At 73.7% G+C, this 52,338-nt stretch carries 73 protein-coding genes, 1 tRNA gene and 2 pseudogenes (1 of these 76 only partly in view); 62 read left to right on the forward strand and 14 right to left on the reverse strand.

Annotation, left to right across the window (positions count from 1 at the left end; translation table 11 throughout):
- From HCN56_RS01140 to HCN56_RS01160, 5 genes and pseudogenes are all read left to right on the forward strand, one after another.
- Positions 1–305 (forward strand): annotated as a pseudogene (locus HCN56_RS01140) (ATP-binding protein); the annotation flags it as partial.
- A 109-nt stretch (positions 306–414) separates the two neighbouring features.
- Positions 415–831 (forward strand): roadblock/LC7 domain-containing protein, encoded by a 417-nt coding sequence (locus HCN56_RS01145; RefSeq protein ID WP_167967606.1) that lies wholly within the window; start codon positions 415–417, stop codon positions 829–831.
- Between the two features lie 29 nt (positions 832–860).
- Positions 861–1,208: a DUF742 domain-containing protein gene (locus HCN56_RS01150; RefSeq protein ID WP_167967607.1), complete on the forward strand. Its 348-nt coding sequence runs from the start codon at positions 861–863 to the stop codon at positions 1,206–1,208.
- Positions 1,186–1,815 carry a GTP-binding protein gene (locus HCN56_RS01155; RefSeq protein ID WP_167967517.1) on the forward strand — a complete coding sequence of 210 codons (630 nt, stop codon included), beginning with the start codon at positions 1,186–1,188 and terminating at the stop codon, positions 1,813–1,815. The genes HCN56_RS01150 and HCN56_RS01155 overlap by 23 nt, the downstream gene beginning before the upstream one ends.
- Positions 1,769–2,341 carry a GAF domain-containing protein gene (locus HCN56_RS01160; RefSeq protein WP_167967518.1) on the forward strand — a complete coding sequence of 191 codons (573 nt, stop codon included), beginning with the start codon at positions 1,769–1,771 and terminating at the stop codon, positions 2,339–2,341. The genes HCN56_RS01155 and HCN56_RS01160 overlap by 47 nt, the downstream gene beginning before the upstream one ends.
- Positions 2,342–2,446: 105 nt before the next feature.
- Here the strand turns inward: HCN56_RS01160 and metG are convergent, their stop codons facing one another.
- The 4 genes from metG to HCN56_RS01180 form a co-directional block, all read right to left on the reverse strand.
- The gene (gene metG / locus HCN56_RS01165; protein WP_167967519.1) at positions 2,447–4,165 is read right to left on the reverse strand and encodes a methionine--tRNA ligase; all 1,719 of its coding nucleotides are present in this window, start codon (positions 4,163–4,165) and stop codon (positions 2,447–2,449) included.
- A 332-nt stretch (positions 4,166–4,497) separates the two neighbouring features.
- On the reverse strand, positions 4,498–6,657 hold the full coding sequence (locus tag HCN56_RS01170) for a putative bifunctional diguanylate cyclase/phosphodiesterase (protein WP_376770821.1): 2,160 nt from the start codon (positions 6,655–6,657) through the stop codon (positions 4,498–4,500).
- Positions 6,654–7,466 carry an SAM-dependent methyltransferase gene (locus HCN56_RS01175; RefSeq protein ID WP_167967520.1) on the reverse strand — a complete coding sequence of 271 codons (813 nt, stop codon included), beginning with the start codon at positions 7,464–7,466 and terminating at the stop codon, positions 6,654–6,656. The genes HCN56_RS01170 and HCN56_RS01175 overlap by 4 nt, the downstream gene beginning before the upstream one ends.
- 347 nt (positions 7,467–7,813) lie before the next feature.
- Complete coding sequence (locus HCN56_RS01180; RefSeq protein WP_167967521.1) at positions 7,814–9,181, reverse strand: transglycosylase family protein; 1,368 nt, start codon at positions 9,179–9,181, stop codon at positions 7,814–7,816.
- A gap of 385 nt (positions 9,182–9,566) precedes the next feature.
- Here HCN56_RS01180 and HCN56_RS01185 point away from each other — a divergent pair, with 385 nt between their 5' ends.
- Entirely contained in the window at positions 9,567–10,769 is a 1,203-nt protein-coding gene (locus HCN56_RS01185; RefSeq protein WP_312870989.1) for an MBL fold metallo-hydrolase, read from the forward strand.
- Positions 10,770–10,830: 61 nt separating this feature from the next.
- Here the strand turns inward: HCN56_RS01185 and HCN56_RS01190 are convergent, their stop codons facing one another.
- A complete protein-coding gene (locus HCN56_RS01190; RefSeq protein WP_167967522.1) occupies positions 10,831–11,760 on the reverse strand; it encodes a 3-hydroxyacyl-CoA dehydrogenase family protein in 930 nt (309 codons plus the stop codon).
- A gap of 230 nt (positions 11,761–11,990) precedes the next feature.
- On the opposite strand from HCN56_RS01190, the gene HCN56_RS01195 reads away from it, so the two are divergent.
- The 4 genes from HCN56_RS01195 (at position 11,991) to HCN56_RS01210 (ending at position 16,581) form a co-directional block, all read left to right on the forward strand.
- A complete protein-coding gene (locus HCN56_RS01195) occupies positions 11,991–12,839 on the forward strand; it encodes a (2Fe-2S)-binding protein (RefSeq protein ID WP_167967523.1) in 849 nt (282 codons plus the stop codon).
- Between the two features lie 417 nt (positions 12,840–13,256).
- Positions 13,257–13,880 carry a DUF5819 family protein gene (locus HCN56_RS01200; protein ID WP_167967524.1) on the forward strand — a complete coding sequence of 208 codons (624 nt, stop codon included), beginning with the start codon at positions 13,257–13,259 and terminating at the stop codon, positions 13,878–13,880.
- On the forward strand, positions 13,877–15,379 hold the full coding sequence (locus HCN56_RS01205) for an HTTM domain-containing protein (protein WP_167967525.1): 1,503 nt from the start codon (positions 13,877–13,879) through the stop codon (positions 15,377–15,379). Before HCN56_RS01200 ends, HCN56_RS01205 begins: the two co-directional genes overlap by 4 nt.
- 80 nt (positions 15,380–15,459) lie before the next feature.
- Positions 15,460–16,581 (forward strand): FAD-dependent oxidoreductase, encoded by a 1,122-nt coding sequence (locus tag HCN56_RS01210; protein ID WP_167967526.1) that lies wholly within the window; start codon positions 15,460–15,462, stop codon positions 16,579–16,581.
- A gap of 89 nt (positions 16,582–16,670) precedes the next feature.
- Here the strand turns inward: HCN56_RS01210 and ligD are convergent, their stop codons facing one another.
- Positions 16,671–17,687: a non-homologous end-joining DNA ligase gene (ligD, locus tag HCN56_RS01215; protein ID WP_167967527.1), complete on the reverse strand. Its 1,017-nt coding sequence runs from the start codon at positions 17,685–17,687 to the stop codon at positions 16,671–16,673.
- A 181-nt stretch (positions 17,688–17,868) separates the two neighbouring features.
- Here ligD and HCN56_RS01220 point away from each other — a divergent pair, with 181 nt between their 5' ends.
- The 3 genes from HCN56_RS01220 (at position 17,869) to HCN56_RS01230 (ending at position 19,655) form a co-directional block, all read left to right on the forward strand.
- Positions 17,869–18,930 (forward strand): ATP-dependent DNA ligase, encoded by a 1,062-nt coding sequence (locus HCN56_RS01220; protein ID WP_167967528.1) that lies wholly within the window; start codon positions 17,869–17,871, stop codon positions 18,928–18,930.
- 103 nt (positions 18,931–19,033) lie between these two features.
- The gene (locus HCN56_RS01225; RefSeq protein ID WP_167967529.1) at positions 19,034–19,438 is read left to right on the forward strand and encodes a PPOX class F420-dependent oxidoreductase; all 405 of its coding nucleotides are present in this window, start codon (positions 19,034–19,036) and stop codon (positions 19,436–19,438) included.
- A 143-nt stretch (positions 19,439–19,581) separates the two neighbouring features.
- A tRNA-Pro gene (locus HCN56_RS01230) sits at positions 19,582–19,655 on the forward strand.
- A 109-nt stretch (positions 19,656–19,764) separates the two neighbouring features.
- Here the strand turns inward: HCN56_RS01230 and HCN56_RS27145 are convergent.
- The 3 genes from HCN56_RS27145 to HCN56_RS01240 form a co-directional block, all read right to left on the reverse strand.
- Positions 19,765–21,303, reverse strand: a complete 1,539-nt coding sequence (locus HCN56_RS27145) for a LacI family DNA-binding transcriptional regulator (protein WP_245245798.1) — start codon at positions 21,301–21,303, stop codon at positions 19,765–19,767.
- Between the two features lie 68 nt (positions 21,304–21,371).
- Positions 21,372–21,560 (reverse strand): hypothetical protein, encoded by a 189-nt coding sequence (locus HCN56_RS26010; protein WP_245245799.1) that lies wholly within the window; start codon positions 21,558–21,560, stop codon positions 21,372–21,374.
- A 135-nt stretch (positions 21,561–21,695) separates the two neighbouring features.
- The gene (locus tag HCN56_RS01240; protein WP_167967531.1) at positions 21,696–22,166 is read right to left on the reverse strand and encodes a helix-turn-helix domain-containing protein; all 471 of its coding nucleotides are present in this window, start codon (positions 22,164–22,166) and stop codon (positions 21,696–21,698) included.
- Between the two features lie 222 nt (positions 22,167–22,388).
- On the opposite strand from HCN56_RS01240, the gene HCN56_RS01245 reads away from it, so the two are divergent.
- The 14 genes from HCN56_RS01245 to HCN56_RS26875 all read left to right on the forward strand — a co-directional run bounded on the left by HCN56_RS01245 (position 22,389) and on the right by HCN56_RS26875 (position 28,786).
- On the forward strand, positions 22,389–22,598 hold the full coding sequence (locus HCN56_RS01245; protein ID WP_167967532.1) for a helix-turn-helix domain-containing protein: 210 nt from the start codon (positions 22,389–22,391) through the stop codon (positions 22,596–22,598).
- Complete coding sequence (locus HCN56_RS01250) at positions 22,591–22,818, forward strand: helix-turn-helix domain-containing protein (protein ID WP_167967533.1); 228 nt, start codon at positions 22,591–22,593, stop codon at positions 22,816–22,818. Before HCN56_RS01245 ends, HCN56_RS01250 begins: the two co-directional genes overlap by 8 nt.
- A gap of 113 nt (positions 22,819–22,931) precedes the next feature.
- Positions 22,932–23,564, forward strand: a complete 633-nt coding sequence (locus HCN56_RS01255) for a hypothetical protein (RefSeq protein ID WP_167967534.1) — start codon at positions 22,932–22,934, stop codon at positions 23,562–23,564.
- On the forward strand, positions 23,561–23,728 hold the full coding sequence (locus HCN56_RS01260) for a hypothetical protein (protein WP_167967535.1): 168 nt from the start codon (positions 23,561–23,563) through the stop codon (positions 23,726–23,728). The genes HCN56_RS01255 and HCN56_RS01260 overlap by 4 nt, the downstream gene beginning before the upstream one ends.
- Positions 23,725–24,012, forward strand: coding sequence for a hypothetical protein (locus HCN56_RS01265; RefSeq protein ID WP_167967536.1), 288 nt, complete (start codon positions 23,725–23,727; stop codon positions 24,010–24,012). The genes HCN56_RS01260 and HCN56_RS01265 overlap by 4 nt, the downstream gene beginning before the upstream one ends.
- Entirely contained in the window at positions 24,009–24,905 is an 897-nt protein-coding gene (locus HCN56_RS01270) for a lambda-exonuclease family protein (protein WP_167967537.1), read from the forward strand. The genes HCN56_RS01265 and HCN56_RS01270 overlap by 4 nt, the downstream gene beginning before the upstream one ends.
- Positions 24,902–25,705 (forward strand): recombinase RecT, encoded by an 804-nt coding sequence (locus HCN56_RS01275; protein WP_167967538.1) that lies wholly within the window; start codon positions 24,902–24,904, stop codon positions 25,703–25,705. The genes HCN56_RS01270 and HCN56_RS01275 overlap by 4 nt, the downstream gene beginning before the upstream one ends.
- Positions 25,702–26,154: a hypothetical protein gene (locus HCN56_RS01280; protein WP_167967539.1), complete on the forward strand. Its 453-nt coding sequence runs from the start codon at positions 25,702–25,704 to the stop codon at positions 26,152–26,154. Before HCN56_RS01275 ends, HCN56_RS01280 begins: the two co-directional genes overlap by 4 nt.
- Positions 26,155–26,258: 104 nt before the next feature.
- Positions 26,259–26,594 carry a hypothetical protein gene (locus HCN56_RS01285; protein ID WP_167967540.1) on the forward strand — a complete coding sequence of 112 codons (336 nt, stop codon included), beginning with the start codon at positions 26,259–26,261 and terminating at the stop codon, positions 26,592–26,594.
- A gap of 32 nt (positions 26,595–26,626) precedes the next feature.
- Positions 26,627–26,956 (forward strand): hypothetical protein, encoded by a 330-nt coding sequence (locus tag HCN56_RS01290; RefSeq protein ID WP_167967541.1) that lies wholly within the window; start codon positions 26,627–26,629, stop codon positions 26,954–26,956.
- Positions 26,957–27,135: 179 nt separating this feature from the next.
- Positions 27,136–27,306, forward strand: a complete 171-nt coding sequence (locus tag HCN56_RS01295) for a hypothetical protein (protein ID WP_167967542.1) — start codon at positions 27,136–27,138, stop codon at positions 27,304–27,306.
- 48 nt (positions 27,307–27,354) lie between these two features.
- A complete protein-coding gene (locus HCN56_RS01300; protein WP_167967543.1) occupies positions 27,355–27,708 on the forward strand; it encodes a hypothetical protein in 354 nt (117 codons plus the stop codon).
- The gene (locus HCN56_RS01305; RefSeq protein WP_167967544.1) at positions 27,705–28,541 is read left to right on the forward strand and encodes a hypothetical protein; all 837 of its coding nucleotides are present in this window, start codon (positions 27,705–27,707) and stop codon (positions 28,539–28,541) included. The genes HCN56_RS01300 and HCN56_RS01305 overlap by 4 nt, the downstream gene beginning before the upstream one ends.
- Positions 28,538–28,786, forward strand: a complete 249-nt coding sequence (locus HCN56_RS26875) for a WhiB family transcriptional regulator (protein WP_209312220.1) — start codon at positions 28,538–28,540, stop codon at positions 28,784–28,786. The genes HCN56_RS01305 and HCN56_RS26875 overlap by 4 nt, the downstream gene beginning before the upstream one ends.
- A 49-nt stretch (positions 28,787–28,835) precedes the next feature.
- Here the strand turns inward: HCN56_RS26875 and HCN56_RS01315 are convergent, their stop codons facing one another.
- Positions 28,836–29,084: a hypothetical protein gene (locus tag HCN56_RS01315; protein WP_167967545.1), complete on the reverse strand. Its 249-nt coding sequence runs from the start codon at positions 29,082–29,084 to the stop codon at positions 28,836–28,838.
- A gap of 298 nt (positions 29,085–29,382) precedes the next feature.
- Positions 29,383–29,823: a hypothetical protein gene (locus HCN56_RS01320; RefSeq protein ID WP_167967546.1), complete on the reverse strand. Its 441-nt coding sequence runs from the start codon at positions 29,821–29,823 to the stop codon at positions 29,383–29,385.
- 3 nt (positions 29,824–29,826) lie between these two features.
- Between HCN56_RS01320 and HCN56_RS01325 the strand changes: the two genes are divergently transcribed.
- The 13 genes and pseudogenes from HCN56_RS01325 (at position 29,827) to HCN56_RS01370 (ending at position 36,744) form a co-directional block, all read left to right on the forward strand.
- Entirely contained in the window at positions 29,827–30,099 is a 273-nt protein-coding gene (locus HCN56_RS01325; protein WP_167967547.1) for a hypothetical protein, read from the forward strand.
- Positions 30,099–31,424 (forward strand): DnaB-like helicase N-terminal domain-containing protein, encoded by a 1,326-nt coding sequence (locus HCN56_RS01330; RefSeq protein WP_167967548.1) that lies wholly within the window; start codon positions 30,099–30,101, stop codon positions 31,422–31,424. The genes HCN56_RS01325 and HCN56_RS01330 overlap by 1 nt, the downstream gene beginning before the upstream one ends.
- Complete coding sequence (locus HCN56_RS01335) at positions 31,421–31,612, forward strand: hypothetical protein (RefSeq protein ID WP_167967549.1); 192 nt, start codon at positions 31,421–31,423, stop codon at positions 31,610–31,612. Before HCN56_RS01330 ends, HCN56_RS01335 begins: the two co-directional genes overlap by 4 nt.
- Positions 31,609–32,373 (forward strand): DNA-methyltransferase, encoded by a 765-nt coding sequence (locus HCN56_RS01340; protein WP_167967550.1) that lies wholly within the window; start codon positions 31,609–31,611, stop codon positions 32,371–32,373. Before HCN56_RS01335 ends, HCN56_RS01340 begins: the two co-directional genes overlap by 4 nt.
- Before the next feature lie 37 nt (positions 32,374–32,410).
- The gene (locus HCN56_RS01345; RefSeq protein WP_167967551.1) at positions 32,411–33,226 is read left to right on the forward strand and encodes an adenine nucleotide alpha hydrolase family protein; all 816 of its coding nucleotides are present in this window, start codon (positions 32,411–32,413) and stop codon (positions 33,224–33,226) included.
- Positions 33,223–33,828: pseudogene (locus tag HCN56_RS26015) on the forward strand (DNA cytosine methyltransferase); the annotation flags it as partial. The gene HCN56_RS01345 and the pseudogene HCN56_RS26015, both read left to right, overlap by 4 nt.
- Positions 33,829–33,919: 91 nt before the next feature.
- Complete coding sequence (locus HCN56_RS26020; RefSeq protein ID WP_312870996.1) at positions 33,920–34,408, forward strand: hypothetical protein; 489 nt, start codon at positions 33,920–33,922, stop codon at positions 34,406–34,408.
- Positions 34,409–34,431: 23 nt separating this feature from the next.
- Positions 34,432–34,605, forward strand: coding sequence for a hypothetical protein (locus HCN56_RS26025; RefSeq protein WP_245245809.1), 174 nt, complete (start codon positions 34,432–34,434; stop codon positions 34,603–34,605).
- Complete coding sequence (locus tag HCN56_RS26030) at positions 34,602–34,835, forward strand: DUF6011 domain-containing protein (RefSeq protein WP_312870990.1); 234 nt, start codon at positions 34,602–34,604, stop codon at positions 34,833–34,835. The genes HCN56_RS26025 and HCN56_RS26030 overlap by 4 nt, the downstream gene beginning before the upstream one ends.
- 53 nt (positions 34,836–34,888) lie before the next feature.
- Positions 34,889–35,251, forward strand: a complete 363-nt coding sequence (locus tag HCN56_RS01355; RefSeq protein WP_167967553.1) for a hypothetical protein — start codon at positions 34,889–34,891, stop codon at positions 35,249–35,251.
- Positions 35,252–35,416: 165 nt separating this feature from the next.
- Positions 35,417–35,647, forward strand: a complete 231-nt coding sequence (locus HCN56_RS01360; RefSeq protein WP_167967554.1) for a helix-turn-helix domain-containing protein — start codon at positions 35,417–35,419, stop codon at positions 35,645–35,647.
- Positions 35,644–36,030 (forward strand): hypothetical protein, encoded by a 387-nt coding sequence (locus HCN56_RS01365; protein WP_167967555.1) that lies wholly within the window; start codon positions 35,644–35,646, stop codon positions 36,028–36,030. Before HCN56_RS01360 ends, HCN56_RS01365 begins: the two co-directional genes overlap by 4 nt.
- A gap of 75 nt (positions 36,031–36,105) precedes the next feature.
- A complete protein-coding gene (locus tag HCN56_RS01370; protein ID WP_167967556.1) occupies positions 36,106–36,744 on the forward strand; it encodes a hypothetical protein in 639 nt (212 codons plus the stop codon).
- A 54-nt stretch (positions 36,745–36,798) separates the two neighbouring features.
- Here the strand turns inward: HCN56_RS01370 and HCN56_RS01375 are convergent, their stop codons facing one another.
- Together HCN56_RS01375 and HCN56_RS01380 are read right to left on the reverse strand one after the other, a co-directional pair.
- Complete coding sequence (locus HCN56_RS01375) at positions 36,799–38,004, reverse strand: helix-turn-helix domain-containing protein (RefSeq protein WP_167967557.1); 1,206 nt, start codon at positions 38,002–38,004, stop codon at positions 36,799–36,801.
- A 131-nt stretch (positions 38,005–38,135) separates the two neighbouring features.
- Positions 38,136–38,405, reverse strand: coding sequence for a hypothetical protein (locus tag HCN56_RS01380; RefSeq protein ID WP_167967558.1), 270 nt, complete (start codon positions 38,403–38,405; stop codon positions 38,136–38,138).
- A 255-nt stretch (positions 38,406–38,660) separates the two neighbouring features.
- Here HCN56_RS01380 and HCN56_RS01385 point away from each other — a divergent pair, with 255 nt between their 5' ends.
- The 14 genes from HCN56_RS01385 (at position 38,661) to HCN56_RS01450 (ending at position 46,527) form a co-directional block, all read left to right on the forward strand.
- On the forward strand, positions 38,661–38,945 hold the full coding sequence (locus HCN56_RS01385; RefSeq protein ID WP_167967559.1) for a hypothetical protein: 285 nt from the start codon (positions 38,661–38,663) through the stop codon (positions 38,943–38,945).
- On the forward strand, positions 38,942–39,397 hold the full coding sequence (locus HCN56_RS01390; protein WP_167967560.1) for a hypothetical protein: 456 nt from the start codon (positions 38,942–38,944) through the stop codon (positions 39,395–39,397). The genes HCN56_RS01385 and HCN56_RS01390 overlap by 4 nt, the downstream gene beginning before the upstream one ends.
- The gene (locus HCN56_RS01395; RefSeq protein ID WP_167967561.1) at positions 39,394–39,582 is read left to right on the forward strand and encodes a hypothetical protein; all 189 of its coding nucleotides are present in this window, start codon (positions 39,394–39,396) and stop codon (positions 39,580–39,582) included. Before HCN56_RS01390 ends, HCN56_RS01395 begins: the two co-directional genes overlap by 4 nt.
- Positions 39,579–39,776 carry a hypothetical protein gene (locus HCN56_RS01400; RefSeq protein ID WP_167967562.1) on the forward strand — a complete coding sequence of 66 codons (198 nt, stop codon included), beginning with the start codon at positions 39,579–39,581 and terminating at the stop codon, positions 39,774–39,776. The genes HCN56_RS01395 and HCN56_RS01400 overlap by 4 nt, the downstream gene beginning before the upstream one ends.
- Complete coding sequence (locus HCN56_RS01405) at positions 39,773–39,937, forward strand: hypothetical protein (RefSeq protein ID WP_167967563.1); 165 nt, start codon at positions 39,773–39,775, stop codon at positions 39,935–39,937. The genes HCN56_RS01400 and HCN56_RS01405 overlap by 4 nt, the downstream gene beginning before the upstream one ends.
- Before the next feature lie 84 nt (positions 39,938–40,021).
- Complete coding sequence (locus HCN56_RS01410; RefSeq protein WP_167967564.1) at positions 40,022–40,486, forward strand: hypothetical protein; 465 nt, start codon at positions 40,022–40,024, stop codon at positions 40,484–40,486.
- 11 nt (positions 40,487–40,497) lie between these two features.
- Complete coding sequence (locus tag HCN56_RS01415; protein ID WP_167967565.1) at positions 40,498–40,755, forward strand: hypothetical protein; 258 nt, start codon at positions 40,498–40,500, stop codon at positions 40,753–40,755.
- Positions 40,752–41,981 (forward strand): hypothetical protein, encoded by a 1,230-nt coding sequence (locus HCN56_RS01420; RefSeq protein WP_167967566.1) that lies wholly within the window; start codon positions 40,752–40,754, stop codon positions 41,979–41,981. Before HCN56_RS01415 ends, HCN56_RS01420 begins: the two co-directional genes overlap by 4 nt.
- Positions 41,981–42,166: a hypothetical protein gene (locus tag HCN56_RS01425; protein WP_167967567.1), complete on the forward strand. Its 186-nt coding sequence runs from the start codon at positions 41,981–41,983 to the stop codon at positions 42,164–42,166. The genes HCN56_RS01420 and HCN56_RS01425 overlap by 1 nt, the downstream gene beginning before the upstream one ends.
- Before the next feature lie 18 nt (positions 42,167–42,184).
- Positions 42,185–44,338 (forward strand): hypothetical protein, encoded by a 2,154-nt coding sequence (locus HCN56_RS01430; protein WP_167967568.1) that lies wholly within the window; start codon positions 42,185–42,187, stop codon positions 44,336–44,338.
- 196 nt (positions 44,339–44,534) lie between these two features.
- Entirely contained in the window at positions 44,535–45,023 is a 489-nt protein-coding gene (locus HCN56_RS01435) for a hypothetical protein (protein ID WP_167967569.1), read from the forward strand.
- A 9-nt stretch (positions 45,024–45,032) separates the two neighbouring features.
- The gene (locus tag HCN56_RS01440) at positions 45,033–45,587 is read left to right on the forward strand and encodes a DUF6919 family putative SAM-binding protein (protein ID WP_167967570.1); all 555 of its coding nucleotides are present in this window, start codon (positions 45,033–45,035) and stop codon (positions 45,585–45,587) included.
- Positions 45,584–46,336, forward strand: coding sequence for a hypothetical protein (locus HCN56_RS26880; RefSeq protein WP_167967571.1), 753 nt, complete (start codon positions 45,584–45,586; stop codon positions 46,334–46,336). Before HCN56_RS01440 ends, HCN56_RS26880 begins: the two co-directional genes overlap by 4 nt.
- Positions 46,333–46,527, forward strand: coding sequence for a hypothetical protein (locus HCN56_RS01450; protein ID WP_167967572.1), 195 nt, complete (start codon positions 46,333–46,335; stop codon positions 46,525–46,527). The genes HCN56_RS26880 and HCN56_RS01450 overlap by 4 nt, the downstream gene beginning before the upstream one ends.
- A 38-nt stretch (positions 46,528–46,565) precedes the next feature.
- On the opposite strand, the gene HCN56_RS01455 is transcribed toward HCN56_RS01450, so the two are convergent.
- Complete coding sequence (locus tag HCN56_RS01455; protein ID WP_167967573.1) at positions 46,566–46,787, reverse strand: hypothetical protein; 222 nt, start codon at positions 46,785–46,787, stop codon at positions 46,566–46,568.
- A gap of 181 nt (positions 46,788–46,968) precedes the next feature.
- Here HCN56_RS01455 and HCN56_RS01460 point away from each other — a divergent pair, with 181 nt between their 5' ends.
- The 8 genes from HCN56_RS01460 to HCN56_RS01495 form a co-directional block, all read left to right on the forward strand.
- On the forward strand, positions 46,969–47,361 hold the full coding sequence (locus HCN56_RS01460; protein WP_167967574.1) for a DUF3307 domain-containing protein: 393 nt from the start codon (positions 46,969–46,971) through the stop codon (positions 47,359–47,361).
- A 69-nt stretch (positions 47,362–47,430) separates the two neighbouring features.
- Positions 47,431–47,595, forward strand: coding sequence for a hypothetical protein (locus HCN56_RS01465; RefSeq protein ID WP_167967575.1), 165 nt, complete (start codon positions 47,431–47,433; stop codon positions 47,593–47,595).
- Positions 47,596–47,734: 139 nt separating this feature from the next.
- Positions 47,735–47,959 (forward strand): MerR family transcriptional regulator, encoded by a 225-nt coding sequence (locus HCN56_RS01470; protein WP_167967576.1) that lies wholly within the window; start codon positions 47,735–47,737, stop codon positions 47,957–47,959.
- Between the two features lie 57 nt (positions 47,960–48,016).
- Positions 48,017–48,427, forward strand: a complete 411-nt coding sequence (locus HCN56_RS01475; protein ID WP_167967577.1) for a hypothetical protein — start codon at positions 48,017–48,019, stop codon at positions 48,425–48,427.
- Between the two features lie 625 nt (positions 48,428–49,052).
- Positions 49,053–49,514, forward strand: coding sequence for a P27 family phage terminase small subunit (locus HCN56_RS01480; RefSeq protein WP_167967578.1), 462 nt, complete (start codon positions 49,053–49,055; stop codon positions 49,512–49,514).
- A gap of 11 nt (positions 49,515–49,525) precedes the next feature.
- On the forward strand, positions 49,526–51,250 hold the full coding sequence (locus HCN56_RS01485; RefSeq protein WP_312870991.1) for a terminase large subunit: 1,725 nt from the start codon (positions 49,526–49,528) through the stop codon (positions 51,248–51,250).
- A complete protein-coding gene (locus HCN56_RS01490) occupies positions 51,247–51,525 on the forward strand; it encodes a hypothetical protein (RefSeq protein WP_167967579.1) in 279 nt (92 codons plus the stop codon). Before HCN56_RS01485 ends, HCN56_RS01490 begins: the two co-directional genes overlap by 4 nt.
- Before the next feature lie 4 nt (positions 51,526–51,529).
- A protein-coding gene (locus HCN56_RS01495; protein WP_209312221.1) for a phage portal protein crosses the window boundary here: on the forward strand, positions 51,530–52,338 show its 5' portion. 538 nt of this gene lie beyond the right edge of the window; 809 of the gene's 1,347 nt are visible here — the first part of the coding sequence; its start codon is at positions 51,530–51,532; its stop codon lies beyond the right edge, outside the window.

Below are 52,338 nucleotides of genomic sequence, written 5' to 3' on the forward strand. Positions count from 1 at the left end.
CGCCGGAACCGGCCCTGCACCGGCCGGGGTCGGCGCCCGCGCCCCCGCCGCCCGTCACCGGCCGGCTCAGCGCACCCACGCCGCTCCCGGGTGCCGGTGGCACGGCCGTCGGGCTGGGCAGCCACCGCACCTCCGCGGTTCCCGACCGCCCCGACCTTCCGCGGCGCAGCGCCCAGCAGCACCTCGTCCCCGAACTGCGCACCGATCCCCCCGCCTTCACCAGCGGCGGCGAGATCGCGGTGCACGACCCGGGGCTGATGGCGGCCTTCCGCCGGGGCATCAGCCTCGCCGAACCCGACGCGTGAGCACCCGAACCCCCACCCCCGCACCGGGTACCGACCGCCGCGCTCGCGGCCCCTGCCACCCGGACCGACGACCAGCCCACACGAGGAGACGAAGGAGACAGTGGCGACGATGGTGACCGACGGCCCCAACGGCCGGCCAGCGGACCTCTCCTGGCTGCTGACCGGCCTGCTGCAGCGGGTCCCCCACGCCGACAGCGCGGTTCTGCTCTCCAGCGACGGTCTGGTGAAGGCCGCCGACGGACTGGACAGCGACGCCGCGGACCACCTGGCCGCGCTCGCCTCCGGCCTGTACTCGCTCGCTCGCAGCGCCGGGGTGCGCTTCGGCGACGGCGGTGAGGTCCGGCAGGTCGTGGTCGAACTCGACTCCACCCTCCTGTTCGTCGCCACCGCGGGCCACGGCGCGGTGCTCGCGGTCCTGGCGGGCCGCGAGGCCGACGCGGCGGTCCTCGGCTACGAGATGGCGATGCTCGTCAAGAGCGCCCGCCCGTCGCTGATGACCCCGGACCGCCGGTCGGCCGGGCAGTGAGGGCGGCGGCGCGCGCGCCGGAACCGGTGCTGCTCGACGACGAGGCCGGCCGGCTGATCCGCCCGTACACCGTCTGCGGCGGCCGGACCAGGCCGACCTCCGACTTCGACCTGCTCACCCTGGTGCGCGCCACCGGCCGCGGCACCCACGGCTACCTCGACCCCGACCACAGCCAGGTGCTGCTGCTGTGCCGGGACGCGACCCCGGTCGCCGAGATCGCCGCCCACGTGCGGCTGCCCGCGACGGTGACCAAGGTGCTCCTGTCCGACCTGGTCGATTGCGGTGCGGTCACCGTGTCCGCACCGCCCGACCCCGACGTCGACCCCGACCGACATCTGCTGGAGGCGGTCCTGCATGGACTCCGTACGCGGCTCTGACGCCCCACCGCGCCCCTTTCCCACACCGCTCAAGATCCTGGTGGCCGGCGGCTTCGGCGCCGGCAAGACGACCCTGGTCGGCGCCGTCAGTGAGATCGAGCCGCTCTCCACGGAGGAGCTGCTGACCCAGGTGAGCGCCGGCACCGACAGCCTGGAGGGGGTGGAGGACAAGCACACCACCACCGTGGCCATGGACTTCGGCCGCATCACCCTCAACGACCGCCATGTGCTCTACCTGTTCGGCACGCCGGGCCAGGAGCGGTTCTGGTTCATGTGGGACGAACTCTGCGCCGGGGCGCTGGGCGCCGTCGTCGTCGCCGACACCCGCAGACTCGCCGACTGCTTCCCGGCCGTCGACTTCTTCGAGCGGCGCGACCTCGGTTTCGTCGTGGCCATCAACGAGTTCGACCAGGGCCACCGCTACAGCGCCGAGGAGATCCGGACGGCGCTCGACCTCTCGCCCACCGTGCCGGTCATCAACTGCGACGCGCGGCTCTCCTCGTCCGGCACCTCGGTTCTCGTCACCCTCGTCAAGCACCTGATCGAAACAAGGAGTGACCATGACGAGACGGTACGACCCCACGAGCCGTCTGCTGCTCACCCCTGAGGACCCGCACGCGGCGGCGCGGGTCGGCCGCCTCGCGGAGCTCGGTCTCGGCCCCGGGACGCGGGGCCCGCTCGACGCCTTCGACGGGTTCGCCCGGCGCATGGCGACCGCGCTGGCGGCCCCGTACGCGATGGTCAACTTCATCGACGAGCGGCAGCAGTTCTTCGCCGGCCTCCACCGGCCCCGGGAGGGGGCGCCGGGCGCCGCTGCCGCGCCGGCCGCCCGGGACGCCGCCGTCCGGACCATGCCGCGCGGCCACGGGTACTGCCCGCACGTCGTCGTCCGACGCGCCGCCCTGGTGCTGGAGGACGTCCTGGACTACCCGCGGTTCGCGGGGAACCCGGTGGTCGAGGAGATGGGCATCCGCGCCTACCTGGGCGCCCCGCTGCTGGAGGCGGCGGGGCCGGCGCTGGGCACGGTGTGCGTGGCCGACACCCGGCCGCGCCCCTGGGGCAGGGACGGACTGGAGACGATCAAGGGATTCGCGGGGGAGCTGACCGCGGAGCTCACCGGCGGGCGGCGCTGACGCGGCGCCCGCTGTCCCCGGCGGAGAGCCGGACGGGCGGCCCGCGGTGTCCCCACCGCGGGCCGGCCGTCGTCGCGTCACGACCCGGAGGTCGCCGGCGGCCGCTTACTCGTCGCCGGCGCCGAACCGCTCCTTGAAGGCGTCGAGGTCGTCCTCGGTGATCTTCGCGAACAGCACCGGGGGCACCGTGAACGGGGTACCGGCCGGGACCGAGTCCAGCGCCCGCGCCTGCTCCGGCGAGACCCACGAGGCGCTGTCGCCGGGGAGGTCGAACGCCTGTCGCATGGCGCGGGCGGAGGCGGGCACGAACGGCTCCGATACCACGGAGTACAGGTGGATCAGGTTCATCGCGGTCCGCAGCGTCAGCGCCGCCGCGTCCTGGTCGGTCTTGATCTCCAGCCAGGGAGCCTTCTCCTCCAGGTAGGAGTTGCCCGCGCTCCACAGCGCCCGCAGCGCCTGCGCCGCCTTGCGGAACCGCAGCGCCTCCATGTGCTCCTCGTACTCGGCCAGCAGCCCGGCGATCTCCTCGCCCAGCTTGGCCTCCGCCTCGCCCGCGGCGGCGCCGGCCGGGACCTCGTCGCCGAACCGCTTGCGGGAGAAGGAGAGGACCCGGTTGACGAAGTTGCCGAGGATGTCCGCCAGGTCCTTGTTGACGGTCCCCGCGAACACCTCCCAGGTGAAGCTGGTGTCGTCCGACTCCGGCGCCTGGGCCATCAGGAAGTAGCGCCAGTAGTCGGCCGGCAGGATCTCCAGCGCGGCGTCGGTGAAGACGCCCCGGCGCTGCGAGGTGGAGAACTTGCCGCCGTAGTAGGTGAGCCAGTTGAACGCCTTGACCTGGTCGACCTTCTTCCACGGCTCCCGCGTGCCCAGCTGGGTCGCCGGGAACATCACCGTGTGGAACGGCACGTTGTCCTTGGCCATGAACTCGGTGTAGCGCACGTCCGCGGCGGCGTCGCCGTACCACCACGACTGCCAGTCGCGGTCCTGCGGCGCCTGGTCCGCCCACTCCTTGGTGGCGGCGATGTACTCGATCGGCGCGTCGAACCAGACGTAGAAGACCTTGCCCTCGGCGGCGAGCTCCGGCCAGGTGTCGGCCGGCACCGGGACGCCCCAGTCCAGGTCGCGCGTGATCGACCGGTCCTGCAGTCCCTCCGTCAGCCACTTCCGCGCGATGGAGGAGGAGAGGGTCGGCCAGCTCTCGCCGACCTCGTCGATCCAGCGCTCCACCTCGCCGGCGAGGGCCGACTGCAGCAGGAAGAGGTGCTTGGTCTCCCGCACCTCCAGGTCGCTGCTGCCGCTGATCGCGGACCGCGGCTCCACCAGGTCGGTCGGGTCCAGCACCCGGGTGCAGTTCTCGCACTGGTCCCCGCGGGCCTTGTCGTAGCCGCAGTGCGGGCAGGTGCCCTCGATGTAGCGGTCCGGCAGGAACCGGCCGTCGGCGGGCGAGTACACCTGCCGGACCGGGCGCTCCTCGATGAAGCCGTTGGCGTGGAGCGACCGCGCGATGCGCTGCGTGATCTCGACGTTCTGTTCGGAGGACGACCGGCCGAAGTGGTCGAACCGGAGCCCGAACCCCTCGTAGATGGCCTTCTGCGCGTCGTGCTGGCCGGCGCAGAACGTGTCGACGGGCAGCCCGGCGGCGTTGGCGGCCAGCTCGGCGGGGGTGCCGTGCTCGTCGGTGGCGCAGATGTAGAGCGTCTCGTGGCCGCGCTGCCGCAGGTAGCGGGCGTACACGTCCGCCGGGAGCATCGAGCCGACCATGTTCCCCAGGTGCTTGATCCCGTTGATGTACGGCAGGGCACTGGTGATGAGGTGTCGGGTCATCCTCGGATGCTCCAAATGTTCGAGTTGCGTACGGATCGGGCCCGCGCGCGGGGTACCGGGCGGTGACGTCCGCGCCGAGCGGGCCGGTGCGCGCAGGGTGCGGGGCGGCCGGGCTCCCGGGACGGTGCGGCGCCGCCCTCATCCTAACGATCCGAGGGCGGCGCCCACCGCCGTCATCCGCAGGGTGGGCGGGACGACGGGCGGGCGGCGCGACGCGGCGGCACCGACCGCCGCGACCGGGTCACGGTCGGTTCGTGGCGGCGCGACGCGGCGGCACCGACCGCCGCGACCGGGTCACGGTCGGTTCGCGGCCGGGGCACCCGCCCCTGCCCTCAGACGGCCTCCGGCAGCCGCTCCGGCGGTCCGGGACGTGCGTAGTACCAGCCCTGCGCCGAGTCGCAGCCGAGCTCGCGCAGCCGCTCCGCCTGGTTGCAGGTCTCCACGCCCTCCACCGTGACCGACAGCTCCAGGGCGTGCGCCAGCGACACGATCCCCTCGACGATCTTCATGTCGACCGGGTCGGCCGGGTGCTGCTGGAGCCCCTCGCTGAACGATCGGTCCAGCTTGAGGGTGCTCACCGGCAGCCGTCGCAGGCTGGCCAGGTTGGAGTAGCCGGTGCCGAAGTCGTCCAGGGCGATGCCCACGCCGAGGTCGGCGAGCTGCCGCAGCGGCTTCAGCTCGTGGTCGTCGGCCCGCACCATCGCCGACTCCGTGATCTCCAGGCAGAGCGACCCCGGCGGCAGCCCGAACTCGTCGAGCACCGCGACGGTCTCGTCCACCAGGTCCGGATGGTTGAGCTGCCGGGGCGAGAGGTTGACGTTCAACCGCAGCGGCCGCGACCCGCCGATGCCCTGCACCTGCCACTCGCAGGCCTGCCGCACCGACTCCCGCAGCACCCACCTGCCGAGCGGCACGATCAGCCCGGTGTGCTCCGCGAGCGGGATGAACCGGTCCGGCCCCAGCACCCCGTGGCGGGGGTGGCTCCACCGCACCAGCGCCTCGGCCCCCTCCAGCGAGCCGTCCTCCATCCGGATCAGCGGCTGGTACTCGATGAAGAACTCCGAGCCCTTCAGCGCCGCCGGCAGGTGGTGCGTCAGGTGGTGCCGGCTGATCGCCCGGGCGTCGGAGTCCGGGTCGGCCAGCGCGTACCGGTTCCCCCCGTCCGCCTTGGCCCGGTACATCGTGATGTCGGCGCTGCGCAGGATCTCGTTGGCGTTCAGCTCCGCGGTGGGGCCCTCCACCACGCCGATGCTCGCGCGGACCATCAGCTCGCGGCCGTCGACCTCCACCGGGGTCGCCAGTTCGTCCAGCAGCGCCTGCGCGAGGTCGGTCACCGCCTTCCTCGACGGCGGGTCCACGTAGAGCGCGACGAACTCGTCGCCGCCGATGCGCGCGATCAGCTGACCCGGCTCGGCGGCGCACATGCTGAGCCGCTCACCCACGGCGATGAGCAGCCGGTCCCCGACCGCGTGCCCGAGGCTGTCGTTGACCGCCTTGAATCCGTCGAGGTCGAGGTAGCACAGCCCCACCCTGCGCCTGCCGGGGGAGGGCGCGACCGCCTGCTCCAGCCGCTCGAAGAACATCGCCCGGTTCGGCAGCTCCGTGAGCGCGTCGTGCGTCGCCTGGTAGCGCAGCCGCAGGTTGAGGAGCCGCCGCTCCGTGATGTCCTCCACCATGGCCAGCATGTACTGCGGCCGCGAGTCCGCGTCCCGCAGCAGCGAGACCGTCAGGTTGGTCCACAGCGAGGTGCCGTCCAGGCGCTGGTACGGCTTCTCCACCTGGTAGTGGTCCCGCTCGCCGCGCCGCAGCTCCGCCTGCATGCGCCACACCTCCGGACCGTCGTCCGGGTGGGTCCAGTCCGCGATGTTGCTCGCCCGCACCTGGTGCTCCGCGATGCCCAGCATCCGGTTCATGGCCCGGTTGGTGTCCATGATGTGGCCGTCCATGTCGGCGATGCCGATGCCGACCGCCGCGTCCTCGAACACCGCGCGGAACCGCGTCTCGCTCTCGTGCAGCGCCCGCGCCACTGCCGCCTGCGCGGACAGCGTCGCCCGGGAGAGCGCCTCCTGCTCGCTGCGGGTTCGCTGCTGCAACGAGGCGGCGTAGCCGGACGCCATGGCGTGCTGGAGCCGGCCGCAGCGCACCCGGATCTCCTCGGCGTCCAGACCGCTGCCCGCGCCGCAGTACAGCGGCAGGTAGGCGTCGATGATCCCCAGGATGCGCGGCAGCGCCTCGGCGGTCGTGCAGTGGGCGTCCACCAGTGCCTCGCCCACGTGCCGGCCCGCCTCGGGGGAGAAGTGCCGGGCGTGCAGTGCGTCCGTCAGTTGTTCGGTCAGGCTCACCAGGTGGGCCTCGAACTCGTCGCGCGTCATGGAGGTCGCGGTCTCCGGATAGACGGCGCGGCACCAGATGCGGGCGAACCGCCGCGGCCCGTCACCGCGGCGGCCGGTGTCCCCGCCGGCTGCCGGAGGCTCCTCCTGCGGGGGGTTCACGCCTTGCGCCCTGCCCCAGCGAGCCCGGTGAACGCCGCCGGGTCCTCCTTGTCGACCGGGGTGTCCGGGCGCCAGTTCGGCAGCAGGACCACCCCGGGCTCCACCAGCTCGAACCCGTCGAAGAGAGCCTCGATCTCGGCGCGGCCCCGCATCACGAAGGTCGACCCGCTCTTGCGGTAGACGTCGGTCACGGCGTCGCCCTGCTCGGAGGTGCGCGGGCCGCCGTCGGTGGAGGCGTGGCTGAGGATCAGCATGCTGCCGGGCGCGAGCCGGTCCCGGTACTCGGCGATCAGCTGCGCCGGCTTGTCGGACTCCTCGATGAAGTGCAGCAGCGCCACCAGCATGAGCGCGACGGGCCGGTCGAAGTCCAGCAGCCGCCGGGCCTCCGGGCTGTCCAGGACCGCTCGCGGGGAGCGGAAGTCCGCGGCCACGACGCCCGTCCGCTCGTCGCCGTCGAGGACGGCCTGGCTGTGTGCGACCGCGACGGGGTCGTTGTCGACGTAGACCACCCGGGCCTCGTCGCTGGCGGCCTGCGCCACCTCGTGGACGTTGCCGAAGGTGGGTATCCCCGACCCGATGTCGAGGAACTGGGTGATGCCCTCGGAGACGGCGAACCGCACCGTGCGGCGCATGAACGCCCGGTTGGCCTGCATGATCTTCGGCAGACCCGGGAACGCGTCGACCGCCCGGCGGGCAGCCGCCCGGTCCACCTCGAAGTTGTGGGAGCCCCCGAGGTAGTAGTCGTACATGCGGGAGACACTCGGCACCGACAGGTCGACACCCTGGGGTGCCCACACGGGTCGCTCCATCAACAGCTCCTGATCATCAGTGAATTGGCGGCGCTTGCCAGAGCGTACTGACCATACGGGAGCGGTGGGAAGGAAGTGGCCGACCGGAGGCGCGTGACAGCCGTGTTCCGGGCATCGCGCGGACGCCGGGAGCGCGCCCCCGGGCTCCGCTTCGCCGGGGCGCGCCGACGGCAACCGTGCCGTTGTCAGCCGTGCCGTCGTCAGCTCGCGGTGGACACGGCTGGGGCGGGCGGCACGCCACCGCGAGCGGGAGCACCGCGTCAGCCGCTCCGCCCTGCCCGCGGCTCGGCCGGCCGGGCCGCGGGCAGGGGGCGCCTACGGCTCGCGCAGCGGGGGTGTCCTCCCCCTCAGAGCGGCACGCCGTTGCCGCGCAGGTAGCCGACAGGGTCGATGTCGCTGCCGAAGCCCTGGCCCGTCCTGATCTCGAAGTGCAGGTGCGGGCCGGAGGAGTTGCCCGTCGACCCCACACGCCCGACCTGCTGGCCGGTGGTCACCTTCTGGCCCGCGGAGACCGAGATCGCGGAGAGGTGCGCGTACTGGCTGAACCTGCCGTCGTTGTGCCGGACGATCACCTCGTAGCCGAAGGAACCGGCCCAACCGGCGGAGACCACTGTGCCGTTGGTCACCGACCGCACCGAGGTGCCCATGCCCACCGGGAAGTCCACCCCGGTGTGGTAGCCCTGGGACCACGAACTGCCGGTGGCACGGTAGGAGGTGCCCGTGCCCCCGGCGACGGGGGAGGTGTAGGCCGCGGTCGACGCGCGTTCCGCGTCCCGGGACGCCTTCTCCGCGGCGGCCTTCTCCGCCGCCGCCTTCTCTGCTGCGGCCTTTTCGGCTGCCGCCTTCTCCGCGGCAGCCTTGTCCGCGGCGGCCTTCTCTGCTGCGGCCTTCTTCTCGGCCTCGCGCTGCTCCGCCCGCTCGCGCTCCGCCTGTTCGGCCGCGGCCTTCTCCTGCGCGGCCGCCCGCTCCTCCGCGGCAGCGCTGTCGCCTGCGGCGGCCACCGAGCCCGCGCTGCGTTGCCGCTCCGTCGGAACCGGCTCGGCGACGTCCTTCGAAGGGGCCGGGGCCGAGGCATTCGCGAGGGACAGCCGCTGGCCCGGGTGGATCAGGTCCGGGTTCTTCCCGATGACCGAACGGTTCAATTCGTACAGCGACTGCCAGCCACCGGGAACGCGATGGGTGTCGGCGATCTCCGAGAGGTTGTCACCCGCCTCGACCTCGTGCAGCGCGGCCGCCGCCCCCTGGCCCCGGGCAGCCGATCCGCCACGCTCCTGCACGCCGGTCGCGGTCGACTGCGGTGCGGGCGCCGGCTCCGGCCGCGGGGCGGCCCCCGTAGCATCGGCAGCCAGCCCCGCCCGCTCGGAGCAGGTGGGCCATGCCTGCGGTCCCTGCCCGTCGAGGACCTTCTCCGCGACGGCGATCTGCTCCTCGCGGGTGGCCAGGTCGGCGCGGGCGGCGTAGGCCGTCCCTCCGAACTGCTCCCAGGTGCTCTGCCGGAACTGGAGACCACCGAAGTGGCCGTTCCCGCTGTTGATCGCCCAGTCCTCGCTCGACTCGCACTCGGCGACCTTGTCCCAGGTGGCCGAGGACGCCGCGCCGGCCGTGGCCGCGCTGAGCAGGGGGAGGGCGAGGCCGGCGCCACCGGCCGTCACCGTCAGAGAGGCCCGGGAAACGGGGCCGGGGCGGTAGCGGCGGTGGCGTCCGCGTGCAGTCATCGAGTCCTCCGGGGCATGGGACGTCCCTGTGGCGCCCTCAGCATATGGCCCGATGAAGCGAGTTGTCCGTAAGTCCGGAATAATGCCCGGAGCGCCGGGCGGTATCCGGCCAGGGCCCGCCGCCGACCGTGCCGCGCCCGGCCGGAAGTGCCCTGGCAGCACCGACCGACACCTCTCCCGCCGCTCCGCCGGGACCCGCTTCGCCCTCCCGGGTACGTCCGGAACCGGGCGGTGGGTCCGGGGCCGCAGCGGGTAGGCGACCACGGGCCCCGGCACCGGGCCGGAGCCCCCGACCGCCCCGTCCCAGGGCCGCCCGTCAGCGGTGGCCCGCCACCGGCCGCACCGTCATACTTGACCTGCTCGCCGTCCTGCCCCGGGAGACACCGTGACCACCGCCACCAGGACCACCCCCCTCGCCCGGCTGCGGTCCGCCGCCCTGGCACTGCGCCCGGCCTCCTTCGGGGCCGAGCCCGCGGGGGAGCGCCTGGAGCGGCTGCGGCGCTCACCCCACTTCCGCGAGGGCGGGTTCCACAACGAGCGGACGATCTCCACCACCCCGAGCGGTGACGGGACCCCCTCGCTGGTGCGCGCCATGCTGCGCCGCGAGGACCGCCGCCGGCGACGCCCCGCGGGGCGGCTGCCGCTGGACCGCTCGCTGCCCGCTGTGCCGCCCGCCGGCGGTCTGCGGCTCACCTGGCTCGGCCACGCCACCGTCCTCGTGGAGATCGACGGCCACCGGGTGCTCTTCGACCCCGTCTGGGGGCGCCGCTGCTCGCCGTTCTCCTTCGCCGGGCCGGCGCGCGTCCACGCCGTGCCGGTGGACCTCGCCGACCTCGGCGCCGTCGACGTCGTGGTCATCTCCCACGACCACTACGACCACCTCGACATGCCCACCGTGCGCGCCCTGGCCGCGAGCGGCACCCGGTTCGCCGTGCCGCTGGGTGTCGGCGCGCACCTGGAGCACTGGGGCGTTCCGGCGGAGCAGATCACCGAACTGGACTGGAACGAGTCCACCGCCGTCGGCGAACTGACGCTCACCGCCACGCCGGGCCAGCACTTCTGCGGCCGCGGCCTGCGCCGCCGGGCGCTGACCCTGTGGGCGTCCTGGGCGGTGGCGGGCCCGGAGCACCGCGTCTTCCACAGCGGTGACACCGGCTACTTCCCCGGCTTCGCCCGCATCGGCGAGGAGCACGGCCCGTTCGACGCCACCATGATGCAGATCGGCGCCTACAGCGACTACTGGCCCGACGTCCACATGACACCCGAGGAGGGCCTGCAGGCCCACCGCGACCTCGACGGCGGGGTCCTCCTCCCCATCCACTGGGGAACCTTCAACCTGGCTCTGCACTCCTGGGACGAGCCCGTGGAGCGGACGGTCGCCGCCGCCGAGGCGGCCGGTGTCCGCTACGCCGTGCCGGTGCCCGGCGGATCGTTCGAACCTGCCGCCGAGCTGCCGACCGCGCCCTGGTGGCGGCCGCACGCCGTCGGCGGGCCGGCGCCCGGGGCGGGCGCCGCCGGTGCCGACACCGCAGGCCGGACGCCGTCCAGCACCCACGGCGAGACGACCGGCACCGCCCCGGCCGGCTGACGCCCCGTCGCGGTCTGTCGCGGGGGCGGCGCCCGGCAGCCGGACGCCGCACCCGCGCGGCTCACTCCCAGCGGTGGAACCCCTGGCCGCTCTTGCGGCCCAACTCGCCCCGGGCCACCTTCTCGCGGAGCAGCCGGGGCGGGGCGAACCGCTCGCCGAGCGTGGCGTGGAGGTGGTCGGCGATGGCCAGCCGCACGTCCAGCCCCACGAGGTCGGTGAGACGCAGCGGCCCCATCGGGTGCCGGTAGCCGAGCGTCATCGCCCGGTCGATGGCCTCGGGGTCCGCCACGCCCTCCTCCACCATCCGGATCGCCTCCAGCCCCAGCGCCACACCGAGGCGGCTGGAGGCGAAGCCGGGGGAGTCCCGGACGACGACGTCCTCCTTGCCCAGCGCCGCGGTCCAGGCGAGGGCCGCCCGCACCACCTGGGGGTCGGTGGCCCCGGTGGTGACCAGCTCCACCAGTGCCGAGGCAGGCACCGGGTTGAAGAAGTGCATGCCGAGGAAGCGCTCGGGCCGCTGGAGCACCGTGGCCAGCTCGGTCAACGACAGCGAACTCGTGTTGGAGGCGAGCACCGCGGCCGGGCCCACCGCCTGTTCCGCCGCGGCGAGCAACCGGGCCTTGAGCGCCGCGTCCTCCGGCACCGCCTCCACCACCAGCTCCGTCTCCGCCGGAAGGCCGTCCAGCGAGACGGCGGCCGAGACCCGGTCGGCCACGCCCGCGGGCGCCTCGGTGAGGTGGCCGCGAGCGTGCGCCCTGTGCAGGCTCTCGCCGATCGACTGCACGGCCGCCGCGGCCCGGCCGCCGTCGCTCTCCACGACGACGACCCGGGAGCCCGCGGTCGCGAAGGCCTGCGCGATGCCCGCGCCCATGCGGCCCCCACCGATCACCGCGGCGAGGAGCGGCGGGGCGGTCGGGAGCGGGGGGAGGCCCCCGGTGGTGGTGCCCGCGGTGCGGTCGCTGTCGGGGGAGAGGGGCGGTCCCTGCGTCATCTCTGCTCCGTCTGATCGGTCGTCCGGTTCCCTGGCCGCTGCCACCGTGCCCGGCCGGTGACGGCGCGCCGCGGTGTGACCCGCGGCGCGGTGGTGGCCCTGCGGAGTGCCGCCGGGGCGGTCGGGCGGCGCGGCCGCCCCAGCGTAGCGCCTGAACCGAATGGTCGGTCGGGTCGTGCGCGGGGTTTCGCGGCACGCCGCCGGGCGGAGCGCGCCGGTAGAGTGCGGCCATGGCAGCCGAGGACGACGCCCCACCCGCCGGTGCCGCCCCCACCGCCGACCCGGCCGCCGCCCCCGATCCGGCCGCGAGCTGGGACCGGCTGTCCGCCGTCGGCCCGTTCTTCACCCTCGGCACGGCACCGCCCCCGCCGGGCGCCGTACCGCTCGCCGCCCTGCGCGACGGGGACACCCGGCCCTGGGAACGCCGCCTCGACCACATCGCCTCCCGGCTCGGGACGGACCAGCGCCGCGTGGCCGCCTCGCTCGCCTACCAGGGGCTCGCCTCCCGGCTGTGGTCCGTCGCCCTCGCGTCGGCGTCGGTCCTGGGGGCGGTGCCCCGGCTGACGCCGGAACAGCTGTACTGGCTGCCCGAGGGCAGCACCCCGGACGACCTCTGGACGACCGAGCCGCTCCCCGCCGCCCCCGCGCCCGGGCCCTTGTCGGCGGACCCGGACGGGCCCGATCGGCCGCGCCCGACCGGCTCGGTGGCGCTGCCTCCGGCGACCGCGGCCGCCGTCCACCGGGCCGTCCACACCGCGCACCTGGAACCCCTGGCGCACAGTCTCCGGGCCACCACTCCGATCGCGCCCGCACTGCTGCGCGGCAACTCGGCCTCCGCCCTGGCCGGCGCCGGCCGCCAACTGCTCGACTGGGCGCGGCGGGCCCGCGCGCCCCGCGCGGCCGAGCGGGCCGCCACCCTCACCGCGGCGCTGCTGCACCACCCCGGGACGCGTCCCGAGTGGACCGAGGACTCCGGGGCGTTCCGGCGGCGCAGCTGCTGCCTGTACTACCGGGTGCCCGGGGGCGGACTCTGCGGGGACTGCGTCCTCGACAGGCCGCCCCGCACCGGCACGGACTGACGCGGCGTCGGCCGGACCGTCCCGGGCCTGCCCCCCCGTGGCGCAGAACAGCCCGTCGCCGTGACGCGGACGGCCGCCGGCCGCCTCCGCTGCGCTAGGGTCGCAGCTGCCCGCGCGCCCGGCTCCGGCCCCGCCCGCGGCCACCACATCCGGGGAGGGACACCGCGCACCGCACGCCAGTGAGGCGTGACGGCGCGGTAGGAGGGGCGGGCCATGGGGACACCTCCGGGGGAGGGGCGCGCCGAACGCCCCACCGACGACAGTCCAGCGGGGAGCAGGCCCGGCGGGCAGCAGCCACGCCCCGGTCCCGCACACACGGGAGGGGACCGCACCGCCGACCGTCCGCAGGCGGCCGAGCCCCACGCGCCCACCGCAGCGCAGCCGCCCGCGCTGCCGCGACCGCACCGGATCGTCCTCATGGCCGCCGCAGGGGCCATGGCCCTCGGCGTGACCCTCCACATGGGGGCCACCTTCCTGCACGTCGCGCCCGAGAACGTGCTGCGCCAGGAGCACGGGCCGGCCATCCGCGGCTATCTCTACCCCGAGTTCCGGCAGGCCTGGAACCTGTTCGCCCCCGAGCTGCCGACCAGCGACGTCACACTGCACGCCCGAGCCACCGTCCGCGACGGAGCCGGGGAGCGGACCACCACGCCCTGGACCGACGTCTCCGCGCCCGACCTCGCCGAGCTGAGTTCGGGGCCGCTGCCCAGCCGGGGCCGCCACCAACTGCGCAAACTCTGGAGCGACATCAGAGCACTGGGCGCCCAGGACGGCCAGGTGACCGGAGCCCGCGCCGACGACCTGCGGACCGCTACGGCCCGGATCGCGCTGGACCGCCTCGACCTGCCCGAGGGCGAGATCGAGTCCGTCCAGTTCCGCACCGTCACCACCCCCATTCCCCCGCCCCGGTGGGCCGGGGGGCAGCACGCCGCCGAGCCCGAGGTCACGGAGCACGGCTGGTGGTCGCTGCCCGTCGGCGAGACGTCCGCACCGTCCGACGCGGCCCCTGAGCCGCCCGCGGGACCGGAGGTCGGACGATGAGCCCCGACGAGGCGGTCGGCCCGGACCGCACACTCGCCGGCGCCGGCGCCGGGGTGCCACCTCATGCCGCCGCCCCGCAGGCGGACCGGCGGCCCGCCTCCGCCGCCTCGCACCCGCCGCCCGGCGGGCCGGGGGGCGACGGCTTCACGGGCGGCTGGACCGATCGCGCCTCGCGCCGCCCCCACGCCACGCGGCAGTCGGCCGTCGTCCGGATCGCCGTCGGCGCGATCTGGCTCGCGATCCTGCTCCGCGAATGGCCCAACCGCCACCAGATCTGGGGCCCGGACGCCCCCTGGACCCAGGACGCCGCCCGCCGCACGGTCGCCGACAGCGGCGGGTTCACCGTCCTCACCTGGGTGGACGGCTCCTGGTGGTTCGAGCTCTGCTACCTGGCGGCGATCTGCGTCGCCGTCTGCGTGGTGCTCGGCTGGCGCACCCGCGCCACCACCGTCCTGCTCGCGCTGTCCGTCATGTCCTTCCAGCACCGCAACGACTTCGTGCTCAACGCGGGCGAGAACATCCTCCGCATCGCCGCCGTCTACCTCGTGCTCACCCGCTGCGCGCACGTCTGGTCGCTGGACGCCGCCCGCCTGCGGAGGCTCGGCGCCACGCGGTGGAGCGAGGCAGCGCGCAAGGGTGCAGCCGAGGACCGGGGCGCCGCCGTCGTCTGGATCGTCACCGGCGCACTGCTGACCGCGGCGGCACTCACCGGCAACCTCACCCCCGCGTGGACCGTGCTGCTCGCCGGCGTCTGGGCCGCGCACGGCATCGCCGCGCGACTGCGCCTCGCGGCCTCACCGGCCACCCGGGAGACGGCGGAACGGGTGGGCAACCTGCTCCACAACTCCGGTGTCCTGCTGCTCATGGCGCAGATCTGCCTCGTCTACGCGGCGGCCGGTTGGTACAAGATCCAGGGCAGCACCTGGCAGGACGGCACCGCCGTCCACTGGTCGATGCACATCGGCTTCCTCCAGCCCTGGCCGGCGCTCACCGACCTCGTCACCTCCAACAGCGGCATCGTGCTGCTGCTGACGTACCTCACCGTCGCCGTGCAGGTCGCCTTCCCGTTCTGCCTGCTGAACCGGCGGGTCAAGAACGTCATGCTGTGCGTCATCGTCGCGGAGCACCTCGGCATCGCCGTGCTCATGGGCCTGCCGTTCTTCTCCCTGGCGATGATCGCGGTGGACCTGATCTTCCTCCCCACGGTCTGGCTGCTCCGGGTGGAACACCTCGCGCGGTCGGGGCGCCACCGGCTGCGCCAGTGGAGTGACACGCGACGGTGGCCCGCCGAGTCGAGGGGCGACAGTGGTGACGGCAGCGCGGGCCCTGGTCCGACGGTGCCCGACCGTGCCGCCCCGGACAGCGGCGGTTCGGTCCGCGCGGGTTCGGACGGCGCCGGTTCGGAGGCTGTCGGCCCACCGCGCGGGACCGCGCCACCGGGCGGCGTCGGAGCCGCTGCGGCACTGCCCGAGCCCCGCCGGCCCGACGGCCCGGAGTAGACCCGCGGCCTGCCCGGGGGCCGCACCGTAGAGGTGGCCCGGCCGGGGAAGACAACCGTGCTCGCGGGTGTTGGCGGGACATGGACACCGACACAGCGAACGTCGTCGACAGCGAGGTCGTGGTGATCGGTGCCGGGCAGGCGGGGCTGTCCACCGCCCACCACCTCGCCCGACGCGGACTCGCCCCCGGCACCGAGCTCGTCGTGCTGGACGGCTCCCCGGCGCCGGGCGGTGCCTGGCAGCACCGCTGGCCCACGCTCACCTTCGGACAGGTCCACGGCATCCACGCCCTCCCCGGCATGGAACTGACCGGCGCCGACCCCGACCGGCCGTCGTCGGCCGTCCTCGGCGAGTACTTCGCCGACTACGAGGACCACTACGGCCTGCGGGTCCGGCGACCGGTTCGCGTGCGCCGGGTACGGGACGACGGCGCGGGCCGTCTGCTGGTCGAGACCGACCACGGGGTCTGGCGCACCCGTGCCCTCGTCAACGCCACCGGGACCTGGGAGAGCCCGTTCCGGCCGAACGTACCCGGCCACGATCGCTTCCGCGGTCGGCACCTGCACACCGCCGACTACCGGGGGCCGCAGGAGATGCGCGACGCCCGCGTCGTCGTGGTCGGCGGCGGCACCTCCGCGGTCCAGCACCTGCTGGAGATCGCGCCTCTCGCCCGTTCCACCACCTGGGTGACCCGCCGACCGCCGGTGTTCCGCAGCACGGAGTTCGATCCGGAGGAGGGGCGTCGCGCGGTCGCCCTCGTCGACCGCCGCGTCCGGGCAGGGCTGCCGCCCCGCAGCGTGGTCTCCGTGACCGGCCTGCCGATGAACGAGGCCGTGCGCCGCGGCCGGCAGGACGGCACGCTGGACCGGTTCCCGATGTTCGACGAGATCACCCCCGACGGCGTGGCCTGGGCGGACGGCAGCACCGTGACCGCGGACGTGCTGCTCTGGGCGACCGGGTTCCGCCCCGCCGTACGCCATCTCGCCCCGCTCCGCCTCCGCGAGCCGGGCGGCGGCATCAGCATGGACGGCACCCGCGCCGTCCGTGACCCCCGCGTGCACCTCGTCGGGTACGGACCGTCCGCCTCCACCATCGGCGCCAACCGCGCGGGGCGCGCCGCCGCGCGGGAGATAGACGCGCTGCTCTACGGCGTGCGACCGGCCCGCGACGCCGACGCCAGGGCCCAACCGGTCGCCGCCTGACCCCGGCCCGGAGCCGCGCGGAACCGGAGTGTGACTCCACCGCGCACCGTCCGAACCGGGACCCGCTCGCGCGACGGCAGTCGCGCGGGTCAGGCGTCCCGCGCCCGGCTGGGCTGGACCCGCTTCGGCTCGCCCGGCATCTTCGGGTGGTCCGGCGGGTAGGGCAGATCCCCGAGCCCGCGGTCCCGGGCGTCCCGCTCCGCCTGCTCCAGCACCCGCTCCAAGCGGCCCGGCTCCTCCGCCATCCCCGCGTGCACGTCCCCGACCGACGCGAAACGCTCCCGCATCGTCATGATGTCGAAGTCGCCCGGAGCGACCCGCGGCACCTCGTCCCACCGCAGCGGGGCCGAGACCGGTGCGTGCGAACGGGGCCGCACCGAGTAAGCCCCCGCCATCGTCCGGTCGCGCGCCGTCTGGTTGAAGTCCACGAAGATGCGCTCCCCGCGTTCCTCCTTCCACCACGACGTCGTCACCCGGTCCGGCTCACGACGCTCCAGCTCCCGGCCGAGCGTGATCACCGCCCGGCGCACCTCCACGAACGACCACTCGGGGGCGATCGGCACGAAGACGTGCAGCCCGCGCCCGCCGGACGTCTTCGGCCACCCCGTCAACCCGAAGTCCGCCAGCACCTCCCGCAGCACCGGCGCCACCCGGGCGGCGTCGGAGAAGTCCGTGCCGGGCTGCGGGTCCAGGTCGATCCGCATCTCGTCCGGCCGGTCGGGGGATTCCCGCCGCACCGGCCACGGGTGGAACGTCAGCGTCCCCAGGTTCGCCGCCCACAGCACGGCCGCGGCGTCCTCCGGGCAGAACTCGTGCGCCGTGCGCCCGCTGGGGAAGGTCACCTGCCCGGTGGGGATCCAGTCGGGCAGGTTGCGCGGCGCCCGCTTCTGGTAGAACGACTCGCCGTCCACCCCGTCGGGGAAGCGCTCCAGGGTGGTGGGACGCCCCCGCAGCGCCCGCGCGACGCCGTCACCGACCGCCAGGTAGTACTCCACCAGGTCCCGCTTGGTCCACCCGCGCGCGGGAAAGAACGGCTTCTCCGGGCTGGTCACCCGCACCGTGCGGTCCCCCACGGTCAGCTCCAGCGGATCTCCGTAGCGCGCCATGGCCTCACGGTAAGCGCGCCCTCTGCCTGCCGCCTCCGGACGACGTCGGGCAGCCTCGGGGGCGGATGTCCGGCGGCGGGTGTCGGGAGGCGGGTGTCGGGAGGCCGCCCTCGGCGGGGCCCGCTCCCACGACCGCGCCTCGCCGCGCGGGGCAGCCGCCCCGCGCGCACAATCAACCGGTATGGACCTACCGGTGATGCCCCCCGTCCTCCCGATGCTCGCCCGCGCAGCCGACCGCATCCCCCCGGGGCTGAGCTACGAGGCCAAATGGGACGGCTACCGGGCCCTCGTCTTCCGCGACGGCGACGAGATCGAGATCGGCAGCCGCACCGGCAAGTCCCTCGCCCGCTACTTCCCCGAACTCCTCCCCGCCCTGCGCGACAACCTGCCGCGCCGCTGCGTCACGGACGGCGAGATCGTCGTCGCCCGCGACGGCCACCTCGACTTCGACGCCCTCCAGGAGCGCATCCACCCGGCCGACTCCCGGGTACGGCGGCTGGCGGCGGAGATCCCCGCCGCCTATGTGGCGTTCGACCTGCTCGCCCTCGACCGCAGCGACCTCCTCGGGGCGCCCTTCCGCGAGCGCCGCGCCCTGCTGGCCGAGGCGCTGGGCGAGGCGTCGCCGCCCGTGCACCTCGCGCCCGCCACCGACGACCACCGGCTGGCGGCGCGCTGGTTCGACGAGTTCGAGGGAGCCGGCCTCGACGGGATCGTCGCGAAACGCCCCGACGCCCCCTACCGCCCGGGCGAGCGCACCATGATCAAGATCAAGCACGAACGGACCGCTGACTGTGTCGTGGCGGGCATCCGACTGCACAAGAGCGGCCCCGTCGTGGGCTCCCTGCTGCTCGGACTGTACGACGACCGCGGCAGACTCCAGCAGGTCGGCGCCTGCGGAGCGTTTCCCATGCGCCGCCGCGCGGAGCTCATGGACGAACTACGGCCGCTGCTGATGGACGAGGACCCCGCCGGCCACCCGTGGGCCGACTGGCGCAACGCGGACGCCCACACCGAGAACCGCATGCCCGGCACCCCCCACCGCTGGAGCGGCCAGAAGGACGCCGACTGGTTGCCGCTGCGCCCCGACCGTGTCTGCGAGGTGGCCTACGACCACCTCCAGGGCGACCGGTTCCGACACACCGCCCAGTTCCGCCGCTGGCGGGAGGACCGCACCCCGCAGAGCTGCACCTACGCCCAGCTCGACCGTCCCACCGGCCCCGACCTCGGAACCGTGCTGCGCTGAACCGTCCCCGGACACGGTCGGCGCCGTCCGCTCCTCCGACCACCTCCGGCCGCCCGTCCCGCCGGCCCTCCCGGGGAGGTGCGCCGAGCCGTAGGGTTGCCGCATGAGCGACGGCCCGGATTCACACAGCGGCGAACTGGAACGACTCGACGCCGGCAAGTACGTGCTGGTCACCACCTACCGCCGGGACGGACGCACCGTCCCCACCCCGGTCTGGAAGGTGCGCGACGGTGACGCGCTCGGTGTCTGGACCAACGCCGGCTCCGGCAAGGTCAAACGCATCCGCAACCGCGGCGACGTCCTGCTCGCCCCCTGCGACGTGCGCGGCCGCCCCACGGGCCCGGAGGTCCGCGGTCACGCCGAGCTCCTCGACGACGAGGGCAACCGCCGCTACCGGCGGCTGATCGCCCGCCGCTACCGGCTCACCGGCCCACTCGTCCTGCTCGGCAGCCGCCTCCGCCACGGGGTGCGCGGCACGGTGGGCATCCGCATCACCGTCGCCGAGTAGCGAGTCCTCACGGCTCGCCCCGAACGCGCCCCCGGACCACGGTCCACCAGCCGCCGACCCACCCCGGGGGTGTGCGCGGGCCACCACCGGAGTGGGGTATTGTTCTTTGTGCACGGAGCGCCGGGGGACCGGCGGGACGAGCACGGGACGTGGCGCAGCTTGGTAGCGCACTTGACTGGGGGTCAAGGGGTCGCAGGTTCAAATCCTGTCGTCCCGACACTGTAGTAGCAGGTCGGAGGGCTCTCACCGGAAGGTGAGGGCCCTTTCTCGTGCCCGGGCACGGCTCCTGGGTCAGCTCCTGGGTCAACAGCTTCCCGCCTGACCCGCTACTGACCCAGCAGGCGATCCAGCGTGGACACCGGTGACCGCGGATGCATCGCGCGCCGCGCGGCGAGGGACTCCTCCCACTGCTCCGTGAGCACCCTCAGCAGGAACTCGCGCATGTCATCGGTGACGTGCGCATACTGCGCCGACACCGAGCTGTCGGCGTGCCCCATCCGCTGATCGACCAGCACCTTCCGCACCCCGAGCTGCTCCATCAGCGTCCGGTGCGCGTGTCGCAGGCCGTGCCGGGTCAGCCGCTCCTGCACCGGTAGCCAACTCGCCGTCGCGCGCCCCTCCGCTCCCCGTCCGTGCACCGGCAGCCCGGGGTAGAGCCGAGCGTCCACCGGCACCGGCCGGCGCGGCTGCGGGGCCTTCGGCGGATACCAGCCGGTCGCCGCCGGGGTGAAGACCCAGGTGGCGAAGCCGGACCGGCGCCAGTGGTCCGTCGACCCCTCCGGACCCGCGCCGCGCCCCGCAGCGTCCAGCTCCGCCGTGGCCTTCTCGACTCGGGCGAGCGTCTCGGCGCGGACCTTCTCGGGCCGGCGCCGGGCGTTCGAGACGGTCTGCACCGAGACGCCCGCCACGGCGGCGACCTCCTTCATCGTCGGCCCGGCACCGGAGCCGGCTCCCGCGCCGCCGCGGAACACCCACCGCTCTCCGTGGCACTGGCAGGGCTGCCTCCTGGACCGAGCCACCTGCTCGGCGAGGAGCCGCGTCAGCCACGGCGGAGCGTCGAGGGTGCGGTAGGAGTCGTCCTTCGGCGGGCACTGCTCCCAGGTCCCGTCCTCCAGCTCGTACAGCTGCTGCTCCACGCGGACCTCGCCCGCTCGCGCGTACTTGGGGGTCAGCCCAACCACCTCGCCCCACCGCATGCCGGTGTACCCGGTGAGGATCACCGCGGTGAACTCGTCATCGCGGCCGGAGAGAAGAGCCGCTCGCTCGGCCAGTAGCAGGATGCCGAGGGAGTCGGTGACCGCCTTCTCCGGACCGCGAGAGGAGGAGCGGCCAGCCCGCTTCCCCCGCCCCCGGCGCTGCTTCGCAGGGTTCGACTGGAGGATGCCGTCCTCCACCGCGTCCTCCAGGACGAGGTGGAGCATCCGCCGATACGTTGCCGCGGACACCGGCGAGCCGGCGCTCTTCTTCTGCTTCTCCCAGGCAGTGATCTGCTCGGGCCTGATGTCGCCGAGCACCGTGTCGCCGAACCTCTGCTCGGCGTGCCGGAGGTGGTTGCGGTAGTTCTGCTCGGTCGAAGCGGCGAGCTCGTGACGGGAGAGCCACCCACCCTCTCCGGCCGGGCCGTGCAGGTACTCAGAGAGGGTCACCAACCCCTCTTCCGGGGCGACCCACCGGCCGCGCTTCGCTGCCGCGTCGGCGGCGTCCTGTGCGGCTCGCGCGGCCTTCTTCGCGGTGAGCTTGGTCGGGTACTCAATCGCCTTCCCGTCCGAGCCCTTCACCGTGGCCTTCTTGCCGTCGGGCCGGATGTACCGGGCCCGGTAGTAGGTACGGCCGATCCGGTCGGTCCGCTTCTCCGCGCTGGCCACGGGGCCTCCTCGCACATGAGTCGCGCCACCTACCGGTCCAGTAGGTGGCGCGACTTGATCGGGCTCGCTCAGGCGAGCAGCTGGTCCAGGGCGGACGCAAGATCCGCCCCCGGCGCCCGCAGCGCCGCCTCGATGATGTCCCTCTGCCCGGGGGAGATGCACTGCGCACTCACCCGCACGACACCCTCGTCCAGGTCGTGCCAGTACCGCACTCCGCGCGGCAACTCTTCCACCAGCAGAACCCTTGTGACGGACACGGGTCCCCCCTTCGCCCAGATGAGTGTGGCCCCCTCGACTGGTCCAGACATGCAACCACAGGCGCATGCGTTCTGCACACAGTTCGCACAAGGGTGCGTACTGGGCTCAGGGTATCGGGCGGATCGGACAGAGCGTCAGCTTCGGTCGTCGTGTAGCGCCCGCTCTCGGTCGCGCCACTCCTCCAGGGCGGCCTGCAGTTCCTCGGGCGAGGCGTCCTCATCGCCCCGGACCACGATCGCGGCGCGCAGCCGACCGCCGGGGGTGTGCAGGGTGACCACCTGGCTGTCCACCAGAGGGCCCTCGCGTAGCGCCTCGATGACCCGGAGGGACAAGTCGCCGACATCCACGGAGGGCGCCTTCCTCTCGTCGGCCAGCGTCGGCTCGCCGCCTCGAAGCACCGCCTCCACCGACCCCGAGGTCCAGCCGACGAGCTGGGCGTAGGCCCGCAGGGTGTCGGAGACGACCTTGATGTCGCCGCGGTCGATCCGCGCCACCTGCGCGCGCCCGGATAGCCCGAGCCGCTCCGCGACGGCCGGCTGGCTGAGGCCCTGCGCCTTGCGCGCGCTACGGAGTAGGTCGCCTAGGCGCGCCCATTCAGTGTCCATGGGGCTCACTATGCCGCAACGCGATGCAACCCCACCAGTTCAGAAATGGGACCTGTCCTGCACGTGAGGTGCGCTGGGGTTGCACAGCGGGGCGCACGGTGTCTGACCTGTGACAGCAGGTTGCCTGGATCTCGGGCCGCATCTTGATGCGTAGCCTTTACGTAGCGTTGGCGTAGCCCAAACGGTTGCGTCACGTAGCGTCTTGTGTGTAGCGTCATAGGCGTGAAACCGAACGGCACAGCCATCCGGGCCATACGTCTCATGCGCGAGATCAGCCTCCGTCAGCTCGCCGAATCCACCGGCTACGACCGCGGCTACCTCTCACGCCTGGAGCGGAACGAGGCCGGCGCCAAGCCGGACACCCTCCGCTGCATCGCAACGGTGCTGGCCGTGCCGCCAGCCGACATCACTCGAGGAGACCCCTGTGAATGACCTGCCGAGCCCCTTCGCCCCGGAGGGAGAGCTGCACCTCTACACCCCCGCGCAGGCCGCGAAGTGGCTGCCCTGGACCGCCCGGACGCTGAAGGAGAAGGCGTACCGCCGGGAGATCGTCCACAGCCGCGGCAGTCGCAACAGCGTGCAGTTCAGCGGCGCCGACATCCGCGATGTCCTCCGCGCCCAGCGCGAGCCGGTCCTCCCCGCCGCCGCCTGACCCCCGACGCAGATCGGCCCCGCAGCGGGCTCTCACACACCGCCGCAGGGCCAGAGGGGCCGCCGACGGCGACCCCGGACCCACCTTCACCACACAGGAAGAGAGGCAGGCCGATGACCGAGCCTACCGAACAGACCACCGAGCCCACCCCCGCAGTCAATGACTGCCCCGGGTGCGGGCTGATCGACCCGGCCGGCGTGCACGACGGCACGTGCGAGATCGCCGCTGAGGAGGCAGCCGCGCTCCAGCTCGTACTCGCAGGCCAGCGGGAGCTCCGCATTGCGGGACTGATCGTCGAGGTGCAGCAGCTCCGGGAACGTGTCGCGACCCTCACCGAGCTGACTCGCCGCTGGGATGAGATGGCCAGTGCCACTCTCGGGTCCACCGGCGACGACTGGTCGCCGGTAGCCGCGGGGCGACGGGCCCGGGCCTGGACGTACCAGCGGGCCGCCGAAGACGTCCGCGATGTCCTTCGCGTCGGTCACTTGCCGCACGGCCTCATGACCGACGCCGAGCTGGACGCCGCCACCGAGGGCGTCGCGGAGCTGGAGGCCCGGCCGCCCCGCGCCCGCCGTAGCCGCATCGAGCTGTCCGAGCGGGACGCTGAGACCGTCGCCTTCGCCCGGACCACCTGGGCCGAGACCGACGCGGAGCAGGGCGACTTCCCGGTGCGCCTGGGCCGCATGCTCGCGGCGACCAAGATGCTGCTCGACGTCGTCGACGGCCCCGAGGGCGGTGCCCGATGAGCGCCCCGACCCGCGCCGACCTCGCCCGGCGCCACGCTGAGATCAGCGAGCTCTTCTTCCGCGCGGCCGCCGCCGCGGACGCCGGTGACACCGCCGCCGCGGAAGCGCTCGCCGACCAGGCGCGGCAGCTGGCCGAGGCGATCCCGACGGGCGGTGCCCGATGAGTGCCGTCGCTGACTCGCCGATGTCGCTCGCCGACGGCGACTGGGTGCTGCACAACGTCCTGCCGCCGATGTGGCGGTGCGCACAGGGTGCGGAGGAGCTGCGCACGTGCCTCTGCCTGGCCGACCCCAGCGACTGGCTGGGAGGAGTCACCGCGGCAGCGGCTCGACTCTGGGACCGGGACGGCCGAAGCATTGCATACGCCGACGGACGCGGGATCGTCACGTTCTACGAGGTCGACCGCATTTGCCGCCGACGGACCCGCACCCCTGGCGGTGCGGCGTGACGACGGCGATCCACCTCGGGTTCCCGGTGCCCGGCACCCCGGAGTGGGAGGCGGCCCGGTCCGGCCTGTGCATCACCGCCACGGAGATCGCCGCCGTCGTCGGCCTCTCCCCCTGGCAGAGCAGGTTCACCCTGTGGCACAAGAAGGCCGGCCTCCCCACCGCCCCGTTCGAGCCGTCGCCGCAGATGGAGTGGGGCAACCGCTTGGAGTCGGCCGTCGCCACCAAGTGGCAGGAAGGGGCTCCGGACCGCTGGCTGGAGACGGCCGGGACGTGGCAGCACTCCGAGCGGGACTGGCAGCGGGCTACCCCCGACCGGCTCGTCTACGAGGAGCCGGTCGACTGGCCCGACACCCTCCTCCCGGTCCCGCCCACTGCCCTTCTGGAGGTCAAGACCAGCCCGACCGGGGACGCCTGGGCCGACGGCATCCCCATCTACTACCAGTGCCAGATCCAGTGGCAGCTCGACACCCTCGGGCTCCAGGTATGCCACCTCGCGCTCCTCGTCGGCGGCCACGACTACCGCGAGTTCGTCATCGAGTACGACGCGGACGACGCGCAGTACCTCCGTCGCGAAGCCCGAGCCTTCCTCGACACGGTGGAGGCCGGGGAGCGGCCCCCGATCGACGACTCCGACTCCACCTACGACACCGTCCGCGCCCAGCACGAGAGCCGCGACGACGTCGAAGTGGAGATCCCCGCCGCCCTCGCCGACCGGTACGAGGCCGCCGGCGCCGCGAAGCGCAAGGCCGATGCCGCCCGGCAGCAGGCGTCCGCCGAGGTCATGGACGCCATCGGCGAAGGCCGGTGGGCCACCGTCGCCGGCCGCCGTATCGCGCAGCGCACCACCAAGAACGCACTCCAGCCCTGCAAGCAGAAGGCGAGCACCACGTGAGCCAGATCAGCACCGCCGTCGCCAAGCGGGACAGCGGACCCAGCGCCATGGTCCAGCAGTACAAGGGCGACCTCGCACAGGTCATGCCGCAGCACGTGCGGCCCGACGTCTTCGTCCGCGTCGCCATCGGAGCCCTCCGCCGCGACAAGGACCTCGCGGAGGCCGCCACCGCCAGCCCGGCCACCCTGATGTCGGCCCTCATGACCGCCGCCCGCCTCGGGCTGGAGCCCGGCAGCGAGCAGTTCTACCTCGTCCCCCGCAAGCGGAAGGGCGTCCCTGAGGTCCAGGGCATCGTCGGCTACCAGGGCATCGTCGAGATGATCTACAACGCCGGCGCCGCGCAGTCGGTGGTCGTCGAAGTGGTCCGCGCTGCCGATCACTTCGTCTGGCGGCCCGGCGCTATGGAGCGCCCGGAGCACACTGCCGACTGGTTCGGTGACCGCGGCGACCTGGTCGGCGTCTACGCCTACGCCGTGATGCAGGGAGGCGCGACCAGCAAGGTTGTCGTCCTGAACCGCCAGCACATCGCCGCCGCCAAGGCCAAGTCGGACGGGGTCCGCAGCCCCTACAGCCCGTGGAACACCAACGAGGAAGCGATGTGGCTGAAGACCGCGGCGCGGCGCCTCGGGAAGTGGGTGCCCACCTCGGCTGAGAAGTACTCGGTGACGATCGAGCGGGCTGAGCCGGGCGCCTCCGTGCCCGTCGGGGTGCTGGACGAGGCCGACCCGCTGCCCCCGGTCGACGAGGACACGGGCGAGGTCATCGAGGGCGAGATCGTCCCGGACGGAGCGGACCGGTGACCCGCCGCCGGGAGCTGGAGCAGCAGGTCGCCGGCCTGGAGACCGCCCGCCGGCTGGCGCAGGAGCGGGTCGACGAGCTGACGGAGTCGCTGCGGATCTCCCGCCACCAGCACCAGCAGGCATCCGAGCGGGCCGTCGACCTGGAGCGCCAGCTGGCCGCCCTCCAGGCCCGCTACGACGCCGCGGTTGAGCTGGACCACCCGGACATCGCCGCCGCCGGCGCGCGGTACCAGGAGTGCCGCGCGACGGTGACGACGCTGCAGGAACGCGGCCCCGAGCAGGGGGCGCTGCCGAGGCGGACGCCCGGCGTGACGGTCGACGAGGTCGCCGACAACGCGGCGCGCTTCGCCGAGGCCATGCGCGCCGCCGAAGAACTCCCCACGCCGCGCGAGGTGTACGAGGCGCAGGTCCGCGCCGTCACCGACAGCGCGCTCCGCAACTCCGCCTGACCCCAGCCTCCGGCCGCCGGGCGACCGCACCCCGGCCGCCGGAACGCCGCCCCGCCCACCACACGGGCGGGGCGGCACCCAACCAGCTACCCCCAGGAGGGGACATGACCATCTCGCTCTGCAAGCACAGCTTCTCCGTCCTCCAGCCGTACTCCCTCTTCCGCCCCAGCCCCTGCATCCACTGCAACCTGACCCACGCCGACCGCGAAGAGGAGCTGCAGCAGCAGAAGCTCGCGCTCATCCACGGCACGGCCCACGACGGAAAGTGCGGCCACTGCGGGCAGACCCGCCGCCTCTACCGCTGGCAGCCCGCCGAGCAGCCCTGGCACGAGGTCGGCGTCGAACTGCCCGTCAGCTTCCTGTGCATCGAGGGCTGGAACGCCGCTGAGGAGCAGCAGGCGCTCGAGGTCAACGCGATCTTCGTCGCCGCCACCCGATGACCACCCACTCAGCAACCACCCCAGGAGGGGACATGACCACCGACATGACCACCGACCAGACCATCGCCGCCATCACCGACGACAGCCAGCTCTCCATGGAGGAGCGCGTCAAGGTCCCGGGCCTTGCCGTCCACATGATCGAGCAGATGACCGACATCGCGAAGGTGAAGCGCCTCGCACAGACCCTCCGAGACGCGCTCAGCGCGAACCTCAACCTGCAGAACCACCACCTGGCCCTCGTCGGCGGCTGGGAGTCGTGCGGGCCTTGCGAGAAGGCGGCTGCCGAGTGCGACCAGTCGGCCATCTGCGAGCAGGCGAAGCGGTGGCAAGCCGAGGTCGACGCCGCGTGGAAGGTCTCGTGACCGCCGTCCTCACCGCCGCCGCCGTGTGGCTCGCGGCCAGCATCCTCACCGCCGCCGCCTGGAGCGGCTGGCAGACCCGCCAACGGCGCCACGGGCGCTGACAGCACAGCCGCCCCCGGCAGACGAAGTGCCGGGGGCGGTGCCCACACCGTACCGAACCCCACCGACAGGAGAAGCCCGTGATCCGCGACCCCAAGATCGTCGCCGCCAACCAGCGCCGCTACCCGATCGAAGACCCGCCCGCGTGCGAGCGCACCGGCTGCGGCCACGACTTCGGCCTCCACCGGGACAGCGGCCCGTGCGCCGTCTGCCCCTGCCCCGGCCCGCTGTACCCCGCCCCGACCGCCTGACCCCGACCGGGCCGCCCCACCCAGGGGCGGCCCCGACAGGAGACCGCCATGCAGATGCACCTCCCGATCCACGCCCCCGACGGCACGGTCGACCTCGCCGCCGCACGGGCCGCCCGCGACGCCGCGCTCGACAACGTCGCCGACGCCACCCCCGATGACTGGGCCACCCGCTGCCAGCAGGCCATAGCCACCCTCGCCGCGACGGGCCGCCCGTTCCAGGCCGCCGACCTCGTCGAGCAGCAGCTCGTCGACGAACCGGCCGATCACCACCAGTGGGGCGCCCAGCTCCGTGCCGCCGCCCGCGCCGGGGTCATCCTCCCCGCCGGCTACGCACCCAGCCGCCGCGCCACCACCCGCGGCAGCGCCTGCCGCCAGTGGGTCGGGGCGGGGGTGGCGGCATGACCCGGCCCCTCCCGCCGCACGGCGAGCGCGCCCGGTACCTCCGCGGCTGCCGCTGCCAGCCCTGCTCCCAGGGCCACTACCGCTGGATGTCCCGATGGCGCCTCGACGTCGAGCGCGGCACTCCCCGCCGGGTCCCCGCTGGGCCCGCCCAGGACCACGTCGCCGCCCTCCTCGCCGCCGGCTGGTGTCAGGCGTCGATCTCCAGGGCGTCCGGCGTCGCCCCGAAGTCCGTCTACGAGACGGCCGTGCGGCGGAACCCGACGATCGCCCGGGCGCTGGCCGACCGCATCTTGTCCGTTCCGATCGGCACTCCGCCGGCCGCCGGGAAGTACGTGTCGGCGGCCGGGACTTGCCGCCGCGTCCGCGCCCTCATGGCCATCGGGTACCCCGCGCAGCAGCTGGCTGCCGACCTCGGCATCTCGATCGGGGCCCTCAGCAACATCCTGAACGAGCGTCGGCCCGCCGTCCTGCGGCCGACCGCGGATGCGACGGCCGCCCTCTACCGGCAGCTCGCCCTCCGCCCCGGACCGTCGCGGCGAGCCCGCGTCATCGCACAGAACCGCGGCTGGCACGGCCCGCTGGCCTGGGGCGACGACATCGACGACCCCGCCGCCGAGCCCGAGGTCGACGAGGCCACGCCGCTCAACACGCACGAGGTCGCCGCCCTTCGCGCCGAGGAGATCCGGCACCTAGGTGAAGCCGGCGTCCCCGCCCACGAGATCGCCGCCCGGGTCGGTCGATCCGTCAGCTACGTCCGGGAGATCCTCACCGATCGCCGCGGCCCTGGCTGGCGAGAGCAGCAGCGCCAGCAGCAGTACAAGGAGGCCGCGTGACCGCCGCCGACGGCCCCTGGCAGACCGCCGCGCTCTGCGCGCAGTCGGACCCCGAGATGTGGTTCTCGGAGACGGACTACTACCGGGCCGCGGCGATCTGCCGCACCTGCCCCGTGCTCGCGGAGTGCGCCGAGGAGACCGCCCGCGACGAGGCCGGCCGCGTGCCCGCCTACATCCAGGGCGTCCGCGCCGGCCTCCTCCCCGGGGCCCGACGCCGCGCCGCCGCCACGGCCACCGCGGCCTGACGCACAACGGCCCCGCCCATCGGGCGGGGCCAGGAAGGAGGGGGAGGTGTCAGGAACCCGAGCCGGTGACGCGGCGCTTCAGCGCGGCCTGGCGGGCAGCCTGCTTCGGATCGGGCGCGATCTTCGCGACCCACTCGCGGGTGAAGCCGGTCAGCTTGGCCATGTGCGAGGGGCCCAGGCCCGCCGCCCGGCCGGCGACCAGCAACTCTCGCAGCTCGCGATCCGCCGATTGGAACTCCAGCTCAGCGCTGGTCCGCTTCTGCGCCGCAGCCTCGATCCGCTCGTCCAGGTCATCCATGCGTCACATAGTGCCACGGCTAACGGCGGTCGCGCCACATCTTCGCGAAGAGTGGTCGCGAACGGCGACCGCGAACGCTATTCTCATCTCAGGACCGCAAGGGACCGGCAACGGCCTTGAGCCGTGACCAGCCCTGCCCTGCCCAGACCGACCGGAAGAAGAACTCGTGGGGACTCGCCTGTACATCGAGGTGCTGGACTACGCGCCGGCCACCCTCACTCACCGGGAGAAGCTCCTCCTGGCGGTGCTCGGGCTGGACGCCGACGAGAAGACGCGCACCACCTGGGGCAGCGTCGAGTCACCCGAGATCCTGCGGCGCGCCAAGGTCAGCCGCTCCCAGCTCTACGCCGTTATCAAGCAGCTTCTCGACAAGGGGGCCCTGGAGCGCACTCTTGCGGGCCAGAAGAACGCCGCGGCGAAGTACAAGATCCCTCGCCTGGCGCCGGAAGGGGCCCTCCTCAGTGTCCCGGATTCCGGGACACTGACCTGCCCTCAGTGTCAGCAGAACCGGGACACTGAGAATCCTCAGTGTCCCGGTTTCCGGGACACTGACCGAGAGCCTCAGTGTCCCGAGAATGCGGACACTGAACCCCCTCAGTGTCCCGGTTCTGCTGACACTGAACCGGTTCTCAGTGTCCCGGATTCCGGGACACCTAGCTTGCTTAAGCAAGCTAGCCAGCAGGACGGTCCGCCCGAGAGCCTTGGTCGCTACCCCGAGGCCGTCCGCCCGCTGATGCACGCAATGAGCGCCAGCGGAGTCGACGTCAGCTGGCCCTTCAAGGGCGACGCCTGGGCCCCCGTCATCACCCTCATCGAGACGGTCGGCATCGACGCGATGGTCAGCTACGCGGTCCGCGCGAGCGCTCGCACCGCGGTCTTCTCGGCCCGCTACTTCGTCGCGGGCTGGACCGAACTTCCCCCGAAGCCCCCCGAGGGCACGCCTGACCACAGGCCACGGCTTCGCGCCGTGGGTGGCCAGCACTACATCAGCCCCGAAGAGCGAGGAATCTTCTGATGACCGAGGCACCACCGTGGACCGAGGACCCCGTAGGGGCCATCGCTCGCGTCCAGCCCCACGACGAGGCAGCCGAGATGGCCACGCTCGGGGCCTGCTTGATCTCCCCTCGCGCCGCACGAGAGGTCGTCGACTTCCTCGACCCCCGGTCGTTCTACGCCCCCCGGCACTCCGAGATCTTCTACGCGATCTGCCGAATGCACGCCCTCCGGCAGCCGATCGACCCCATCACCGTCGCCAAGCACCTCGCCGACCTCGGCCGGCTCCAGGCAGTCGGCGGCGCCGGCTACATTCAGGGCCTCGCCAACGCGGTCCCGACCGCGGGGAACGCCGAGTACTACGCGGAGATCATCGAGGACCGGTACCTGCGGCGCTCGATCATCGAGCACGGCACCCGCTGTGTCGAGGCAGGCTTCAAGCAGGACCGCGAGTCCACCGACCTCGTCGAGTGGGCCGTCGCCTCCGCCCGTGAGATCCGCGACCGCGGCGTCGCGACCGAGGACTCCCCGACCGAGGACATCCTCGACTTCATCCAGCACGAGGACACCTACGACTGGATCGTCCCCGGGCTCCTGGAGCACGGCGACCGGCTGATCCTCACCGCGTCCGAAGGCGGCGGCAAGTCAACTCTGCTGCGGCAGATGGCCGTCTGCCTCGCCGCCGGGCTGCACCCCCTGGACCCCGGCAAGCACACCGAGCCGAAGCGAGTCCTCGTCCTCGACTGCGAGAACGGCGAGCCCGCCAGCCGTCGGAAGTACCGCCCGCTGCTCAACTCCGCTGAGCGCGCGAAGCGCGGCATGCGCCGCGGGCAGTTCGACATCCGCTGCCGGCCCGAGGGCGTCGACCTGACCCGGCCTGCCGACCGGGCGTGGGTGATGCGGCGGGTGGAGCGCATCAAGCCGGACGTGCTGATCATCGGCCCGGTGTACCGGCTGCACGCCGGCAACCCCAACGACGAGGAGTTGGCGCGCAAGGTCAGCGCGGTCATCGACGAGGCCCGGGCGACCGCCAACTGCGCCGTGCTGATGGAAGCCCACTCGCCGCACGGCGGACCGATGGGCCCCCGCTCGCTGCGCCCCCTCGGCAGCTCCCTGTGGATGCGCTGGCCCGAGTTCGGATTCGGACTCCGGCCAGTGGAGGACGAGAAGTCCGCCGCCAACGCGCCGGGCGCCCGAGGGCGGCGGGTCCTGCCGTGGCGCGGGATGCGCGACGAGCGCGACTGGCCTCCGTTCATCCGGGCCGGCGACGACTGGCCCTGGGTTCCGTACAAGCCCATCGACGCTGACCCGTTCAGCGGCCACTCCGAGACAGGAGCCATCTGGTGACCGACTTCCCGCGCCGCATCCGCCTGTACGGCGGCCGGCTGGTGCACGCCGCCACCGCCGCCGAGGAGATCGCCTGCAAGGCCCACTACGTCGGGCCCGGCGACCACCGCCTGCCGCTCGCCACCGCCGTCACCTGCCGGGCGTGCGAGCGCCGCCTGTCCGCGAACACCCCGAAGGAGAACCGATGACCGCCCCGTACTACGCCGACGATCAGGTGGCCCTGTACCTGGGCGACTGCCGGGAGGTCCTGCCCGCCCTGGGCCTCACCGCAGACCTCGTGCTGACCGACCCGCCCTACGGGGACACGGCGCTGGCGTGGGACCGGTGGCCAGTGGGCTGGGTCGCCGCGGTAACGCCGCTGGCGAGGTCGATGTGGTGCTTCGGCAGCATGCGGATGTGGCTCACCCGCGCCGGCGAGCTGGAGGCGGCCGGCTGGCAGATGAGCCACGACGTCGTCTGGGAGAAGCACAACGGCAGCGGCTTCGCCGCCGACCGCTTCCGCCGGGTCCATGAGCACGCCCTGCACTGGTACCGCGGGCCGTGGCGGGAGGTGCACCGCGAGGTGCCGCGCCTGCCCGCCCAGTACAGCGCCAAGGGCCGGACCGTCAGCCAGCGGCAGTCCCGGACTCCGCACGCCGGCGAGATCGGCGCCGCCACCTACATCGACGACGGCCTCCGCCTCGCCCGATCGGTGCTCCCCGCGAGGTCCATGCACCGCGCGGCGATCCACCCCACCGAGAAGCCCGTCACCGGCCTGCTGGAGCACCTGATCGCCTACGGCTGCCCGGTGGGCGGGACCGTGCTGGACGTCTTCGCCGGCTCCGGTTCCACGCTCGACGCGGCCCGGCAGTCCGGGCGCCGCGCCATCGGTATCGAGGCGGACGAGCGGTACGCGGAGGCCGCTGCCCGCCGACTGTCCGCCGCGCCCCTGCCGCTGGACGCGGCGTGACCCCACGCACGAACCCCGCCCCCTTCAGGAGGTCTTGATGTCCGTCAGAGTGATCAGCTTCGGAGGCGGTCAGCAGTCGACTGCGCTCCTCGTCCTCGCCGCACAGGGCGAGATCGACTTCCGCACCTTCGTCTTCGCCAATGTCGGCGACGACAGCGAGCACCCCGACACGCTGCAGTACATCGCCGAGAACGCCCGCCCCTATGCGGAGCGGCACGGGCTGGAGCTGGTGGAGCTGCAACGCGTCGGCCAGGCCGGACCCCGCCGAGGGGAAGCCCGCACCCTGCTGGCCGACCTGCTGCGGCCTGAGTCCCGCAGCATCCCCATCCCGGTCCACATGGCCGGCGGCGGACCCGGCACACGGCAGTGCACCGACCGCTACAAGATCGCCCTCATCGCCGCGGAGACAGCGCGCCGCGGAGCGACCGAGGACAATCCGGCGACCGTCGGGATCGGCATCAGCCTGGACGAGATCCACCGGGCGAGCAGCCGCCGCCGCAACCCGCACGAGGTCGCGACCTACCCGCTGCTGGACCTGGGCCTGCGCCGCACCGACTGCCAGCGCATCATCCGCAAGGCCGGGCTCCCCGTCCCGCCCAAGTCGGCGTGCTGGTTCTGCCCGATGAAGCGGCCCACGGAGTGGCACGAGCTGCGGCGCGAGCACCCGCGGCTGTTCGGGCTGGCGTGCGAGCTGGAGGCGACGCTCGTCGAGCGGCGGGAGCGACTCGGGCGGGACCCCGCGTACCTGACCGGCCTCGGCAGGCCTCTTGCGCAGGCGATCCCTGACGGGGTGGACCTGCTGCCGCTGGCGGAGGAGGACGCCGGCTGCGACTCCGGCTACTGCATGACATGACCAGCGCCCCACGCACGAACCCCGTCCCCGGCGCTGGACCCGCCGGGGCCGGGGCCCACCACACCGTACCCCTGGAGGGGATCGTGACCGCACCACCGCCGCTGCGCCTCGGCAGCCTGTGCACCGGCTATGCCGGCCTTGACGAGGCCGTCACCGCCGCGCTCGCCCAGCGCGGCATCCCGACCGTCACCGAGTGGGTGGCCGACCCCGACCCCGGGGCGTCCGCGATCCTCGCCCACCGCATGCCCGGCGTCCCGAACCTCGGGGACATCACGGCGGTGGACTGGGCCGACGTTCCGCCGGTCGACGTCCTCGCCGGTGGCTTTCCCTGCCAGGACGTGTCAGCCGCTGGCGCCCGAGCCGGGATCGCCCCCGGCACCCGCTCCGGCCTGTGGGCCACCTTCGCTCACGCCATCCACTCCCTCCGACCCCAGATCGTGGTGATCGAGAATGTCCGCGGCCTCCTCTCAGCCTCAGCCGATCGCGGTGTGGGACCCGACGGCACGCCTCTGGCGACGTCCATCCCCGGACCTCTTCGGGCAGTCGGAGCCGTACTCGGAGACCTGGCCAGCCTCGGGCTCGATGCGGAGTGGGTCAGCGTCCGTGCGTCCGATGTCGGCGCCCCGCACCGCAGGGAGCGGGTCTTCCTCCTCGCATGGCCTGCTGCTGAAGACGCCGACGGCTCAGCTTGCGGTGAACGGCGGCAGCCAGCACCCGGACAAGCGGCGGGCTGGGGGCCACGGCCCGACGCTCGCGGACGAGGTGGAGCACCTGCTGCCGACGCCGATGGCGGCCGACGGGGACCGGGCGTCCGCGACCTACTCCAGGGGGAATCCGACGCTCGCCGGGGCGGTGCAGGAACCGCGCCTGCTGCCGACGCCGACCGCGACGCCCTACGGCAACAACCAGTCGGCCAGCCCGGGGGCGGCCGGGCGGCCGTCGCTCGACTCGCTGGCGCCGATGCTGCTTCCGACGCCGACGACCGAGCCGTCCGCACGGTGCCGGACGGCGGGACGGCGAGCACCGAAGCCGACCACGAGCACCACCGGGTCGACCTTGCTGGACGCGTTCTGGCCGACCGCTGGGGCGCTTACGCCCCCGCCGTCCACCGGTGGGAGCGAGTCACCGGCCGGCCAGCTCCCGCTCCCACTGAGCCCGGACGCACCGGACAGCCCCGCCTGAGCCCGGCGTTCGTCGAGTGGCTGATGGGCCTGCCGGCGGGCTGGGTGACGGACGTCCCCGGCCTGTCGCGGACGCAGCGGCTCCACGCCCTCGGCAACGGGGTCGTCCCGCAGCAGGGGGCGGCGGCGCTCGGGCTGCTGCTGGACAGGGCGGGGCTGGACCTCGCCCCGGCGCGGGCGCTGGAGGTGGCCTCGTGATCCTCCTGCCGCTGTTCCCCGCCCCGCCTGCTGTCTCGCTGCCGGCCCCGCGGTGCGCCGCCTGCGCCCGTCCGCTGCGTGCGGCTGGGTCTCGGGCGGCGGGCCTGGGGCCGGTGTGCGCGGCCCGCCTGGCGCCCCGCCCGTCCCACGGCGGCCACATGCCGCCGCCGGTGGGGCCGGTGGACGGCCAGGAGCCACTGCCGACGCCCGATACCTGCACCCCCGCCTGACCGACCACTACCACGGGGGCCGCCCACCGGCGGCCCCCACTGAGGAGGACCCGATGACCGATCTGACCCCGGCGGAGGCTGCGCTCCTGCGGCTGGCCGTCGACCGTCTGCGCCAGCCGGTGTCGCCGGACGCGCCCGCCCTGGTGGCGCCGGCGCTGCTGGAGCCGCTCGCCGCGTGGCTGGAGGGCGCCGCCGACCACGTGGACGTGCTGTGCCGGGTGGCCGCCGGCTACTGGCCCGGCGACGCCGTGGCCGCCGGTGGGTTCGTCACAAGGAGCCTGGACGGCCGGGCACTGGACATGGCCCGCGCGATCCTCGCCCCCGCCGCGGGGCCTGAGCGGCCCTCTGGCGGCCCCGGGGCCGTCCCGGGGGGCTCGGCGATCCGGGGGCGTGACGGGCCCTCAGCGCCCGCCTGAGGGCCGCAAGGGCGAGCGCGTCGAGGGAGCGTGTCCCTCCTGCGGAGCCGAGGCCCTGTTCCTTGCCGCCGGGAAGCTCGTCACCTGCGCACGGATCGGCTGCCCCGACCCGTGCGCCAGCGACGCCCTGCCCGGCGGCGGCCACCCGGCCCCCGAGGCCCCGCGGTGAGCACGCCGTCCGCGCTGGGGCAGCCGCTGACGCCCACCCAGCTGGAGTGCCTGACCGGTGTCGCACGGGGCGAGACGAGCCCGGAGATCGCCGCCCGCACCTACCGCGCGCGGGACACCGTCGACGACGCGATCCGCCACGCCTGCACCCGCCTCGGAGCCCGCACCCGGGCCCACGCCGTCGCCCTCGGCATCACCCGAGGGCTCATCAACCTGGAGGACGCGTGAGTTACCTGACCGCCTGCGTCAAGTGCGGCAGCAGCAACGTCGACAAGAACGGCTGCTGGCCGTGCGCTGCGCGGATGCACGGCGAGCGGGCGTGCCTGCTGGCTGTGTTCGAGCAAAGCCGAGGCAGCATCCGTGGCCACGCTCCGCACTTCCTGGAGGTCGTTGACCTGGTCTGCCTGGGGGTCCCCGCCATGAGCGAAGGCGAGCTACGCGACCGCGTCGAGGCGCTGGAGAAGGTCGCTCGCGGGAACCGCCACCACGCCGAACTGCTCGCTGGGATGGCTGCCCGCGCCTACGCCGTGCTCGACAACCGCCCCGAGAGCGAGACCGCCGACGAACTGGCGGCGCGCCTTCGTGCCGCCCTCGACGAGCCGTCCGCCTGACCCCCACGCCTCACCCTTCGGGGGCGTCGCCCAGCCCGGCGCCCCCGCCTGCACAGCACAGCACTGGAGGACCCCGTGGAGACCGTCCACCCCACCTGCGTGACCTGCCGCCGCCCGCTGCCCGGTACGGACCTGCCGCGGTACGCGTGCTCGGTGTGCCAGGCCGCCGCCGCCCGGATGCTGGCGGACCTGCCCGCCCTGTACCTGTCCCTGTCGTGGCCCGCACGCCGAGGCGACGTGGAAGCGTCCCGGGGCGCGGCGTTCGGTTCGCGCCCGCCGATCTCGCTCGCGGCCCTGGACGCCACCGCGCGGGGCAGCCTCGCGCTGCAGGCGCTCACCGGCTGGGTCCGCGACTGGGCAGAGACCCTGAGCACCGAAACTCGGGAGATCGCCGAGCCCGAGTGGCCCGAGGGGCACGCCGGCCAGGTCGTCACCGCCTGCCGGTGGCTGCGCTGGCATCTGGACGCCGCCTGCCGTTCGCACGCCGCGATCGACGAGGCGCTGGCCGAGATCCGCGACGCCTACCGCGAGGTCGCCGCCGCCGCCGGTGAGCCCGGGCCCCGGGTCGTGCGACTGCTGTGCCCCTGCGGCGGAGTCCTGACGGCGGACGCCACGACGCGCGGGGTGCTCTGCCGGGGCTGCGGGAAGGAGCACGGGCGGGCCGCGCTCGGTGGGCTGCAGCGGGCGCCCCGGTCCGGGGGTGTCGCGGCGTAGGACGGACACGAAGGCGCCCCGCCCGGGATGGGTGGGGCGCCTTCGTCGTGCCGGTCAGCCGATGGCCCGGATCGCCTCGCGGAGGTCGTCGGCGGCCGTCCCCCCGCGGAATCGCGGCGCGGCGAGAAGTGCCCCGACGCGGGCGGCGCGCTTCCCGATCCAGGAGATCTGCGCGTCCTCCGGCAGGGTGAGGATCGGCGCCATCGCCGCGGTGGCCCCTTCGACGTCGCCCTGCTGGACCCGGGCGGTCGCCACGTACACGTGGGCGAGCCGCTCGTCGTCGAGCGATCGCTCCCCGGCGGGCATGGCCTGCCACTGGGTGATCGCTGCGCCGGCCTCCCGCTCAGCCCGCGCGGCGTCACCCTGTCCGCCCGGCCAGATGAGACTGGACCCGGCGTAGTAGGCGCGCTTCGTCGGGCTGAAGGCGAAGAGCCCGGCCACCGAATCCGGGACCACCGCCGCGTCGTGCGCGCGCTCCGCCAGGTCCAGCGTCGCGTGCGTTCCCGGCGAGTCGCCCAGGTTCGCGAGGCACTGCGCCCGACCCGACAGCAGCCGCGCCATGCCCGTCCCCGGGACGCCCGGGCCGCCCCGCCCGATGCCGTCCTCCACGAAGTCCAGCGCCGCCTCGTAGTCCCCGGCGAACCGGCTGATGAGCGACTGGGTGCCGCGGACCCACAGCAGCAGCTCCAGGTCCCCGGCGAGCTGCGCGCACCGGCCTGCCGCGTAGGCGTGCTCGTGCGCGGCGTCCGCGTCTCCGAGGTCCAGCGCGGCGTAGGCCAGTACGCCGGACAGGCGGCCGACGGTCACCAGCAGGTCGCCGCGCTCGCCCGGCCCGTGCCGGTGATCCCGCAGCCGCTCCAGCCCGACGTCCCGCAGTGCGTGGGCGCGCTGCAGCATCGGCGCGGGCGGCGATGACAGGTAGTCGACGGCGGTTTCCGCGGCGCCGGAGGCGAGGTCGTCCAGCTCCAGCTCGGCGAGTGCCGCGAGGTCCCGGGACGCCGCGAGGGACGCGGCGAGGGTGCGGCGGGTCCGGGCGTCGGCCTGCCGCACGGCATCCTCCCGCTCCTGCGCGGCGACGAGAGAGCCGCCGGCCCCGAGTGCGGCGTCCGCCACGGCTGCGAACTCCGGGCTGGGAGCCCGGCGGCCGGCCTCCAGGTGCGCGATGTGGGACCGGTCCCAGTGGGTGAGGTCCGCGAGCTGGCCGTAGGAGTAGCCGGCGGTCCGGCGGTGGTGGCGGAGGAGATCGGAGAAGGCCGTCATGTCGTCATCCTGCTCCCGCTCGGGGCCGGTTGGAGGGGGCCGGGTGTTGTCAGATCCGGCCGGAGCGGGGTGACAACACGCACCCCATTGGCCCCGCGGCGCGGGGCGCCGACGGTGGGGTCATGACGAACTCACTCGCCCTTGTCGGCCGCTCGCGCTCGGGGCTCGCGGACCGGCGGCACGCCTGCCGCCTTCGCCAGGCCGCGCACGTAGTTGCGGTCGTAGGGCGTGTGGCGGCTGACGACCGACGGCTTCGCGTTCTGCTCGCGGAGGTGGCGAACGATCCCTTCGTGCAGGGCATCTCGTGCCCTGTCGAGGCTGCGCTCCGCCCGGTGGAAGGCGGCGGTGAGCTTGTCGAGCTCCTTCGTGGCGGTGGTCTCCCGCTCGGTGTCGTCGGCCATGAAGCCATGTTGCCATACGACATTGCATCTGACACGAGCCCGGGGGCGCACTCCGTCGCACTCACCAAGTTGCCGAGTCGTATTGCAATGTGGGTCAGCGTCTGCGTAGGCTGGTGCTGCACCGCCCGGAGGACTCCACCCTCCAGGCAGGGCCGTGCCGACTCCACCGGTGCGCCCACAAATACAGACGGGCCGGACGCAGCGACTCCACCGCTGGCCGGCCCTCACCACCAGGTCTCTTGGAAGGAACTCCTGATGGCTGCGCAGAACTCTACCCTCCACCTGTTGGACGCGCTGTCCGACGGTGACGCCGCGACCGCCTCGCCCCGTGCGGCGGCGCGGCGGGAGCTGACGGTCGCCGAGGCGAACGCCACCTACCGCGCCGAGCTCGTCACCGAGTTCGTGACCGCGACCGACTGGGCCGACGAGCTGCGGCTCCTCGCCGACGCCACCCGCTACGACCAGGCGAACCCCGACGAGGACAGCCTCTTCGACGAGCTCAACGCCACCCGCATCGGCGACCTGGCGGTGGCGGCATGAGGACCCTCACCCCCACCACCGCCGAGCGGGAGTTCCTCGCCACCTGCGAGGCGGCGCCGCTGCCCGAGATCACCGGCCCGATCCTCGCGCAGGTCCTGCGCCTGCCGGTCCTCCCCGGCGAGGACATCGTCACCATCCTGGGTGCCGCCCACGGGCTGCTGTCCGAGGCGGGCGTCATCCGGTCCCGTCGCACCCCGCCGCCCGCCGGTGGTATCGAGCCGTTCGACGCGATCCGCGAGGCCGTCACCGGCCGCATGCAGGTCGACGAGGCGGCCGACTGGCGGCTGGAGGACGCGGCGGAGATCGCTCTCGACGCCGCCGTCGCCGACCTCGGGCAGCCCGGTGAGGACTTCGGCGACTACGTCCGTCGGATCGACGTGTCCGACGCGGACGTCCTGCGGGCGTTCGTGACCGCCGGGCGGATCGCCCTGGAGTACGGGGGCGAGTCGTGAGCGGGCGCCCGACGACCGCGGAGCGGCGGCAGATCGCCGCCGAGATGCTGATCGAGGCCGGGTACGACTGGGAGGCCCCCGGGGACGCGGTCGACAAAGCGTGCGAGCTCGCCGGCCTCCCCCGGCCGGAGTCGACCGCGGACCGCATGCCGATCTGGGACCTCCTGCCGGTGGACCCCGAGTGAGCGCCGCCGGCGCCCAGGAGATCGCGGTGGCGATCCTCTGGGCGGGCTACGGCCCCGACGGTGTCGACCAGCTCAGCCCCAAGGCCTTCGAGGGCCTCCTCGAGGCTCTCGCCGACCGGGAGTGGATCGCGCCGGCCGACGGTGTCGACCGCGACGCGGTCCGGGCCGCGATGCGCAAGCAGGTCGCCGCGTGAGCCCCACGACCGTCGACATCGACGGCGCCGAGGTCGAGGTCATCGGCCGCGGCGGGGGCGACGCCTCCCGCTGCCCGGTCCGGCTCGACCTGCCCTGCCCCGCCGGATGCGGCTGGTACGGCCCCGCCGGTACCGCCCACATCTGCACCGTCAGCAACTGACCCACCCCGCCGCCGGCCTCCACCGCCCGGGCCCGTCACCCCGGGCGGCGGAGGACCGGCCACCAACCGCCCCTGGAGGGCCCCGTGACCACTCCCGCTCTGCCCGCCTTCCCCGAGTCGTCCCGGCTCCGTCGCCTGCCCGGCTCAGTCCTGACGTGGCTGCGGACGCAGCCCGTATCGGTCGGCACCGCGACCGCGGTGCCGACGGCTGGGACGGCGTCGCTGCACGGCAGCCCCGGCGAGGTGTTGGTCGCGGTGTTCGCCGCATTCGGCGCCGCCTGGCTCGCCTCCGGCCTGGTCACCCGCATGACCTCGCCGCAGCCGGCCGAGGAGGTCGCCGAGCTCACCGAGGCCCTCGTCCGGGTCGCAGCCTGCGCATCGAGCGGCCGGGCGGGCGAGGCACTCGTCGCCCTACGGGAGGAGGAGACCGTCCTGATGGTCGGGGACCTCCTGGAGGTGCTGGCGGACTACCTGCCACACCAGGCCCCGGCGCTGCTGGACGCCGCCGACCGCGTCAACGCCGCCGCCCACAACCTCGACACCCCCTGATGGAGGCCCCGATGACCCGCCCCGACCCCACCGCCGTGGTCGCGGCCTTAGCGGCCCAGCTGCGGGGCGTGCACCCGCTGATGCTCGCCCCCGTCGCCTGCCTGTACCTGCTGATCATCACCCTCTACGCGGTCGGCGCGCTGGCCGTCCTCGCCGCCGCCGCGGTGACCGCCGGCGCCACCGTCACCGCCATGTGCCTGACCCAGGCACTGTCCCTCGCCGCCACCTGGCGGCCCACGCCCCGCACGAAGAAGGAGGTCACGCGGTGACCACGTTCGCTGAGCCCGAGACCGAGCCGCAGCACGACATGGCCGCCTACGCCCTGGCCGCCGCTGAGGCCGATGCGATCCGCACGGCCGCTGAGGCCGAGGCCGAGGCCAAGCGGATCAAGGCCGCCGAGGAAGCCCGCCGGCAGGCCATCGCGAATGACCGGGCCGAGCTGAAGCTCCAGCAGGAGCGGGCCCGCCACGAGGAGGTCCAGGCCGAGCGCGCCCGGAAGCGGGCCGCGGAGGAGAAGGCCCGCGCCGCCGAGGCGAAGGCCGCCGCCGCGGAGGCAGAGGCCGGGGCCGCGCAGGAGCAGCGGGTCGGCAAGTCCGCCACCCGGTGGCGCCGGACCGCGATGGCCTTCTACGTCCTGTGCGCCGCAGTGGCCCTGCCGCTGCAGATCAGCTTCTTCTACACGCCGGAGCGTCCGTACCTGGCGCTGGCACCGGTACTGATCGAGGTGTCCGCGCTGGTGCTCCTGATCGGTGCCGCCGCCGCGGTGACCGCCGGTCGGGCGCACTGGCACTACCGGCTGATCGCCTGGGGCTGCGCCTTCGTGGCCGCCGCGATCAACATCACGCACGGGCTGGACGCCTTCGACACCGCGACCGCGATCGGTACCGCGCTGGCGTCGGTCGCCGGTCCCGGAGTGTGGGACCTTCACGAGCACGGCCGCATCGCCCGCAAGGAGGGTCGTCGCACGCTCCGGCAGCGCGCCGCGGACCGCCGTGCGGCGAAGCGGGCCGCTGCGGAGAAGGCCGCCGCCGAGGTGGCGGCCGCTGCCGAGAAGGCCGCCCGCGACGCCGAGGTGGCGGCCCGTGTCGAAGCCCTCGCGAAGCAGCGCGCCGAGCTGTATCCGGAGGTGTGGGCGCACGCCCTGCGACTGGCCGCGGCGCTCGGGCAGGAGGCCGTCACCGAGGAGGTGTGGCGGCAGGCCCACGTCAACGTCGAGGGCGCCGAGCCGGGTGAGGACGCGGGCACGCTGCGGACCCGGAACGCGGCCGCGCGGCGCGTGATGGCGGCCCGCTCGGAGGCCCCCGGTGAGCGCCCCGTGAAGATCACGAACGCGCAGGTCGTCCCGCAAATCCCCCGGGGTCCGCGACAGGGCACCGGAAGGGGCGCCAGGGGTGGCCCGCCGGTCCGTGGAGTCCGCCGCAAGGGGGACACCGCTCCCTACTCCACCGGAGCCCGCAAGGCCGCCTCGGAGACCGCCAAGAAGGCGGCCTCCTGATGGCCGCGAAGAGCGCCCGCGCGTGGGCCCCGCCGACCCTGATCCTCGCCTGCCCCGCCGCCGTGCTGTGCCTCCTGCTCATCCCCGGGCAGCACGGCTGGCGGGCCGCCCTCCTCGCCGCCGGCCTCGTCCTCGCCGCCGCCCTCGCTGCCCCGCCCGTCGCGAAGCTCACCCGCAAGCTCTGACCCTCCTGGAGTGCTGCCATGTCTCAGGCCACCGCCACCGCCGACGTCATCGACCTCACCGACCGGCTTGCGAAGCGCGGCGCACCCGCCGCCGCCCGGGCCGCCGTTCAGGCCACCGAGGCCGGTGCGGCAGACGCCCAGACCGGGACGCTTGTCGTCGAGCGGCCCACTCGGAGCCTCGGGCAGCGGGCGCTCCCCGCCTGGGCCGTGGTCCGCACCTCCGCCATCGGCTTCATCGCGCTCGGGCAGAAGGTCTGGGACTACCAGCAGGGCGGCGAGTGGGCCCGGCAGATCCACCGGGCCCGCCTCCTGGAGGCCCGCGGCGAGATCGACGAGACCGAGGGTGAGGCCCTGGTCGTCCAGTTCCGTGCCGACCGGCGCGAGGCGCGGTACGAGCGGCACCGGGAGCCCGCCACGATCCTCGGCGCGTCCGGTGCGACGTCCTACGTGGCACTGCTGCTGGGAGTCGCCGCCCTGTGGGGCGCGATCGGCGCCGGCATCGTCCTCGCCCCGCTGTGGGGAGTGCTTTACGTCGCCGGCCGCCGGGAGCTCGCCGACCGGGAAGAGCGCGCCGCGATCCCGGGCCAGGGCGTCGAGGCGGTTGAGGCGGCCCCGGCCCCGTCCGGGGAGCCGGAGTTCCGCCTCGGGATGACGGTGGAGATCTTCGAGGACATGGTCCGCCGCGCGCTGACCGAGGACCTGAAGGTTGCACTGACCTCACTTCAGGCCGCGCCGCACGAGTGGGGCTTCGAGATCGACGTCGTGCTCTCCCGCATGACGCCCGAGACGATCAGCAGGGGCCTGGACCTGCTGGAAGCCTGCCTGCCGGGAGTGCGTACCGGATCGATCCTCATGCAGCAGTCCATGGCGGCCCGAAACCGGTGCGTGATCCGCGTGCCGGGCCCGAACCCCTGGCGCGCGGTGCCCCCGCTGCCCGCCAGGGCCCCGAAGTCGCTGAGCGTCGCCGAGGTCGGTGGGGCGCTGATCGGCGCGGACATGTCCGCCCGTCCGCTGGCCCTGCCGGTGCACCGCACCAACATCAACGTCGTCGGGAAGTCTCGCTCGGGGAAGTCGACGCTGCTGCGGGCGCTGCTGGACGCGATCACCGCCACCCGCGATCAGATCGTCATCGGTGTCGACCTGGGGTCCGCTGGCTCCGGGTTCGGCGGTCTCCGGCGCGGCATGCACGCCGTCGCCACCACCGCGGAGGACGCGAGCCTCGTTCTGCGGTGGGCGCTCGACGTCGGCAAGGGCCGACCCGCACTGTTCGACCAGCTTGGCATGGGCGAGAACTGGCAGTCGAGCGAGAAGCGGCCCGGCGTCACGATCGTCGTGGACGAGTTCCCCGCGCTGGTCAGGGAGTCACGGAAGGGCTACACCGACGAGGAGACCGGTCGCACCACGTCCTGGGATCTGGACGGGATGCTTGCGGAGCTGGCCATCACCAGCGCCAAGTCCGACGTCACGATCGTCATTGCCGGCCAGGGCGTTACCCGCGAGAAGATCAAGGACAACACCTGGGTGGTGGAGCTGCCGGTGCAGGTCATGGCCGCGTGTGACGCCGACGACGTCAAGCAGATCATGGGCGGCGGCGCCATGGCTCAGGGCTGGCGCCCCGACCGCCTCATGCCCGCCATGGGCGAGGCCCTCAACGACGCCTCGGTGGTGTACGTCATGGCTGGCGCGCAGTACGCCGAGCCGATCCCGTACCGGGCCTGCTACGCGCCGGACGAGGAGCTGATCCGCCGCGGCACCGAGCGTGCCGAAGCTGGCCTCGTCGACATCGACACGGAGTCCGCCGCGCTGTCGGAGACGTCGATGGACGTGATCCTCTCGATCGGTCAGCGCCGCGCCGCACGCGGTGTAAGCGGGTTGACCGTCCCGGCGCTGATCCTCGCGATCCGCCGTCTGTTCGCGGCCGCGGGGGACCCGGCGGGCATGTCCCGGGAGGAGCTGGCGGAGGCCCTGGCCGGGGAAGACCCGGCGCGGTGGGCCCTTGCTCAGCACGCCGACGAGGCCGCCCGCGCCGATGCCCTTCGCGACGCGATTGCCGACGCGCTGGCACCCGAGGGCAAGGCGTGGCCGCTGGAGAAGTACCGCAAGGACACCCCGCGCGGCTACCGCCTCCGGGACCTCCGCGCCCTCGTCGGCGAGCACGTAGACGGCTCCTGACGCCCCGGAACCCCTGTGGAACCGCAGGTCAGCGGACCGGAACTCTCACGGAACCGCCCGGAACCGGCCCCGGTGACAGGAACTCGGTTCCGGCCCGCGCCCCGGGTTCCGGCCCGGTTCCGCCGCCCTGGCCTGCGGTTCCATCCGGCCCGAAGCCGGTTCCGGCCTCCCATACCACCACATACCGCCACCGGAGATGACCATGGATCACCTGACGCCCAGCTACCAGATCCACCGCCCCGACCGCCCGGAGACCGCCCGTCAGGGCGTCGTCGTGCCGACCCCTGCGGCGAGCGACTCGATCGTCTACGTGCCCGGCCCCGGAGGGCTCGTCGGGGTGCCGAGATCGTCGCTGCCGCCGGAGTTCTTCGACTACACGCCGACCGCGGTCGACCCGGCGCCGGCCCCCCGTCAGGGCATCGACCCGCGGGCCCAGGTACTCGTCGCGGGCGGCGTCGGAATCGGCGCGGCCGGCTGGGGCCTTGGGCAGCTCGTCACCGCCGTCGCCGGGATCGGAGCGGCCGGGCTGCTGGCGATCGCCCTCGCGATCCTCGCGCTCCGGATGCCCCGCCCCGGAACCGCCCCGGCGACCGACCAGCCCGCCCCCGCCGGTTCTCCCGGTAGCGGCACCACCGTCCACATCCACCGCGGCGGCCGAGTCAAGGCACGCCACATCCACCTCTGAGGAGACAGCATGATCCCCTGGATGCACCTCCGCGACCGCCGCACCTGGCGGGGCGCGACCCCCGAGACGGTCGGTCCGCTGATGGCCCGCTGGCTGGAGGGCGACCTCCGGTCCCGGCCCGGCTACGAGCCGCGGTGCGGCCCGGACCCCGAGAGCGGCCCGCTGGTGCCGACCCTGGCGCGGATGTGCCGCGCCGGTCTCGTCACCGTCACCTCCCAGCCGGGCGAGGACGCCCCCGGCTGGACGCAGCGGTCCGGCGTCGAAGCCGTCGCCGTCGACAAGGCGGCCGCGGGCCGGCTTGCCAAGGCCGCCCGCCGCGAAGGGCTGCTCGTCGACCCGCGCGGCGGTGAGGTCGTCAGCCTCCAGGACGGGAAGCCGTTCACCCGCTTCGGGGCGCCGCGCGGCCTGGCGAGCCGCGAGATCGAGTGGCACGGGCTCGCCCCTGCGACCGTCGCCCGGATGGCCGACCTGCCCATCCTGACCATCATCGCTCCCGAGTGGGGGCCGGACGGCGACCGCATGTGGGGCGTCATCGACCGCGCGCTCGCAGGGGTGGCGGCATGAGCGACCAGGCGAAGTCGGTCCGGATCTCCGGTCCCGGCATGGGGCGGGCCATCACCGTCGCCGGCGCCCCGGTCCGCTGCCCCGGCTCCGGGGTCGGCGGCGCGGCCACCGGCCTGACGCTCATCGTCACCGGCGCGACCGTGCGGGCCACCTGCGGCGGGAAGCACGGCGGCGTCAAGTGCTGGTGGAAGGCGGACCAGTTCGCCGCCGCCGACGTGGCGGCGCTCGCCACCCGCAGCGGCCGGGTGAAGGCCAGGGTGCGTGGCGGCGAGTTGGAGGCGTCCGTTGCGCGGGCGGCGAAGCCCGGCGGGATGTTCGGGCGGCTCCTCGGGGCCCGGGCGGCGGCCGCAGCGGCCCCGGCTGCGGCCCCTGCCGCCCGGTCGGCCCCGGCGCGCGGTTCCGGTGGGACGGGCGCTGCGGCGTTCGGGGCGCTGGCGGCGATCGCCTCCGCGGCGGGTCAAGTCGCTGGCGCCACCGGGCAGGTCGCCGGGGCCACGGCCTCCATCGCCAGCTCCGGCGCCGCCGTCACCAGAGACGGCATCGGGCTCGCCCGCCGCGGAATGGACGTGGTCGACGACCACGCCGCGAGGCGGTTCACGGCCCTCAACCCGCCCCCGGCGGCGCCCGCGACCCCGGCCAAGCCGGTGAAGAAGACGGCGCCGGTCAAGCCGTCCGCCAGGAAGAAGACGGCCCCGAAGAAGGCCGCGCCAGCCAAGAAGGCCGCACCGAAGAAGGAGGCGAAGCCGTGAGCTTCAAGGGCGGCGAGCGAGTGCGGATCGTGCGGTGCGAGGACGACCCGCGGGCCGTCGGGCGGGAGGGAGTCGTCCTGGACCAGGTCCCGCCGGGGCCGCTCACCGGCGGCCGGTGGACGGTGTCGATCGGAGCGCTGCTCATCCGGGACCCGCTGTGCCACACGTCGGAGCTGCAGCGGATCGGCTGAGACGAGAACGCCCCGCTGCTGACAGCGGGGCGGTCGCGTCACTCTTCGGCCGGTGGTCCCGGGTCGGGGATGTCGTTTCGGAGGAACCACTCGTCCAGGGCGGCCTCGATGACGCCCTGGACGTTGAGGCCGGTGCGCTCGACGGCGGCGGTGAGCTGCCGGTCGTGGCTGGCCAGGATGCGGACGGTGGTCTGTCTGCGGGGAGGCCCCTTGGGTCTGCCGGTTCGTCGGGCGGGGGTGGTGCCTCTTTCGGGTGTCATTCCTGCAATGTAATTCACGTCACCCGCCGGGCGCGAGTAGCCCGCAACAGCATCGCCTGACCTGCTGATTCGCTCGCCACGTAGCAACGCTGCGTCGACACGTCGGGCACTCGGAGTGGACACGGTGGCCCACCCCATGGCAGTGTTCCCGGTGTCAGAAACGACAGCGAAAAGAGGCATCATGTTCGCAGAGCTCTTCATCCTCCTGTACGCGGCGCACATCGCCGCCGACTACCCGCTCCAGACCGACCACCAGGCCAAACACAAGGCCGGAGGGGGCCGCTGCGGCTGGACCGCCTCCGCCGCCCACGCCGGAACCCACCTCGTGGCCATGGCCGCAGCCGTCGCCCTCGGGGCGCTCCTCCTCGACTGGGACCTCCCTCTCCTTCCCGCCGGCTTCGCACTCGTCGCAGTCGCCGCAGCCCACGCGCTCATCGACCGGCGCTGGCCCGTCCAGGCCTGGATGCGGATCGCCCGGCAGGAGAAGTGGGCCCAGCACGGTGGCGCCGCCCACGTCGACCAGGCCGCGCACGTACTGACGCTCGTCGCCGCCGCCCTCGCCATCGCGGCCTGACAGCTGCCCGTGCCGCCCCACGGGGCGCTGCGGGGAGCCGGACAGTCCGGACCCAGAGAGGAGCACGACATGGCCAAGTTCAAGGGCACCAACGGCGCGATCGTCGAGACCAGCGAGAACCGGCGCGGATGGATCTCGAAGTGCAGCTGCGGATGGAGCTCACAGCAGGCCAACCAGCGGGAGGCCATCTCCGCCGCGAACTCCCACGCGGGGAGCTGCCGGGCCCTGCGGTGACCCCGCCGCGCAGCCCCCGACGCCACTCCGGCGCCGGGGGCTGTTGCGCGCGGGCGCTCGCGAGCGCATAATGCCACCGGGACAGCTGTGTCAACGGGCCGCCGAGAGGCGGCCTTTCGCATGTCACGGGGGTGATCACATGGCCTCGGTGATGGTCGACCAGCACGCGGCCGCGCACTACGCCGGCGTCTCCGCCAGCGCCATCCGTCGCTGGGCCGCCGAAGGCCTCATCGGCAAGGAAGGCGTTGGCCGCGGGCAGGTCAGATACGACGCGCTCGACATCGAGCCGGCCGTCCGCTGCGAACTCACCGACGAGGTGCTGGAGCGAGGCAGGCCGGTCGCCCGAGAGCTGGTCGCGGCGTGACGGTCACGGTCCGGTGACAACGCCCCGCGCCGCGGCGGCCCCCGGCAGGCTGACGGCATGACACGCACGCGCGCCGCCATCGCGGCCACCACGCTCCTCGCCGCCCTGGCCCTCACCGCCTGCGGAGGCGACACCGAGCCGGAACCGGCAGAGGCCGGCGACTCGCTCACGGCCCAGCAGCTCGCAGACGAGCTCGGTGAGGTCACCACGCTCACGGACCCCCGCGACAACACGGGCTTCTGCAACACGGCCGACCACGGCGACCGGGCCTGCGAGCAGATGATCACCAGCGAGGAGCTGTCGGTCTACCAGCTCCCCAGCGAGGACGTCGCCACGCAGTACGCGGACACCCAGGGCGAGAGGTCCACGCAGATCGGGGCGTTCGTCCTCGCCTGGAACGACGACGGGGTCGACGACGAGACGCGCGCGGCCGTCGAGGAGCGGGCCCGGGAGCTGATCTCCGAATAGGCCCCGCGCCGGATGGATGTCCGGCACACTGACCACACGGCCCCGCTGGCCCCCATCGCCGGCGGGGCCGACCCATGTCCCGGGGGGTGGCTGTGCCCAGTCGTCCTCCGCGGATCTGCTCTGGGTGCCGGGCCCCTGCCCCCGCCACCTCCGCCTGCCCCCAGTGCGCCCCCCGGCAGGCCCGGGAGGTCGACCGTCGCCGCGGCAGCTCCACTCAGCGCGGGTACGGCAGCCTGCACCGGAAGCGGTTCCGGCCCGCGGTGCTCGCCCGGGATGAGACCTGCACCTGCCCCGAGGGGTGCGTCGGCCCGGACGGCCGGCCCGAGCACGACCCCGGGGACTGCCCCGCCCTGTCGACGGTGGCCGACCACTGGCCGCTGACCGTTCGCCAGCTGCGAGCGCAAGGGCTTGAGCCGAGCGATCCGCAGCACGGACGAGGTCTGTGCAAGGCGTGCCACGACCGTCACACGGCGCGCTCGTCGCCGGGTGGCTGGGCCGCTCGGGGCCGGCGGGGGTAGGGGCGTCGCCATCGCCAAACCGGACATACCGGGCGACCGCCCGGGTGCTGATTTGGCTGTCGCGGGGGGTTTCCCCCTTATGTGATAGAGAGTGACGGGAGGTCACCATGGGTAGTCGGGGTCCTCTCAAGATCCCCAAACACCTCCAGGCCGTCCCCGAGCCGGGGGCGACCGCCGCTGGCTCGATGGCCGAACGCGTCGCCCCGTCCGCCCCCGATCGGCCGCCCGGCTTCCCGGTCGACGACCGGGAGATGTGCGAGCTGTGGGACGCGATGGTCCCCGAGCTCGATCGGGCTGGCCTCCTCACCCGAGCGGACGGCCCGACCGTCGAGCTCGCCCTGCGCCACTTCCTCGCCGCCCGGCAGGCCGGCAACGCCCTGCAGGAAGGGGAGGTCGTGGTGGGCGACGCGGCGCACGGCCACTCCGTGAAGAAGAACCCGGCCGGCGCCGAGATGCGCAGCCAGTCGCAGCTGTTCCTGGAGTACGCCAAGCAGTTGGGCATGTCGTTCGCGGCCCGAGCGCGGATGCCGGCCGCGGACGAGGCGGCGGAGGCGAACCCCTTCGCCTGAGGGGGTGAGCTGTGCCGGTCAAGGTGCCCGGGAAGCGGGAGCTGGCCCGGCTCAAGCTCAGCCCCGAGGTGGCGTGGTACTTGCTGGACCGCGGGTACGAGCTGCCGGACTGCCCGCCTCGCTGGAAGACGCCGGAGCCGCGCGAGGTCGCCGGCGCCTACTTCGACCCGGCGCGCGTCGACCGGGTGATCGACGCCTTCGGTCGGCTCCGGCACACGCAGGGGAAGTGGGCGGGGCGCCCGATCACGCTGCGAGCGTGGCAGGTTGCCCACCTGATCGGCCCCACCTATGGCTGGGTGCGGCCGACTGCTGACGGCCGCACCGCTCGCATCATCCAGACCCAGTACCTCGACATCCCGCGGAAGAACGCCAAGACCACCATCGGCGGCGGGCAGTGCATCTACCTCACCTGCGCTGACGGGGAGCAGGGCGCGCAGGTCTTCGCGCTGGCGACCCGGAAGGATCAGGCGCGCCTGTGCTTCGACCCGGTGCGGCTGCTGGCGCTGCATGCCCCGGATCTCAAGGGGCACGTCAAGCCACTGAAGGACAAGATCCTCCACCCCCGGAGCGGCTCGAGCTTCAGCGTGATGTCGTCGGCTGGCGACGCGATGCACGGCACCTCGCCGCATGCTGCGTTCGTCGACGAGGTGCACCTGCACAAGACCCGCGACCTGATCGAGGCAGTCGAGACCGGCACTGGCGCGCGCGAGCAGCCGCTCATCATGTATGCCACCACGGCTGACGCAGGCTCGCCCTTCTCTCCCTACGCGGAGATCCGGGAGTACACGGAGAAGCTCTGCCGCGGCGTACTCGTCGACCCGACCTTCTACGGCGTCGTTTTTGCTGCGGAGCGGGAGGATGACCCCTTCGACCCGGCAACGTGGCTGAAGGCCAACCCGGGCCTGGCTGCCGGCGACAGCCCGACGATGGAGTCGATGGAGAAGGCCGCGGCGAAGGCCCGGCAGAACCCCGTCGAACTCGCCTCCTTCCTCCGGCTGCGGCTGGGGGTGCGCACCCGCCAGGAGACGAAGTACATCAGCCTGGAGGAGTGGGACCGCAACGCCGGCATGGGCGTCGACCCCAAGACACTGAAGGGCCGCGCGTGCTTTGGCGGCCTGGACCTCGCCGCGACGAGCGACCTGTCCGCGCTGTGCCTCCTCTTTCCCGAGGAGGAGGGCGGCTATCAGGCGCTGTGGCGGCTGTGGACGCCCGAGGCGAACATGCAGCGACTCCGGGACCGTACCGCCGGCGCCGCCGACGTGTGGGTTCGCGACGGCTGGCTGACCGTCACCGACGGCGACGTCATGGACTACGGCCACATCCGGGCCGCGGTCCAGGCCGACATGGACTACTTCGACCTGCGGGAGATCGCCTACGACCCGTGGAACGCCACGCAGCTCGTGACCGACCTGCTGGCGGATGGGGTGCCGCTGGCGGAGATGCGGCAGGGCTACCGGAGTATGTCGCCCCCACTGAAGGAGCTGGCTCGCCTCGTCCGCCAGGGCTCCCCGAAGCGGCCGATGGTGCGGCACGGCGGGAACCCCGCGATGCGCTGGCAGGTGGACAACCTGGCGGTGGCCACCGACCCGTCGGACAACGTCAAGCCCGACAAGCGGCACTCCGCCGACAAGATCGACGGCGTCGTCGCCCTGATCATGGCGCTCGACCGGGCGGTCCACGGGGCCCCTGCCGAGGCGCCGTCCGCCTACGAAGACCGTGGACTGGAGGTCGTGTGATCGTCGTCCTCTCCGTGGCCCTCGGGGTCCTGGTCGTCACCGCGCTGGCGCTGGCCTGGCTCGTCGTCGCCGAGGCGCGAGTCGCCGTGAAGCGCCGCGTGGTCGTCGCACTCGTCGACGGCACCGGCATCGACGGGGTCCTCCTGAGGCGCCACCGCACCCTGCTGGTCCTCGCCGACGCGACGATCCTCTCGACGGACTCGGAGCCCACCCGAGCGGACGGCCAGCTCGTGATCGAGCGGTCCCGCGTCCTCTACGTGCAGGACGTGAGGTGACATCATGGTCTGGGCAGTGAGTGCCGGACAGCTCGCACGGATCGACCGCCGGCCGACCGCGATGGCGCCACCGGAGGTCCGCCTCGCCGACGGCGTGGCCATGTCCTACTCCGCCATCTACCGCTCGCAGCCGCACGTGCGGACCGTCATCGACTTCCTCGGCCGCAACATCGCCCAGCTGGGCCTGCATGTCTACCGCCGGGTGTCGGACACCGACCGCGAGCGCCTCGCCGACCACCCGCTGGCCCGCCTGCTGTCGCGACCGAACCCCGCGACGACCCGCTACCGCCTGATCAACGCGCTCGTCCAGGACATCGCGACCTACGACATGGCGGTCCTGGCCCGGATCAGGCCTGAGGACGCAGGCAACGACATCGGAGGCCTGGTGCGGCTCCCGCCTTCCCGGGTGCGCCTCGTCGACGGCGACTGGATGGAGCCCGGTGCGTTCGAGGTAACGGGGAGAGCGGGGAAGTTCATCGTCCCCCGGGACCGGGCCGTGTACCTGCGGGGCTACAACCCGGACGGGGACCGCGACGGCCTTTCGCCGATGGAGACCCTGCGCGGGACTCTGGCGGAGGGCTACAGCTCCCAGCAGTACCGAGAGCAGCTGTGGCGCAACGGGGCTCGAATGGCGGGCTGGATTAGCCGCCCGGCGGAGGCTCGTGCCTGGTCGGACAAGGCCCGCGAGCGGTTCCGTGCCGACTGGCGCGGCCTGTACACCGGCACCGGGACCGCAGCTGGCGGGACTCCGATCCTTGAGGACGGCATGGAGTGGCACGCCGGCGGCATGACGCCGGAGCAGGCCCAGTACCT

The organism is Streptomyces lonarensis (assembly GCF_012033735.1).
Classification (GTDB): Bacteria; Actinomycetota; Actinomycetes; order Streptomycetales; family Streptomycetaceae; genus Streptomyces; species Streptomyces lonarensis.

Bases quoted from the DNA above. Each gene is read 5' to 3' on its own strand.
- HCN56_RS01290 (WP_167967541.1), top strand. From the start codon at position 26,627: ATGACCACCGACATGACCACCGACCAGACCATCGCCGCCATCACCGAC.
- HCN56_RS01425 (WP_167967567.1), top strand. From the start codon at position 41,981: ATGGCCGCGAAGAGCGCCCGCGCGTGGGCCCCGCCGACCCTGATCCTC.
- HCN56_RS01205 (WP_167967525.1), top strand. From the start codon at position 13,877: ATGAGCCCCGACGAGGCGGTCGGCCCGGACCGCACACTCGCCGGCGCC.
- HCN56_RS01385 (WP_167967559.1), top strand. From the start codon at position 38,661: ATGGCTGCGCAGAACTCTACCCTCCACCTGTTGGACGCGCTGTCCGAC.
- HCN56_RS01225 (WP_167967529.1), top strand. From the start codon at position 19,034: ATGAGCGACGGCCCGGATTCACACAGCGGCGAACTGGAACGACTCGAC.
- HCN56_RS01345 (WP_167967551.1), top strand. From the start codon at position 32,411: ATGTCCGTCAGAGTGATCAGCTTCGGAGGCGGTCAGCAGTCGACTGCG.
- HCN56_RS01260 (WP_167967535.1), top strand. From the start codon at position 23,561: ATGAGCGCCCCGACCCGCGCCGACCTCGCCCGGCGCCACGCTGAGATC.
- HCN56_RS01285 (WP_167967540.1), top strand. From the start codon at position 26,259: ATGACCATCTCGCTCTGCAAGCACAGCTTCTCCGTCCTCCAGCCGTAC.
- HCN56_RS01305 (WP_167967544.1), top strand. From the start codon at position 27,705: ATGACCCGGCCCCTCCCGCCGCACGGCGAGCGCGCCCGGTACCTCCGC.
- HCN56_RS01460 (WP_167967574.1), top strand. From the start codon at position 46,969: ATGTTCGCAGAGCTCTTCATCCTCCTGTACGCGGCGCACATCGCCGCC.
- HCN56_RS01190 (WP_167967522.1), bottom strand. From the start codon at position 11,760: ATGACGCAGGGACCGCCCCTCTCCCCCGACAGCGACCGCACCGCGGGC.
- HCN56_RS01200 (WP_167967524.1), top strand. From the start codon at position 13,257: ATGGCCGCCGCAGGGGCCATGGCCCTCGGCGTGACCCTCCACATGGGG.
- HCN56_RS01155 (WP_167967517.1), top strand. From the start codon at position 1,186: ATGGACTCCGTACGCGGCTCTGACGCCCCACCGCGCCCCTTTCCCACA.
- HCN56_RS01380 (WP_167967558.1), bottom strand. From the start codon at position 38,405: ATGGCCGACGACACCGAGCGGGAGACCACCGCCACGAAGGAGCTCGAC.
- HCN56_RS01470 (WP_167967576.1), top strand. From the start codon at position 47,735: ATGGCCTCGGTGATGGTCGACCAGCACGCGGCCGCGCACTACGCCGGC.
- HCN56_RS01440 (WP_167967570.1), top strand. From the start codon at position 45,033: ATGATCCCCTGGATGCACCTCCGCGACCGCCGCACCTGGCGGGGCGCG.
- HCN56_RS01465 (WP_167967575.1), top strand. From the start codon at position 47,431: ATGGCCAAGTTCAAGGGCACCAACGGCGCGATCGTCGAGACCAGCGAG.
- HCN56_RS01480 (WP_167967578.1), top strand. From the start codon at position 49,053: ATGGGTAGTCGGGGTCCTCTCAAGATCCCCAAACACCTCCAGGCCGTC.
- HCN56_RS01240 (WP_167967531.1), bottom strand. From the start codon at position 22,166: ATGGACACTGAATGGGCGCGCCTAGGCGACCTACTCCGTAGCGCGCGC.
- HCN56_RS01430 (WP_167967568.1), top strand. From the start codon at position 42,185: ATGTCTCAGGCCACCGCCACCGCCGACGTCATCGACCTCACCGACCGG.
- HCN56_RS26880 (WP_167967571.1), top strand. From the start codon at position 45,584: ATGAGCGACCAGGCGAAGTCGGTCCGGATCTCCGGTCCCGGCATGGGG.
- HCN56_RS01315 (WP_167967545.1), bottom strand. From the start codon at position 29,084: ATGGATGACCTGGACGAGCGGATCGAGGCTGCGGCGCAGAAGCGGACC.
- HCN56_RS01375 (WP_167967557.1), bottom strand. From the start codon at position 38,004: ATGACGGCCTTCTCCGATCTCCTCCGCCACCACCGCCGGACCGCCGGC.
- HCN56_RS01255 (WP_167967534.1), top strand. From the start codon at position 22,932: ATGACCGAGCCTACCGAACAGACCACCGAGCCCACCCCCGCAGTCAAT.
- HCN56_RS01330 (WP_167967548.1), top strand. From the start codon at position 30,099: ATGACCGAGGCACCACCGTGGACCGAGGACCCCGTAGGGGCCATCGCT.
- HCN56_RS01180 (WP_167967521.1), bottom strand. From the start codon at position 9,181: ATGACTGCACGCGGACGCCACCGCCGCTACCGCCCCGGCCCCGTTTCC.
- HCN56_RS01435 (WP_167967569.1), top strand. From the start codon at position 44,535: ATGACCATGGATCACCTGACGCCCAGCTACCAGATCCACCGCCCCGAC.
- HCN56_RS01325 (WP_167967547.1), top strand. From the start codon at position 29,827: ATGAGCGCCAGCGGAGTCGACGTCAGCTGGCCCTTCAAGGGCGACGCC.
- HCN56_RS01355 (WP_167967553.1), top strand. From the start codon at position 34,889: ATGACCGATCTGACCCCGGCGGAGGCTGCGCTCCTGCGGCTGGCCGTC.
- ligD (WP_167967527.1), bottom strand. From the start codon at position 17,687: ATGGCGCGCTACGGAGATCCGCTGGAGCTGACCGTGGGGGACCGCACG.
- metG (WP_167967519.1), bottom strand. From the start codon at position 4,165: ATGACCCGACACCTCATCACCAGTGCCCTGCCGTACATCAACGGGATC.
- HCN56_RS01220 (WP_167967528.1), top strand. From the start codon at position 17,869: ATGGACCTACCGGTGATGCCCCCCGTCCTCCCGATGCTCGCCCGCGCA.
- HCN56_RS01390 (WP_167967560.1), top strand. From the start codon at position 38,942: ATGAGGACCCTCACCCCCACCACCGCCGAGCGGGAGTTCCTCGCCACC.
- HCN56_RS01415 (WP_167967565.1), top strand. From the start codon at position 40,498: ATGACCCGCCCCGACCCCACCGCCGTGGTCGCGGCCTTAGCGGCCCAG.
- HCN56_RS01475 (WP_167967577.1), top strand. From the start codon at position 48,017: ATGACACGCACGCGCGCCGCCATCGCGGCCACCACGCTCCTCGCCGCC.
- HCN56_RS01340 (WP_167967550.1), top strand. From the start codon at position 31,609: ATGACCGCCCCGTACTACGCCGACGATCAGGTGGCCCTGTACCTGGGC.
- HCN56_RS01175 (WP_167967520.1), bottom strand. From the start codon at position 7,466: ATGGAGCGACCCGTGTGGGCACCCCAGGGTGTCGACCTGTCGGTGCCG.
- HCN56_RS01160 (WP_167967518.1), top strand. From the start codon at position 1,769: ATGACGAGACGGTACGACCCCACGAGCCGTCTGCTGCTCACCCCTGAG.
- HCN56_RS01145 (WP_167967606.1), top strand. From the start codon at position 415: ATGGTGACCGACGGCCCCAACGGCCGGCCAGCGGACCTCTCCTGGCTG.
- HCN56_RS01210 (WP_167967526.1), top strand. From the start codon at position 15,460: ATGGACACCGACACAGCGAACGTCGTCGACAGCGAGGTCGTGGTGATC.
- HCN56_RS01265 (WP_167967536.1), top strand. From the start codon at position 23,725: ATGAGTGCCGTCGCTGACTCGCCGATGTCGCTCGCCGACGGCGACTGG.
- HCN56_RS01455 (WP_167967573.1), bottom strand. From the start codon at position 46,787: ATGACACCCGAAAGAGGCACCACCCCCGCCCGACGAACCGGCAGACCC.
- HCN56_RS01195 (WP_167967523.1), top strand. From the start codon at position 11,991: ATGGCAGCCGAGGACGACGCCCCACCCGCCGGTGCCGCCCCCACCGCC.
- HCN56_RS26025 (WP_245245809.1), top strand. From the start codon at position 34,432: ATGGGCCTGCCGGCGGGCTGGGTGACGGACGTCCCCGGCCTGTCGCGG.
- HCN56_RS01300 (WP_167967543.1), top strand. From the start codon at position 27,355: ATGCAGATGCACCTCCCGATCCACGCCCCCGACGGCACGGTCGACCTC.